The following is a 57,033-nucleotide window of genomic DNA, read 5'->3' on the forward strand; positions in this document are numbered from 1 at the left end:
CCGTTTAGTTTACTCCACAGAAACAGGCCGTATTGACGAGCCCAAAGTGGCTCCGGTTCGCGAAAAAGGCGATGGTGTGGTACGCATTCAGCGCCAGACTTCGGGCCGTAAAGGCAAGGGAGTCTGTCTTATCACCGGAATTGATGCTAATGATGCTACGCTCACGGCACTGGCCGCAGAACTCAAAAAAAAGTGCGGTTGTGGTGGCTCTTTAAAAGATGGCGTTATTGAAATTCAGGGCGATAAACGTGACCTGATTAAATCGCTGTTGGAAGCTAAAGGCATGAAAGTAAAATTAGCAGGCGGTTGATTTAGTTGCTGAAAATAATCAGGCCACGGTAAATATACTGTGGCCTTTTATTATGACTGCTGAAAGTCAGACCTGAATATCAAAGCTATTTATAATAAATTAAAAGCGTTTGCGCTTTCACAGGCAACAGGCTTTATTTACCCACCTGATGGCCGATAATACCACCCACTGCGGCACCACCTAATGTACCCAGTGCGCTACCATCAGTTAAGACAGCACCGCCTACGGCACCAGCACCAGCACCAATCGCGGTGTTACGGTCACGTTTGGACCAGTTAGAGCAGGCGCTAAGGGACATTGCAACGGTCAAGGCCAGCACAACGGCAGCAATTTTTTTGTTATTTAAGGTCATATTACTTTCTCCTGAATTATTGATTCACGGAAATAAGTTTCTCTAAAAGTATAGTGGTTCTCAGGCAACTGATAGAAAGTCTCCGTGAAACGGCATGACGATATAAGACCTAAAAGATAACGCCAGTGATTATCACTTCCTGTTATATCGCTAATAAACATTCTAATTTCTACAGTAAATAACAACAGGTAAATAATCTTAAAGGGTGCGCAGGATAATTCTGATAAGAGAACTGCCCGCAACCAATGCAGGCAGTCTAAATGACATTATTCGAGGGGGAATTGTTTAACGATATTGACCTGAACGCCGCTGTCCTGAATTTGCTGCGTTGCGCTCTCGCTAAGACCATCATCGGTAATCACCCGGTTGATGCGTGAAATGGGGCCGAGTGTGTAGGGGTGCATAGCGCCAAATTTACTGCTGTCCGTCAGAACAATGGTTTCGCTGCCTTTTTCCAGAACAGTATTCACCACATCAGCACGCATCATATCGCGGCTGGTAAACCCGGTTTCCGGCAAGAAACCATCGATGCCGATAAACGCCTTACTAAAGTGCACTTGCTGAATAAACTGACGCGTCAGCGGCCCAACCATGCTTTCGCTTTTCTTCTGGTAGATTCCGCCCAGCAATACCACTTCACAGTCAGTATCTTTCAAAAGATGGGCAATGTAGCTACTCACGGTTATCAGCGTAATCTTTTTCTGCTCGGCTAAAGCGCGAGCCAGAAGGGCGTTACAGCTACCGTTTTCGATAAAAATGGTTTCACCGTCATTAACCAGTGTTGCCGCAAAATCCGCAAGTTGACGTTTCAGCGAATAATTGTTCATCATTCGCGTTTCAACATCTTCGCTATCCAGCGGTACGGCATAACCGTGAGCACGGCGCAGATAGTTTTTTTTCTCCAGCAGATTAAGATCCTGGCGGATAGTCACTTCTGAGACACCGGTTGTTTTAGCGAGTGAGGCCACACTCATGCGGCCTTGATCGATAACCATTTGTAAGATTATTTGTTGTCTGGAGTTCATGTCAGCCAATTATGGGCGGTGCTTAATGCACCGCCGGGATTATCAAAGTGTATGTTCAGTACGGGCTATAATATCATCCTGAGCGTCTGGAGATAAGGCAGTAAAGAAAGCAGAGTAACCTGCTACACGTACGACCAGATCACGATATTTGTCAGGATGTTGTTTGGCATCTAACAGGGTTTCGCGGGAAACAATGTTGTATTGCACATGCCAGCCTTTATGCGCCTCGAAGAAAGTACGCAGCATAAACATCAACTTCTCGCGGTCACGCGGGTTATCCAGGGTTGCTGGGTTCAGTTTTTGATTCAGTAAAACGCCCCCCAGAATTTTGCTGGTTGGCAGTTTGCCGACAGAGCTGATTACCGCCGTTGGCCCCAGACGGTCGGTGCCTGACGCTGGGCTTGCGCCTTCAGCCAGTGGCGTTGTCGCTTTACGACCATCCGGTGTTGCCATGGTTGCGGCACCAAACGGCACGTTAGCAGAAATTGAAGATGTCCCGGCGTAGTAAGTCCCGCCGATAGGGCCGCGGCCAAAGCGCGTGTTGTGATACTGCTTCAGTTCATCAATGTACGTCTGATAAGCGCGAGCCAGCAGCAAATCGACTTCATCTTCATCGTTACCATATTTTGGCGCACCGTTAATCAAACGCTGGCGTAATTGCTCCCCGGTCAAACCGTCAAAGTCATTGGCCAGCGCTTCGGCTAACTGCTGCTGCCCAATCGCTCCTTGTTCAAACACCAGTTTCTTGACTGCGGCGAGGCTGTTACCGAGGTTGGCGATACCAACTTGCAAACCTGAAACCCAGTCATATTTAGCGCCACCTTGCTTGATGCTCTTGCCGCGCTCAATGCAATCATCCACCAGAGCGGAGCACAGAATATCGTGGGCATTCTCTTCAAGAACCGTATCGACGACACATTCTATCTCGATAGATTTCTGCGTGTAGTAACGAATCTGAGTATCCCAGGCATCCATAACCTGTTCAAACTGAGTGAAATTGCCTGCGGAGAGGGCATGTTCTTGCGGCAGGAAGATTTTACCGCTGGTTGCGTCACGGCCATGTTCCATCGCCGCTAACATCACCCTGGCAAAGTTAATGAAACTCATGCCCGTGCAACGATAACCCCACTTGCCTCCCACCGCTGTTTCGATACAACCGATGGCTGCATAGTCGTAGGCATCTTCGCGAGCAACACCGAGTTTGATGAATTCCTCAATGACGATTTCATCATTATTAAATGCTGGCATCCCGAAGCCGCAGCGAATGACCTGAACACAGGCGTCGAGGAAGTCATTGCTCATGCCCGCGTGGTAGCGCACGCTCAAGTTTGGTTGTGTGGAGCGTAACTGTCCGCAAGATTCCAGAATGGCGTAAGAGAGTGGGTTCACCGCATCTACCGCCTCGCCATTCACCAGGTTTTGTCCACCAATGGTCACGTTCTGGTAAAGCGGGCTACCGGCCGATGCTTTAGAGTGCGAACCAGAACGAATCTTGTTCACCTCCAGCAACTTCAACCAGCAGCTTTGCAATAGCTCGATGGCCTGGTCGCGACCCAGGGTTTGCTCGAGTTCAACATCACGGCGATACCACGGATATAAGAACTGGTCGAGGCGGCCAAATGACACGGAGTGGCCGTTAGACTCAATCTGCAAGACTAATTGCACGAAATAGCTTAATTGCAACGCCTGCCAGAAAGAGGTCGGTTTTTGATGCGCGATAAGCTCGCAGTTTTCTGCAATCGCCAGCAATTCATCACGGCGTGACTCGCGCTGTTCAGTGTCTGCCATTTTTTTAGCCAGAGCGGCGAAACGCATAATGTGGTCACTTAATGCCACAAAAGTAATATCAATCGCTTTCAGGAACTGTTCTTTGTGCAAATCTTCCCAGTCGGTCAGATGCAGACGCGAACGACGTTCGGCGACTTTGGCGCGCAAACCGTCGATGCCTAATTCCAGCAAGAGCGGGAAGTTAACTGCCAGATGCGCATCACCCGAAGTCATATTGCCTTCAGCTTTGATAATGCCGCTGGAGAGTAACTCTTTCTGCTCGTCGGTAAACATGCCATAGCAACGATCTTGCACGGTCTGGCCACGCCACCACGGGCAAATCTCATGCATGACTGCTTTATCGGCATCCGAAATAGAGAAGCCAGCGCCTGGACGATCGCCTAGTTCATCAATCTCAGTTTCAATCCAACCCACGGTATATTCCGGGAAGAACGGTGCACCACGAACGTGACTGGCCTGGTTGCCGACAATCAACTCATCGTGCTTAATCCAGATCGTGCGTTCGGCCAGATGATGGGCGAGGGCAAGTGCGCGACGCACCGGCAACGGTTTGTCCTGGTGCTGCTGGTAAATCGCGGTGTAATGCTGCGCGCGCTCGGTACAGACCGGCGGCTTCACAATGTGAATCAAGGCTTCTTTATGGTCTTTGATGCGTTGGCTTAAGGTGTTCAGGTTCAGTTGTGTCATCAGTCTATCCTCTTATCCAGGCGGTCATCCCTTTTTGGCTTGCGTACTGCTGGGCAAATTCCAGCAGTTCTGGCGCATCAAGAGGTTGCTGCGCGGCCAGATAAGGGAGATTCAGGAGTTTATATTTGTTGATACCTAAGGTGTGGTAAGGCAAAAAATGAATCGCTTTCACGCCGAGTTCATCGGCGGCAAAATCGCTGATGGCGCGAATAGATTGCTCATCAGCATTAAAATCAGGAATCAGCGGCACACGAATGGTCATCTCCACATCGCGGGCTGCCAGTTTGCGGAAGTTATCCATCACGCGTTCAGCACTGCCATCGGTCCATTGTTTAAAGCGTTTAGCATCGACATGTTTCAGGTCGGCCAGCAACAAATCGAGATGTTCAATGGACGGCTCGATGTATTTCCACGGTACGTGAAGACAAGACTCGACAGCAGTATGGATGCCCGCTTCTTTGCTTCTCTTCAGAAGTTGTTCCGCGATTTCAGGTTGCATAAAAGGTTCGCCACCGGAAAGCGTAATCCCACCGCCGCTGCGGTCATAAAAGGGTTTATCGCGCAGGACTTTTTGCATAATGGCATCAACGCTTTGCGTTTCACCGCATACGCTTAACGCCTGAGTCGGGCAACAATCCGTCAACGTCACCATATCGTCAGCCATTAATTTTTCGCGTGCGATAACCAACGCGTCGTCAATTCGGCTAATCGCATGAGGTGCTGCCTGCGGACAAAGTTCGCAACCGGTGAGGCACAGGCGCTCATCAAACAACACATCATGATCACGTGCGCGGCTTTCAGGGTTCTGGCACCAGCGGCAACCTAATGAACAGCCTTTCAGAAACACCACGGTGCGGATTCCTGGACCATCATGTGTTGAGTAACGTTGGATATTAAATAGCATATTTCTGCCCTTAATCTTCTTTCGTAAATTAGATTACTTTCGAATGAAAGTTTTATTGATTTTGATCAGATAAAGAACAGACAGTGACGCTATGATGTCGGCAATGAGATAGATGACCAGTCTGGAGAGCTTATGGAACTGTATTTAGACACTGCTGATGTAGCCGCAGTTAAACGCCTGGCGCGTGTTTTACCTTTACAAGGTGTTACCACAAACCCATCCATTGTTGCGAAAGCGGGTATTTCGCTATGGGAAGTGCTGCCCGCGTTGCGGGAGGCATTAGGTGGCGACGGTAAACTGTTTGCTCAGGTTATTGCCGCGCAGGCTGATGAAATGGTGAAAGAGGCCGAGTTGTTGGTTAAGCGCGTGCCGGGCCTGGTCGTCAAAGTACCGACCACGGTAGAAGGCCTGGCGGCCATGAAACAATTGAAGGTTCTGGGGATCCCAACGCTGGGTACGGCGGTTTATGGTGCCGCTCAAGGTTTACTAGCCGCGCTGGCGGGCGCTGAATATGTTGCTCCGTATGTGAATCGTCTTGATGCGCAGGGTGGAGATGGTATTCAAATGGTGCAGGATTTACAGCAGTTGCTGACGTTACACGCGCCGCAATCCAAAGTGCTTGCAGCCAGTTTCCGCACACCCCATCAGGCTATGTCATGCCTGCTGGCTGGTTGCGAAGCCATTACGTTACCGATTGATGTGACTGAACAGCTGTTAAGCACGCCAGCTGTGAATGCCGCCATCGAGACTTTCGAAAAAGACTGGCAGGGTGCATTCGGTTCACTGAGTTTGTAAATGGAAGTGATCGTTTAAAAGCAGCGCCGGTTCACACCGGCGTTAGACTCAAATCTCCCAGGGTGACTTTTTCAAGTCGCTTTCTTTTTGTTCTTCGCCGTGCGCAATAGCGATTAATTCCGCTTTCAAAATTTCCAGATTATTAATGGCGGAAGCGTGATCGCCACCCACCAGAATATCCAGCACAGTATCAATGCGTTTTGCGAGTTGCAGAGGGTTCACTGAAGGCATTGTGCATCCTGTAATTATTGGAAAAGTGTTGCCATCATAATGCAAAAAATGGCGCTAAAAGAGAAGGCGCAGACACGCTTTTTTAGCCTTACTCATCAATCAATTATCGAACAATATATAAGTAATAATTATTAAATCCCCTGACACATTCATACGTAAGCGGTAGTGGATTAGTCTGATCCTGCGTGTAACGCGCTTTCATAACATGAGGATAAGATAATGACAGTGATTAACCAACCGACTTGCAAATTGTTCACGGATACTTCTCGATTCACGCAATTGTCAGGATATTACGAAGCTGAACGCCGCACCGTGTGGATGATGCTCGGAGCACAGCCACGCCCTTGCTTCAATCACAAGTTGATTGAAGAAATTATGAACCTGCGTTACCTGGTTCAACAGGAGGGATTTGTCGTTGATTTCTGGGTGACTGGCTCACTGGTTCAGGGAATGTATAACACAGGCGGTGATTTAGGATTCTTTGTTGAATCCATTCAACAAGGGCGTCGTGAGGCACTCCGTGCTTATGCGCGGGCTTGCGTTGATTGCGTTCATGCGGCTTCTCGTGGTTTTGATAGCGGTGCAATTAGCCTGGCTATGGTTGAAGGCAGCGCATTAGGCGGCGGTTTTGAAGCGGCGCTCGCGCATCATTTTATTCTGGCGCAACGAGATGCTCGCCTCGGCTTCCCTGAAATTGCCTTCAATCTGTTCCCTGGAATGGGCGCTTATTCGCTGGTTGCTCGTCGTTCAGGCATGAAACTGGCAGAAGAGCTGATTTATAAAGGGGAGTCGCACACAGCCGAGTGGTATGAACAATTTGGTTTGGTGGATCAGCTTTTCGAACCAGGGCAGGGATATCTCGCGACCCGGACGTTTATTGATACCCTGCAACCCAAACTGAACGGCGTGCGCGCTATGCTGCGTGCCCGTCAGCGTGTTCTCCAGTTGCCGCGTGCGGAATTAATGGATATCACCGAGGACTGGGTTGATGCCGCATTTTGCCTTGAACCGAAGGACATTGCGTATATGGAAAGATTGGTACAATTGCAAAACCGGCACACCGCCACGGGTTTGCGCAAAGCCAGCTAACCGCGCCACTAACGCTCTAATATGGCTGCGGGCAATGGTTTAGTTAACTTCTGACTCAGCCATCTGTTGACGCCATTCTCGCAAAGAAGGCGTCTTCTTTCACTCAACCTACTGTTTCTGTGCCCGAACCAGCTCAAGGAAGAAGAGCAACGCAGGGGACAGATTTTCCTTCGACCATGCGACAGCAATTCCCATCGACAAACGCTTCGTATCTTCCTTCAACTTCCGAAAAACCACCCCTTGCCTTTTGATGCACTGCAAAGAGGATGGAACCAAAGCGATGCCTTTGCCTTCGGCAATTAGCCCCAGCATGATGTGGTGATCTGGCGGCTCTGCAATCGCGTTTAGCTTAAAATCGATGCTTTGGAAAAACCTCTGACAATGATCATAAAAGCCAGGATTCATGCGCCGCTCAAACCAGAACATCGGCTCTTCGCGCAGGTTATCGAAAGAAATACTGCGTTTGGCGGCAAGCTTATGACCCGCAGGTAAAGCCACAACAAGGGGATCGTCGATAATTTTCTCAACCGCCAGATCCTGCGTTTCGGTGTGCAAACCTACAAACGCTACATCCATTGTGCCGTTCTTCACTTCGCGAACCAGATTAACTAAATAATTTCCCTTTGAGAGAATTTGCCAGTCTGCAAAACGCTGCTGCATCTCTTGTGTCACATCAGGGATTGCGCTTCGTTCGAACACGGTGGTGTAGCCAACGATAAATTTCCCGGCATCAGTGCTCCGTTTCGATCTGGCGACGGCAATGGCTTTTTCTGCCTGAAGTAGCGTCTTTCTAACCTCGGGTAAAAATGCCGCACCGGCCTCAGTAAGCGTTACGCCACTCTTATGGCGATTAAACAACTGAACGCCGAGCTGCTCTTCAAGCTGATGAATTTGCCTGCTTAACGGTGGCTGCGAAATATGCATACGCAATGCCGCACGGCTGAAGTTGAGCTCTTCACAGACCGCGAGAAAGTAACGAAACTGGCGTAAATCGATAGATTCATTCATACCAAAAAGGTATCACAAAAAGGGTATTGGATGCATTGCCCGGCAGAATTTACAGTGCGTTCATCACACAACGTTAATGAATGAAAAATGGAAAATGAACGCTATTTACGTGGGCTTGCGAAGTTAAAAGAAGTGGACGGTCACACCGGGGAAAACGTCATCAACAGCCTGAGCGACATCGCCCCAGATTTTGCCCGCCTGCTGATTGAATTTCCTTTTGGCGATATCTATTCAAGGCCGGGGCTGGATTTAAAGTCTCGTGAAATTGCGGTGGTTGCCGCACTTACCGCCCTGGGTAACGCCACACCACAACTCAAAGTGCATATCGAAGGTGCGCTTAATGTCGGCTGTACAGAGCAGGAAGTCATTGAGGTGATCATGCAGATGGCTGTTTACGCAGGGTTTCCTTGCGCACTGAATGGGATATTTGCTGCTAAAGAGGTCTTTGCAAAAAGAAAATAGCCAGGCTTGCCTGGCTAGATCAAACTATCGCGCCGTTCTGGCAAGATATCGCTTTAACCAACGCTCAAATACGGCGGCGGGCATCGGTTTAGCAAATAAATAACCCTGCCGTTCGTTGACGCCATTCTTCGTGAGAAAGGCGTCTTCTTTTTGGTTTTCAACACCTTCAGCAATCACCTGTAAATTCAGTGCCTGCGCAACGGCAACGATGGCTCGCACCAGCGATTGCGATACCGATTGTTTGTGAATGTCGCGAACGAAACTTTGGTCGAGTTTAATGGCATCAATCGGAAAGCGCGCAAGCTGAGACAGCGAAGAATAACCGGTTCCAAAATCATCCAGATGCACCTGCGCACCCAAACGGCTGAATTGCTGGATAACGGAGAGGGCGAGTTCTTCGTTTTCAATCAGGCAGCTTTCGGTTAGTTCCACATCAATCGGGCAGTACTCAAAGTTGAGATCTTTCAACGCTTGCTTCAGATCGCTGAAGATAGTTTGATCCGCTAACTGGCGTGCAGAAACGTTCACCGCAACGCGCAAATTAATGCCTTTATCGCGCCATTTTGCCACTTGCTGAACCACACTCAGCATGACCCAACGGCCAAGCGGGACAATCAAACCGGACTCTTCAGCGTAAGAGATAAAATCCAGCGGTGGAATTAACCCGCGCTCCGGTGATTGCCAGCGCACCAGTGCTTCCAGACTGCGGACTTCGCCACGCCAGGTCATTTTCGGCTGATAGTGAATCACCAGTTGGTCGTTCTCCAGCGCTTTGCGCAGGTTGGTATCGAGCCACAAATATTCAAAAACACGCTGGTTCATCTCAGGCGAGAACACGCAGAATTTACCGCGGCCGCCCTCTTTGGCGGTATACATTGCGGTATCCGCATTCCGGATAACACTTTCTCTATCTTCACCATGCTGTGGTGCCAGCGAAATCCCTAATGAACAACCGGTGTAAACCTCAATCAGCCCAATGCGGAAAGGCTGTTTCAGGCGAGTCAGAATACGAGACGACATGGCTTCAAGTGCTGCCTGAGAAGTATCAGTTGCCAGAACGATAAACTCATCGCCACCAAGGCGCGCCAGAATCTGCCCTTCATCAAGGCAACTGAGAATGGCCAGCGACACCGCCTGTAACAGCTGATCGCCGAACATGTGCCCGTAGGCGTCATTCACTTTTTTAAAGTTATCGAGATCAAGATAAACAATGCCCACTTGAGTATCAGCGCGATTCTCAATGGCAGCAGTGATTAAGTCGTTGATGGCATTGCGATTGGGGAGGCCAGTGATGGTATCGGTATTCGCCAGCACACGCAGTCGCTCCTGAGCGCGGCGTTCTTCGGTAATGTCAGTACCCGAACAAATCAGATAGATTTCGTTTTTGCCGCTGCCACTGTGGACGAATTTATTGCGAAACAAAAAAAGGCGCTGGCCTTTACGGGTTTTTACCCAACGCTCGACCTCATAAGAATTCCCGTTACGGAAGAAGCCGCTGATATTTCGTTTCGAAGCGGCAGCCTCGCTGCGGCTCATAAAAAGTTTAAAGACGTTTTGGCCAATGACTTCTTGTTCTTTCAGTCCGGTATATTCTTCGCTCAAGCGATTGAAACGCTGAATATTCCCCAGGCGGTCAAGAATCACGATGACCGAATTTGCCTCGGAAACGACCTGCTCGGCAAAGGAGAGTCCCTGAACCAAATCGCGCGCGACAGAAGGGGTGTCATTCCAGGCGGATGCCGTGCCAGCCCACTCTTTCTTCGAGACTTTGCGCCCCACCAAATGCACAGGAATCTCACTGCCGAACAGTGAAATAGAGAGCGTGACGCTGGAGGTGATAACCGTCATCTGGCGGATTTGGTCTGCCTGCTCTGGCTCAAGAGCTACGACCTGGCTGACGTCTGAACTTTCGCTTGCTGCTAATTGCAACGCATTGCTATCGTTCGGCAAACGCCAGTATGGGCTGGTTGTCCCTAAATAACGGTAGAGCAGATTCTGCTCCAAATCGTCTTTCATGCTCTCTCCTGAACGGGGCCGACATAGCGTGCCAGTCTCTGATTTATATTAGCAATATAAAACCGATCTTAAAGTGACAACCGTGAGTAAAAGACATTGTTTTTGCAGAAGATGTGAGAAATCTGAATCTTCGCCTTTAGATTGGTGACTTTCCCTGAGTAAAACCGGTAAAAAAAGAGTCATAACGCTAATCATTTCCCAGTTGTGATTATTAACTGTAAATCAGTAACCGTGAAAGAAAACAAAAAAAAAGCTGAACATAAAGTTCAGCTTTTTAACGATGGTTCACAAACTTGATATCAGGCAGCGGGGCGAGCGATCACGCTGCGTGTTTCCATACGAACTTCCGCGATGGTGACATCAATCACGTCAGTGACTTTGTAAGCCACTTCGCCTTTGATTTGCACAGTGCCTAATTCCTGGCTGCACACCATTTCATCACGCACTGAGTGAATAAATGGGGCAGGGATAAAGGCAACCGCACCGTTATCAATCAGGCGAACACGCATTCCGCCACGGCTGACATCAATAATCTCTGCGGCAAATTTGGTATCCGTTCCCGCTTTATCTTGCAGGAAACGAGCATACAGCCAGTCGCCAACATCACGTTCAGCCATGCGGTTCAGACGGCGGCGTTCTGCCATTTGTACCGTAATTTCATCTTGTGGACGTGATGCCGTTTCACCTTTGATGATCGCTTTTAGCAGGCGATGGTTAATCATATCGCCGTATTTACGAATCGGTGAAGTCCAGGTGGCGTAAGCTTCCAGACCCAAACCGTAGTGCGGACCCGGTTCGGTGCTGATTTCAGCAAACGACTGATAACGACGAATACGGCTATCAAGGAAACCGGTTGGTTGCGCGTCGAGTTCACGGCGCAACTTGCAGAAGCCGTTAAGCGTCAGCACTTCTTGCGCGTTAACCTCAAGGCCATGGCCTTGTAGCATTGTGGCAAGTTGTTCGATGTTTGCCGGGTCAAAACCGGTGTGAACGTTATAAACGCCGAAACCAAGCTTTTCACGCAGCACGATTGCCGCACAGACGTTTGCCGCAATCATTGATTCTTCTACGATGCGGTTAGCGATACGACGTGGCTCGGAAACGATATCCAGCACTTCGCCTTTCTCGCCTAATACAAAGCGGTAATCTGGGCGGTCTTTAAACACCAACGCGTGAGTGCGGCGCCAGTCAGCACGGCTCAGGCAAACACGCTCGAGCAGGCGAATTTGTTTAGCTATGGCGTCAGATGGTGGCTGCCAGTCGCCTTTTTCTTCTAACCAGTCGGACACATCGTCATATGCCAGTTTGGCTTTTGATTCGATGGTGGCGACAAAGAAGTTAATCTCGCTCTCAATGCTACCGTCCTGCGCGATAACCATGCGGCAAGCCACAACAGGGCGCGTGACATTAGGGCGCAGCGAGCACAAATCGTCTGACAATTCGCGTGGCAGCATCGGGATGTTGAAGCCCGGCAGGTAGTTTGTGAAGGCGCGAACTTTCGCGATATCGTCAAGCTTGCTGCCTTCTTCAATCCAGGCGGTTGGATCGGCAATCGCGACGGTCAGTTGCAGTTTGCCGTCGGCAAGTTCTTCAACAAACAGCGCATCATCCATATCTTCGGTGCTGGCGCTATCAATGGTGACAAAATCCAGGGCGGTTAAATCTTCACGCACCAGGCCTTCGTCGAGCATTTCAGTTGCTACGCCATTAGGCGCTTCGCGCTCAAGATTGTGACGTGACAGTGTCACCCACCATGGTGCAAGGTGATCGTCACCAGAGGTGATGAATTGAGTCAAATCAGCATAGAAACCGCGATCCCCTTTCAACGGATGGCGCTTCATTTCTGCGACGGCCCAGTCACCATTCTGGAAATCATGGGTGACGTTACGGTCAGCTCGACACTGAATAGCATCGCGCAGTAATGGATGGTCTGGAACAATTGTCAGACGGTCGTCTTTACGTTGCACACGGCCAACAAACCGGCTGAGGAACGGTTCGATAAGCTCTTCTGGCTCAGCGGTTTCGCGGTCCTTTTCGGTATGAATCACCGCGCTCACGCGGTCACCGTGCATCACTTTTTTCATCTGCGGTGGCGGAATAAAGTAACTTTTCTGGGAATCCACTTCGAGGAAGCCAAAGCCTTTTTCCGTGCCTTTAACCACACCTTCAACGCGTGGAGTTTGGGAATGCAGTTGCTGTTTAAGCTGCGCGAGCAGCGGATTATCCTGGAACATATTTTTTAGTTTTCGTGGCCAAAAGAGCGGCTGACAGTTTTACGCGAAACCACCCTTTGCGGCAAGCGCTGTTTGCCGCAAAGGCACGTGTTAGCTGATGCTTAACTGGCATTACCCAGCCCGATTTTTAGCCGATTCAACCAGCCGTATAGCCCTGAACTGACAAGTAATTTTACAATGTCGTGCTCTTTAAAACCCTGCTCGTACAAGGGTTGAAGCTGAGCGGCGCTAAAGCTGCCAGGCGATCGCGTTAATACACGCACAGCCTGGATGATTGCCCGTTCACGCGGGTGGTTATGGCACCACGCCTGTAACGCTCTTTCACCATTGCGCATGGCTTCTGGCAGATGACTGTCACCGCGCCAGGCAAGTGCAAAATCTGTAAAGCAACTCACGCTGCCGTTAATGCGGGCGGTCAACAGACCAACCAGAACCGTATCGTCATCAGCCTGAGCGGTCGGCAGGCAAAATAATCGGGTTAACTGGCTCAATGCGTGAAGCGCTGAGACATCGTTTGCCAACAATCCGCTTAACTCTCGTAACGCTTGCTGAGGTTCACTGAAATTGATTGCCTCAAGTTGTTGGCTATTGGCATAGCGCTGTTCTACCGCAGGCAAAGCGGGCTGCCAGGATTTATCACCTTCCAGGAATAACTCTGCACTGGCGTCCTGTTGCATATCAAGACCTGGTAGCCAGCGCACAGGAAGCCCCTGAAGCGCCTGAAACACAGCAATCACGCGAGCCTGAAAACCGATAAAGCCAATCAGTTGATTAAACGTAACGATGTCATTTACTGAGAGCGCGACTTCATCGAGCTGCTGGCGTGAATTGTCATCAATTAACGTTGGCTGACTGGCCAGTTGGCGAGCGTACTGCGTGATTTGCGTCAGGCGACGATTGCTCTCGCGGGAGGAGTCGGGACCCGGTTGCGGGGCAAGGCGGGCGGCATAGTGGTTACACAGACGCTGAACGCCGTAAACCTGGGCGACAGTCAGAGCTGTACTCAGACGGTCATAGCAACTTAGCGTGTTCAAACGCGTAACAGGGGTGCTTTCCGGGAGCAAACATTCAGCGGCATTGCGCGCGACGCAAAGCCAGTCTGCTTCAGTCGCACGTTGCTCAACACTGAGTGCTAAGTCGAGCAAAAAGCGGTCCTGAAGGAATGCGGCCTCAGGAACTAACGGTAATACGGCGTCGCTGCGGCTGGATTGAGTTTCATGATACCAGTGGCCTTTGCCAGAGATTCGGCGTTGTTCCATGGTCGTTCCTTGGTCAAAGAGTTTACAAGCCCGGGTAAAACACCTGACGGCCTGGTTAGCTGCTTTATCCTGGCGTAACCACGGAACACGACAAAAGAATGATAGGAGATAACAAATATCAGAAAAGAATAACTGCCAGAGAGGAAAAAGAAGAACAGGGCGGACGAATGCCGCCCCGTTGCGAACGGAATTAGTCTTTCAGTTCCAGTTCGTTCATTGCAGCGATGCTGAAGCCGCCGTCAACGTGCAGGACTTCACCGGAAACACCGGCAGACAGATCAGAGCACAGGAATGCTGCTGAGTTGCCCACGTCTTCAATGGTCACGGTACGACGAATCGGCGTTACCGCTTCGCAATGTGACAGCATTTTACGGAAATCTTTAATGCCAGATGCCGCCAGAGTACGGATTGGACCTGCAGAAATCGCGTTCACACGCACGCCTTCTGGACCCATCGCGTTCGCCATATAGCGCACGTTAGCTTCCAGAGACGCTTTAGCCAGACCCATAACGTTGTAGTTAGGGATAGCACGTTCAGCGCCCAGGTAAGACAGAGTCAGCAGTGCAGAACCAGGGTTCAGCATTTCACGGCAAACTTTAGCCATGGCTACAAAGCTGTAGGAGCTGATGTCGTGAGCAATTTTGAAGCCTTCACGGGTAACTGCATTCACGTAATCGCCATCTAACTGGTCGCCTGGTGCGAAGCCAATTGAGTGAACGAAACCGTCAAACTTCGGCCAGCTTTTCGCAAGCTCAGCAAACATCGCGTCGATGCTTGCATCTTCTGCCACGTCGCACGGCAGAACCAGGCTTGAACCCAGGTCCGCAGCAAAACCTTCCACACGGCCTTTCAGTTTTTCATTCTGGTAAGTGAAAGCCAGTTCAGCACCTTCGCGATGCATAGCCTGTGCGATACCGTAGGCAATGGAGAGTTTACTGGCGACGCCAGTGATCAGAATGCGTTTACCGGTAAGAAAACCCATAGCTTTGAATCCTTATAGTTTCTGCTAATTTTATGACTTAACAATCACTAAGTTACGATTGATTCGTCACAATTTTTCAACACGAAAGTGAAATTATATCCCACTCAGCGCCTGTTGTGTCACCTTATTTTTCTGGCCCCGGTTAACTGGTTATCACGTCGCCAGAGGTCATTCCTGTTACGTTCTCGCCAAAGCAAAATATGAAAGGCGCAGTAAACTTAAATCTCACCCTGGAAACAGAGAAACCGGAGAGTATCGATGAAAATTACTGTTGAAACTCGTGTTAAAGCACCCGTTGAAAAAGTCTGGCAGGCCTACATCAACCCGGAAGATGTTAAGCAATGGAACACCGCTTCACCCGACTGGTACACGCCAACGGCAGCCGCTGATTTCAGAGAAGGCGGAGCGTTTTCATTCCGTATGGAAGCTAAAGACGGCAGCATGGGGTTTGATTTTGCAGGAATTTATACCCACATCGTACCGCTACAACTTATTGAATACACCTTCGGAGATCGCGAAGCGAAAGTGGAATTTACTCAAACCGCCGATGGCGTGGATATGCGTCTGGATTTCGACCCGGATCAACAATACCCCGTTGAACATCAGAAAAGCGGCTGGCAGGCGATTCTGGATAATTTTGCGCGGTATGTTGAGGCAAAAAAATAGAAATATCGCAGCACGGGTGAATGATATTTCACCCGCAAACTGTTTTTACGGAGGTTTTATATTTACAAACCATATGGTTCTTAAAGCATCCAATAACCAATTAAGTTATTCGCGCTGTAATTTAATTTAATCAGTGCTTAATTTTTTTTGTTTTTTAAATATCCTTGAAATGTCATTTTTTATTTGATTGCTATTGGTGAATTGGTTAATTTGATGCCTTTTAAAATATAAAAGGTTCTATGGATTTTAATGGACAGTAAGTTGATTATTTCAACATGCTCCTTGAAAATATCACATGGGGATACTGTGATGGGAACCTTTCGTTCAATTATTCCTGGAGGAATAAATAATGTTTCCATTTGAGCATGAAGGTAAAAGCTTTAAAGATGTTCATGACACTTTAAAAGAGTCGCTATGGCAACCCGTACCAGTAAAAAATATGGGTAATTTTCAACGGCAGGCTCGACCTGGACAGCGTTTTCGATTATTTAAAGAAAATGATGTTTATACAGTACAACCTGTTACGCGTGATGGAAAGTTAACAGGGGTACGTGAAGTTGCCCATGGTTTATATGACTTCGCTATTAGATGGAAAGAACAAAATAAAATTTACTGTGGGCTTGAAAGTGTAATTAGCGGTCATACAGCCATCTCATTGGGCAGTGATGTAGCCTATGCCGGAGATATGCTTATTATGAATGGTAAGCTAAAGCACTGGACTAACAATAGTGGACATTATATGCCGCCATCAGGTCGGCATTTAACAAACATTTGTCCAGAGCTAAGAGATATCTTGCCTAAAAAATTATTTAGTAATTATTAACCCGAAACGTAGTTATTGTCTCTTGAGGCAATAAAAATGGCCCTGGTTCAGGGCCGCTTTTATAATATATATACATTTTCAACGATCTTTGCGCCATGCATCTGCGGTCAGTGCTTCACCAAAATGGCTGGTGATCAGGCGTTTGGTCAAATCATGCAGCGGCGAGGCGAGAACATCCGCCGTGCTGCCACGCTCAACGACTTCACCCTGGTGCATCACCATCACCTGGTCGCTGATGTGTTTCATCATGCCGATATGCTGAGTCACGTATATATAGGCAATGCCCTGTTTTTCCTGGAGTTCAAGCATCAGGTTGATCAGTTGCGAACGCATGGACATATCGAGAGATGCCAGCGCTTCATCGGCAATAATCACTTTTGGGCGCAGAATTAACGCACGCGCCAGACCCAGACGCTGTTTTTGCCCGGGGGCGAGCATGTGCGGGTAATAACTGGCATGATCAGGCAGCAAACCGACCATGCGTAGCGTCTCGATAATCTGCTTATGTCGCGCTTCCGGCTCCAGGTCAGTATTCAGTCGCAGCGGGAAATCCAGGATCTGCGAAATACGCTGGCGTGGGTTAAGCGATGTGCTTGGGTCCTGGAAAATCATGCGAATATGCTGGCTACGATAGGTATAGTCGCCGTAATGCAGTAAATGGTCGTCGATCACCATTTCGCCGGTCGTGGGCTCAATCATCCCGGCGAGCATTTTCGCCAGCGTGGATTTGCCTGAGCCGTTCTCACCGATAATCGCCAGCGTTTGCTTCTCGCGCAGGGTAAAACTCAGTGGTTTGACGGCGTCAACATGCTGACGATGGAACAGCCCCGTACGGTAACGAAACGTTTTACTTAAATTCCGGACTTCGAGCAGCGTTTCGACCATTACTGACTCTCCATATTCAGCGGGAAGTGGCAGGCGTAAAGATGGTTTTTCGCCCCCATCAGACGTGGCGTTTCGATGCATTCACGTTGTGCATAAGGGCAGCGTGGCCCGAGTCGGCAACCCATCGGCAAATGCTCCAGTAAAGGGATCGCACCCGTCATGGTATTCAGGCGGCTTTTGTGTGGCATTGGGCTACCAAAGTCCGGGATGGCGCGGATCAGCGCCTGGGTGTACGGATGGTGCGGCGTGGCAATCAGATCTTCGCTTGTGGCACTTTCCACCGTTTGCCCGCAGTACATCACGTTAATTTTGTCGGCCCACTGGCTCAACATCTGCAAGTCGTGGCTGATCAGTAAAATCGTAGTGTTGTTGTACTGGTTCAGACGGGTCAGCAATTTGAAAATTTGCAGCTGAGTCGTCGGTTCCATGGCGTTTGTCGGCTCATCGGCAATCAACAGACGTGGCTGATTCGCCAGCGCAATGGCAATCATCACCTTCTGGCATTCGCCGTCGGTCAGCTCATACGGATAACTGCGCATCGCATCTTTGTGATCTTTAATCCCGACACGGTGAAGCAGCTCTATCGCCCGGCGTTTACGCCAGCCAAACCGTTTCCACCAGCGGCCTTTATACGTCCAGCCGGGAATATTTTGCGTCAGCTGGCGGCCCACTCGCTCTGAAGGATCCAGACACGATTGCGGCTCCTGGAAAATCATCGAAACGTTATGGCCGACCAGGCGCCGACGTTCGCGGCCACTCAAGCGTAGCAGGTCGATGTCGTCAAACCGCATACGGTCGGCGGTGACGCGCCAGTTATCTTTGGTGACACCGCAAATGGCTTTGGCAATCAGGCTTTTTCCTGAACCAGACTCGCCCACTAAACCGCGGATTTCCCCTTCGTTCAGGGTCATACTGACGCGGTCTACCGCTTTAACCCAACCTTCGGATGTCATAAATTCGATGGTCAGATTTCGAATATCAAGTAATGGCATTATTGCACCCCCGCATTGATTGCGCGGCGTAAACCATCGCCCAGCAGGTTGACCAGCAGCACACTGATCATGATAGCCACTCCTGGCAGCATTACCGTCCACGGAGCCACATAAATCAGCTCCAGCGCGTCACCCAACATTGAACCCCATTCCGGGGATGGGAGCTGTGCGCCTAAATCCAGGAAACCTAAGGCGGCAATATCAAGAATAGCCATCGACAGCGCGCGGGTAATTTCAGTCACCAGAATTGCGGCGGTATTGGGCATCACGGCAAACCAAAGAATATTTAACGTCGATGCGCCATCCAGACGGGCGGCAACCACATAATCCTTTTCCAGTTCGTCGTGCACCGCGCTGTAAACCGAGCGCACCATGCGGGGCAAAAGTGCCAGCCACACCGCAAACATTGCGTGAACCAGGTGCGGACCAACAAATGCGACCACGATAATCGCCAGCAACAGGGAAGGAATCGACAGCAGCGTGTCGAGAATATGGTTCAACACCGCAGAACGTAAGCCATGCGTTGAGCCAGCAAAAACGCCGAGAATAATCCCGAACACGGCCGCAGCCAGTGTCACCACAAACGCGCCACCAACGGTGGGAGCGGCGCCATTTAATAAACGGCTTAAAACATCGCGCCCCAGGTCATCGGTGCCGAGGAAGAACGACACATCGCCATAGCGTGACCACGAAGGCGGTAACAATTGATAGCCGAGGAATTGCTGGTCAATACCATACGGCGCAAACACGCTGCCAAATACGCACAACAGCACCAAAGCCCCGCAACCGTACAGGCCAATCATTGCCGTGGTGTCGCCGTAAAACTTGCGCCAAGTCAGGCGTAGCGTGCTCGGCGGTCGCTTCTCGCGATAGACGCTATCGTAAGGCATACCATTCCTTATGTGTCAGTGGGTTTGCCATAGCACCCAAAATATCGGAGATAACGTTCACAATAATCACCAACGAACCGATGACCATTACGCCTGCAGAAATGGCCGTATAATCCTGTTGGCGAATAGCATTGATAAGCCAGCGACCCAGGCCCGGCCAACTGAACACCACTTCGGTGATCATCGCCAGCGTCAGCATGGTTGAAAATTGCAGGCCGAGGCGTGGAATGACCGGCGGCAGGGCGTTATGCAAAACATGACGATGCAAAATAGTCAGGCGTGACAAACCCCGCGTTGCCGCTGCTTTTATATAGTTTTGGTCAAACACTTCAATGGTGCTCAGTCGCATCAAACGCACCACTTCGGTGGTCGGTGCGACAGCCAGCGCGACCACGGGCAAGATCATGTGGCGAATGGCGCTGATGATCATCTCGTCGCGGTAAGGCGAGTCAGACAGCCAGGCATCCACCAGGGCAAAACCTGTCTCCGACTTCACTTCATAGAGCAAATCAAAACGCCCGGAAACCGGCAGCCAACCTAACGTTAACGAGAAGAACATCGTCAGCAGGAGCGCGAACCAAAACACCGGAATCGAGAAGCCTAACAGGGCGAGCGCGCTGATAAGTTTATCCTGCCATTTGTTGCGCATGATTCCGGCCAACATTCCAACCGGAATACCCACCAGTAATGCCAGCCCAAACGCCAGTAGGCAAAGTTCCATAGTGGCCGGGAAGACCATGCGTAACTGTTCGTTTATCGACTGGCCGTTAATGCTGGACACGCCGAAATCCCAGTGCAGGATACTTTCAAACCAAAACACCCAGGCGTTCCACAGCGATGCCCCCTGCAATGGGGCATGCGGTGTAAAATAGTTGAGGCTAAAGCCAATAAAGGTCAGAAAAAACAGCGTAACCAGCAGCAATAGCAGGCGGCGCAAGGTGTAAATAATCATGGTTTTTTCACCTCAACATTCTCACGGGAAACCCCCGCAAACGATGCGTTGCCAAACGGACTCAGCACCAGCCCTATAATGTCGTAGCGGTAGGCTTGCAAACGCAGCGATGACGCCAGTGGCAGCACCGGCAATTGCTCTGCCAGAATATCCTGAGCTTCACGATAAGCCTCGATGCGCGACGCCAGTTGCTGAGAGGCCAGCGCTTTCTGTAGCACTTCATCAAACTTAGGGTCGCACCAGCGAGCATAGTTGGTCTGAGAGCGAATGGCGGCGCAACTCAGCATCGGGCGGAAGAAACTGTCCGGGTCGTTACTGTCTGTCGCCCAACCGGCAAGTGTTAAATCGTGGTTCATGTCCATCAAACGCGCTTCCTGGAAGCGGCCTTCGACCGGCACAATAATTACCTTTACGCCAATCTGCGCCATATCTGCCTGAATCAACTCCGCCGTTTTTAGCGGGCTTGGGTTCCAGGCCTGAGAGCTGGTCGGCACCCAGAGGCGTAATTCCAGGTTATTCAGACCCAGAGCTTTGAGTTGCTGGCGGGCTTTTTCTGGATTGTATTCGGTAATTTTAGAATCACTGTCATACGCCCAGGAAGCGCGAGGCAAGATAGAAGCGGCTGTTTCGGCCGTCCCGTAATAAATCGACTGCATCAGGCGTTGGTTATTGATCGCCAGCGCCAGCGCATGGCGCACTGCCGGGTTATTTAGCGGAGCTTTATTGGTGTTAAACGCCAGATACGCGATGTTCATCCCTGGACGCAAAGTCAGCCGTAAACGCGGGTCATCACGCAAAATCGTTAACTGACTGGCCGCAGGATAGGCCAACACATCGCATTCGCCCGTCAGCAATTTAGACAGTCTGCCCGTACCGCCTGAACCCAGGTCCAGAACGACCTGCGGCATTAATGGCACGCCGCGCCAGAATTTCGGGTGGCGAGCCAGGCGAATATACTGCCCTGCACGATACTCGCTAATCTGGAATGGTCCGGTGCCCACGGGCTGACGATCCATCAACTCCTGGCGATCGGCTTTAGTTAACTGCGCGGCATATTCCGCTGACATGACGGACGCATAGTGCGTTGCCATGTGCCACAGGAATGAAGCGTCTGGTTTTTCGAGACGAAATTCGACCGTGTTATTGTCCAGTTTACGCACACTTTTCACGGAGTCCGGGAACTGGAGACTATCGAAATAGGGATAATTTCCGCCGTTAACGTTATGCCACGGGTGTTTGCGGTCGAAAACACGTTGGAAGCTGAACACCACATCGTCGGCATTTAGTGCACGCGTCGGTGTAAACCACGGAGTGGTCTGGAACTGCACATTAGGGCGTAAATGGAAGCGGTAAGTGGCCCCGTTATCCAGCACTTCCCAGCTTTCAGCCAGTTCAGGCACCAGGCGATAGGTGTAGGGATCGACATCCAGTAAGCGGTCATATAACTGTGCGGCGAGGGTGTCCACAATCAAGCCGCCGCTGGCCATTTGCGGATTAAAGGTATTGACCTGACCGCTGACACAATAAACAAATCCGCTGCTACGGATATCTGCTGGCTTTTCAACAGGTGGGGCAGCAAATGCCGCGCCACTCAGGCAGCTAACCGCCAGTAACAGGGAGGATACAATTCCGCGCATAAGTTTTTGAGTTTTCTCGGGTGATAGCCAAAGTGTATCGCACTCTGGAGGGCTTCCCAAAATATGTCAGGCTATTTTGCTTTTTTTATCAACAATGCCGGTAAAAAAAGCAGGGGAATGCTGTTTTTTACGGCGTTTACCGCATTTACCCAACTCTGAAATTAACGCAAAGGGCGATTATTCGGCCTGAACTATCTGATGTTTTTTAAGCAATGCGCGCAATTGATGGTACGTCAGCCCCAGTAATTCAGCCGCTTTACGCTGGTTGTATTTCGCCTGTTTCAGGCTTTGTTCTACCAGGATTTTTTCTTGTTCGTTTTGCCAGGCGCGAAGGTCCATCGGCAGGCTCAGGGGTAATTCACCGTGTTGTTGCTTTAATGGCACAGGTTTTCGTGCAAACGGGTCGAGAATGACTTCATCCACCGGCTCGTCGCTGGAACCATGGCGATAAACCGAACGTTCCACCACGTTTTTTAACTCACGGATATTTCCCGGCCAGGCATAATCCAGAAGCGTCGCTTGCGCTTCTTCGGTAAAGCCCGGGAAGAAGGGAAGGCCTAGTTCGCGGCACATGGTGATCGCAAAATGCTCCGCCATCAACATGATATCCGGCTGGCGCTCGCGTAGCGGCGGCAGTTTAACGACATCAAACGCCAGGCGGTCGAGGAGGTCAGCACGGAATTTGCCTTCTTCAGCCAGTTGGGGCAGGTCGGCGTTGGTCGCGCAAACCAGGCGCACATTAACCTGCAAAGGCTGACTGCCGCCCACACGCTCAAGTTCGCCATATTCCACCACACGCAGCAGCTTCTCCTGCACCATCATCGGCGCGGTGGCGAGTTCATCAAGGAAAAGCGTTCCGCCGTCAGCCCGCTCAAAGCGGCCTGGATGGCGTTTTTGCGCCCCGGTAAACGCCCCGGCTTCGTGTCCGAAAAGTTCTGAATCAAGCAGATTATCGTTAAGTGCGGCACAGTTCAGGGAGATAAACGGCCCTTGCCAACGGCGTGAAAGAAAATGCAAACGGTTAGCAATCAACTCCTTGCCGGTACCGCGCTCGCCAATCACTAACACCGGTTTCTCAAGCGGTGCCAGCCGCGAGACTTGTTCCAGCACTTCAAGAAAGCTGTTCGCTTCGCCAATCAGGTTATCTTTACTATCTGCCATGATTAAATTAACCAATAGTTAGTGAATATCACCACTATAAACGTTATGCATAATGAGTCAAATTTAATCATTTTGTTTAAAATCAACGTGATAAAAAGTTGGCACACCCCTTGCAATATTCTTGTCGAGCAAGGTGCCGGGCACCTGAAATAATGACTAAAGAGGATTGAATTATGGGTATTTTTTCTCGTTTTGCCGACATCGTGAATGCCAACATCAACTCACTGCTTGAGAAAGCAGAAGATCCACAGAAGTTGGTGCGCCTGATGATTCAGGAAATGGAAGACACTCTGGTTGAAGTGCGTTCCACCTCGGCTCGTGCGCTGGCAGAAAAGAAACAGCTTTCCCGCCGTGTAGAGCAAGCGACCGCACAGCAAGCCGAATGGCAGGACAAAGCCGAACTGGCGCTGCGTAAAGATAAAGAAGATCTTGCGCGTGCGGCACTGATCGAAAAACAAAAAATGACTGACATGATTGCCACCCTGGAAGATGAAATGGCGCATGTCGATGAAACCCTGGCGCGCATGAAAAAAGAAATTGGTGAGCTTGAGAATAAACTCAGCGAAACCCGCGCGCGCCAGCAGGCACTGACCCTGCGTCACCAGGCTGCTTCCTCTTCACGTGATGTTCGTCGCCAGCTTGATAGCGGCAAAATCGACGAAGCGATGGCGCGTTTTGAATCGTTTGAACGTCGCATCGACCAGATGGAATCAGAAGCGGAAAGCCACGGCTTTGGCAAGCAAAAAAGCCTCGATACAGAGTTTGCTGAACTGAAAGCAGATGATGAAATCAGCGAACAACTGGCTGCACTGAAAGCTAAAATGAACAACCAGGATCGTGGGTAATTAATTACACGGCGGCATGGGTATCATGCTGCCGTTGCCTGACTTGTAAAAGGAGTACACATGAGCGCGCTTTTTCTTGCCATTCCATTAACGATTTTTGTGTTGTTCGTCGCCCCGATCTGGCTGTGGTTGCACTACAACAACCGCGCTGCAAATGGCGGGCAGTTGTCCCAGGGCGAACAACAGCGTTTGGCACAATTGACTGATGAGGCACGCCGTATGCGTGAACGCATTCAGTCGCTGGAGCAGATTCTTGATGCAGAACATCCGAACTGGAGAGACAAATAATGGTGAATTCAATTTCCGGTCGTAAATTATGGCGCATTCCAGAAAAAGGTATGGTGAAAGGTGTGTGTGCGGGTATCGCGCACTACCTTGATGTGCCGGTAAAACTGGTTCGTCTGATTACTGTTTTAGCGATGATTTTTGGCCTGTTTTTCTTTGTTATGGTCGCCTACATCGCACTGACTTTTATCCTTGATCCCATGCCTGCAGGTGCGGAGCAGGGAACACCACAACCGACCAGCCGTGATTTGCTGGACGAAGTGGATGCCGAATTAGCAGCCGGTGAACAGCGTTTACGCTCCATGGAGCGCTACATCACCTCTGATACCTTCACATTGCGTAGTCGCTTCCGCCAGCTTTAACGGCTTGACTGTAAACAAATTTTGTCGGATGACGCTGCGCTTATCCGACCTACTTTCTCCCGGAGATAACATGTCCAAATTCCAGACGGCTGCGAACAAAGCGAAGCCAGGCCTGAAAATCGTTGGCAAATTAGTGTTGCTGACGGCGCTGCGTTATGGCCCTGCAGGCGTCGCGGGTTGGGCAGTTAAATCGGTAGCGCGTCGTCCGCTGAAAATGCTGCTGGCACTGATTCTTGAACCCATGATGGCAAAAGTTTTGCGCAAAGTTTCAGCGCGTTACAGCAGCCCATCAGTGAAGTAACTCTCCATACCTGCCTGTTCCGCTCGTTTTTGAGCGGAACATTCCCATCTCTCTCTTTCCATTCTCCGCCGTTTCATTTTAATTTGCGTTACCTCACAAATATTAATCTTCACTTCCCACTGCGTTGACAGAAAAATAAACCGGGAGTAGTCTCGCTTCTCGTGGTACCGCTCCCATGAGAAAACTAAAAATGCAGAAAATTAAAGAATTGCTGTCATCAATTTATGACAACACGTTAAATAAATCAGTTACAGATACTTTTATTTCGCGGGTAGAGCAGGGCAAGCATGTCAGTATGAAAACCCGCAAGCAAGGTTGGGACGAAAGTGATGTGGTGCTCATTACCTATGCCGATCAATTTCATCATCTGAATGATAAAACCTTAAAAACATTGGGCGACTTTTATAATCAATGGTTGAGTAAGAGTTTTTCACATATACATCTCTTGCCATTTTACCCATGGTCATCAGATGATGGTTTTTCGGTGATTGATTATCATCAGGTTGACCCTGTCTGCGGCAGTTGGGACGATATTGCAAAATTAAATAAATCAACAAAACTCATGTTTGATTTTGTATGCAATCATATATCAGCGAAAAGCACTTGGTTCCAACAATATCTGGAAGGGAATCCCGAACTTGATAATTTCTTTATATCGGTTGATCCAGAATCTGACTTGTCAGCCGTAACACGCCCTCGCGCATTACCACTCTTGTCACCCTTTATTCTGGCAGATGGCACAAAACAACATATCTGGACCACCTTCAGTGACGACCAAATCGACCTTAACTTTGCTAATCCGCAAGTACTGCTGGCAATGGTTGATGTCTTGCTGCACTACCTACATGCAGGGGCAGATTATATTCGCCTCGATGCGGTGGGATATATGTGGAAAACGCCCGGTACCCGTTGTATTCACCTGGAAAAAACACATCAACTCGTTAAACTTTTCCGCGCTATTGTTGATGAAGTCGCACCAGGCACCGTGCTGATTACCGAAACCAACGTTCCGCATAAGGACAATATTTCCTACCTCGGTAACGGCCACGACGAAGCGCATATGGTGTATCAATTCCCGCTGCCGCCGTTGGTTTTGCATGCTATACACAGCGGTTCTGCGAGGGTGTTAAGTCAATGGGCTGCGTCTTTAGAAACCGCTGAAAACAACAATACCACCTGGTTTAACTTCCTTGCTTCTCACGACGGTATCGGCCTCAATCCGTTACGCGGAATTCTGCCTGAAGAAGATATTCTGCACCTGGTCAACGAATTGCAGGAGCAAGGCGCATTAGTTAACTGGAAGAATAACCCGGACGGTACACGTAGCCCGTATGAAGTTAATGTGACTTATATGGATGCGTTAAATCGACGAGATAGCAGTGACAAAGATCGTCTGGCAAGATTTATCCTGGCACACGCTATTTTACTGGCATTCCCCGGTGTCCCGGCAATATACATTCAAAGTATTCTTGGTTCACGTAACGATTATGCAGGTGTTGAACGCCTGGGCTACAACCGGGCTATAAATCGCCAGAAATATGACCTGCATGAAATTGAAAGCCAATTATCAGGTGAAAACGAATTGCGTGAACAGGTCTATAAAAAATTATCGCACCTGATTAATGTTCGCAAAAAACAGGCGGCGTTTCACCCTGGTAGCTCTTTTAATACGCAATGTATTAATGACAACTTGCTTGTGATTAAACGGCATTCGAATAAAGGTGATAACGTCCTGGCGTTATTTAATTTAAGCCATGCGCCGCAGCCCTTTATGCTGCCGGACAATAATTTTGAAGACTTAATCACCGGGCAAAAAATTAACGGAAAGCAATCTTACAACATGCAACCTTATCAGGTGTTATGGCTTAGTTATTAATATAAGGGAATAACCATGAAAACCTCTAAAACGGTGCTGTTATCAGCACTAATAGCCGCTGCTTTGCTCTCAGGATGTAAACAAGATGATCCTCAACAGGTCACGATAGAATTTATGCATTCGTCGGTTGAGCAGGAACGCCAGGCCGTTATCAGCAAATTAATCGAGCGTTTCAGCCAGGAAAATCCACAAATCATCGTCAAGCAAGTTCCGGTTGAAGAGGACGCTTACAACACCAAGGTCATTACGCTTGCGCGCTCCGGGGCGTTACCAGAAGTGATTGAAGTGAGCCATGATTACGCCAAAGTCATGGATAAAGAACAGCTTATTGACAGGGACGCGGTGAAAATGGTCATCGCAGGTGTCGGGGAAAACAGTTTCTATGACGGTGTGCTGCGCGTAGTGCGCACCGAAGATGCCACGGCGTTTACTGGTGTGCCAATTAGCGCATGGTTAGGTGGCGTCTGGTATCGCAAATCAGCCCTGGCGAAAGCGGGAATCGCGGAGCCAAAAAACTGGACCGAATTGCTTAATGCCGCACGCAGCATGACCAACACGGCGAATAAAAAATATGGCATTGCGCTGCCTACCGCTGAAAGCGTGATGACCGAACAAACCTTCTCGCAGTTTGCACTCTCCAACGGGGCGAACGTCTTTGATGCTGCGGGGAAAGTCACGGTTAACTCCCCGGAAATGCTCGCTTCACTCAATTACTACCGGGATCTGGCGCACTACACCATGCCGGGTTCCAACGATGTCATGGAAATTAAAGATGCCTTTATGAATGGCACCGCACCTATGGCCGTCTATTCCACCTACATCCTGCCTGCTTTCTATAAAGATGGTTCGCCGCAGGATTTGGGCTTTGTCGTGCCAACGGAAAAATCCCCGGCGGTGTACGGCATGCTCACTTCTCTGACCATCACCTCTGGCCAAAGCAAAGAAGAGACGGAAGCGGCCGAGAAATTCGTCTCCTTCATGGAAAAAGCGCAGAACTCTGCCGATTGGGTATTGATGTCACCGGGAGCGGCGCTGCCTGTCACCAAAGCGGTGGTCGAAACCGATAGCTACAAAAATAACGACGTGATCAAAGCCTTTGGCTCACTCCCGTATGAACTGATTGCGCAGTTCTCTAACGTGCAGGTCTTTGGTTCAGTGGGTGAGAAGAACTTTACCCGTATGGGGGATATCACCGGTTCGGCCATTTTAAGTGAGATGGTGAACCAGGTGACGGTGGGCAAGCAGGCCACGGCGCAAGCGTTGGATAAAAGCCAGCAGCGCATCGTTGAATTAATGAAACAACACTGATCCACAGGATAAGTCATTATGAAGAAGTGGTTTTCTGGCCGCTCTGACATGCCATTCGCCATGATGCTCCTCGCACCCAGCTTGCTGTTGCTGGGTGGTCTGGTTGCCTGGCCGATGCTGTCGAACATCGAAATAAGTTTTCTGCGTTTACCGTTGAATCCGAACATTAATGCCCGGTTTATCGGAGTAGAAAACTACATCAATATCCTGACGGATTCCGCTTTCTGGCAATCGTTATGGACCACGTTCTGGTACACCGCACTGGTGGTGCTCGGCAGCACCGGTCTGGGACTTGGCGTGGCGCTGTTTTTCAACCGTGAATTTCGTCTGCGCAAAACGGCGCGTTCGCTGGTGATTCTTTCCTACGTCACACCGTCTATTTCGTTGGTGTTCGCCTGGAAATACATGTTCAACAGCGGCTACGGCATTGTGAACTACCTCGGTGTGGACATGCTTCACCTGTTTAACGAAGCGCCTCTGTGGTTCGATAACCCCGGTAGCAGCTTTTTCCTGGTGGTGCTGTTCGCCATCTGGCGCTACTTCCCGTATGCCTTTATCTCTTTTCTTGCCATTTTGCAGACCATCGACAAATCGCTATATGAAGCAGCAGAAATGGACGGTGCTAACGGCTGGCAGAAATTCAAAATTGTTACGCTGCCCGCGATTATGCCGGTGCTGGCAACCGTGGTCACGCTGCGCACCATCTGGATGTTCTATATGTTCGCCGATGTCTGGTTGTTAACCACCAAAGTCAACATTCTGGGTGTCTATCTCTACAAAACAGCCTTTGCCTTTAATGACTTAGGTAAGGCGGCTGCAATTTCCGTGGTGCTGTTCGTCATCATATTCGCCGTCATCTTGCTGACCAGAAAACGGGTAAATCTTAAATGACTGCTAATAACCGCAAACTGCTCGGGCGTGTGGGCTTTTACATCGGGCTGGCTCTGTTCCTGCTGGTCACACTGTTCCCGTTCTTTGTCATGTTGATGACGTCGTTCAAAAGCTCGCAGGATGCGATTTCGCTGCATCCAACTATCTTCCCGCAGGCGTGGACACTGCAACATTACATCGACATTTTTAATCCGCTCATTTTCCCGTTTTTGACCTATTTCAAAAACAGTCTGGTGGTGTCGTTAACGTCCTCCGCCATTGCGGTGCTGATTGGCATTCTTGGCGCGTATGCACTTTCTAAACTGCGCTTTAAAGGGCGCATGACCATCAATGCCAGTTTCTATGCGGTGTATATGTTTTCGGGAATTTTGCTGGTGGTGCCGCTATTCAAAATCATTACCGCCCTGGGAATTTATGACACCGAACTGGCGTTGATCATCACCATGGTGACGCAAACGCTGCCAACTGCCGTGTTTATGTTGAAAAGTTACTTCGACACCATTCCTGACGAAATCGAAGAAGCGGCAATGATGGACGGCTTAAACCGCCTGCAAATCATCTTTTACATCACGGTGCCGTTGGCGATATCCGGCCTGGTTTCGGTGTTTGTCTACTGCTTTATGGTGGCGTGGAACGACTATCTGTTTGCCTCTATTTTCCTCTCCAGTTCTGAAAACTTCACATTGCCAGTGGGCCTGAGCACGCTGTTCAGTACGCCTGATTATGTGTGGGGAAGAATGATGGCCGCCTCATTAGTGACCGCATTACCGGTGGTGGTGATGTATGCGTTATCGGAACGGTTTATCAAAAGCGGCCTGACTGCAGGCGGCGTAAAAGGTTAAACACCCAATAATTTAAATATCGGAGTTGAGCAATGAAGAAGTTAATCGCAAGCGCACCGCGCGTAGCCCAGTTAGTTGAGTATGAAGATCGCCCGGTACAGGCGCATGAAGTCAAAATTAAAGTCGCGTTTGGCGCACCAAAACACGGTACCGAAGTCGTGGATTTTCGCGGTGCCAGCCCGTTCATTGATGAGGAGTTCAACAGTGAGTGGAACCTGTTTGTCCCACGTGCTGAAGGGGCGGCTCGCGGCATCGAGTTTGGTAAATTTCAGCTCGGTAATATGGTGGTAGGTGAGGTGATAGAACGTGGTTCTGATGTTACCGACTACCAAATCGGCGACCAGGTTTGTACTTATGGCCCATTGCAGGAAACGGTCATTGCGAATGCCGTAAACAACTATAAATTGCGCAAAATGCCCGCGGGTTCGAGCTGGAAAAATGCCGTCTGCTACGACCCTGCACAGTTCGCCATGAGCGGCGTGCGTGACGGTAATGTTCGCGTAGGGGATTTTGTCGTGGTGGTGGGCCTCGGCGCCATTGGTCAGATTGCTGTCCAGTTGGCGAAGAAAGCGGGTGCCTCAATTGTCATTGGTGTCGATCCTATTGCGCATCGCTGCGAAATCGCCACACGCCACGGCGCAGATTTTTGCCTCAACCCGATAGGTACCGACGTCGGACTTGAAATCAAGAAAATCACCAACAAACTGGGCGCGGATGTGATTATCGAAACCAGCGGTAATGACCAGGCGCTGCAAGGTGCTCTGCGCGGCATCGCCTACGGCGGCACCATCTCTTACGTCGCTTTCGCCAAACCTTTCCATGACTTCAATCTCGGCCGCGAAGCACACTTCAACAACGCAAAAATCGTCTTTTCACGCGGCAGCAGCGAGCCAAATCCGGACTACCCACGTTGGGATCGCAAACGTATCGAAGAAACCTGCTGGGAACTGCTGATGAACGGCTATCTCAATTGCGAAGACCTGATTGACCCGGTCGTCACCTTCCACGACAGCGCGGAAAGCTACATGAAGTACGTCGATCAACACCCTGACCTGAGCATCAAAATGGGCGTTTTATTTTAATTTAAAAGGACTTAAATCATGAAAATCGGTACTCAAAATCAGGCGTTTTTCCCGACAGATATTCTGGAAAAGTTTAAATATATTAAAGCCATGGGCTTCGACGGCTTTGAAATCGACGGCAAGCTATTGGTGGAAAACGTTCAGGCGGTCAAAGCCGCAATTGCTGAAACCGGTCTACCCGTGACCACGGCTTGTGGCGGCTACGATGGCTGGGTTGGTGATTTTATTGAAGAACGCCGCCTTAACGGGCTGCAACAGATCGCCCGCATTCTGGAAGCGTTGGCAGAAGTTGGCGGCAAGGGGATTGTGGTTCCTGCGGCGTGGGGCATGTTTACCTATCGTTTGCCGCCGATGAACTCACCGCGCAGTCAGGCGGGTGACCGTAAAGCCGTGAGTGATTCTCTGCGTTATCTGGATGAAGTTGCCGCGCGTACCGGCACAAAGGTGTACCTCGAACCGCTCAACCGTTATCAGGATCATATGATCAATACCCTGGCGGATGCGCGCTCTTATATCGAAGAAAACCAACTCAAACATACGCAAATCATCGGCGACTTCTATCACATGAATATTGAAGAAGACGATATCAGCCTGGCGTTCCATACAAACCGCGATTTGTTGGGCCATGTGCATATTGCCGACAATCACCGCTACCAGCCGGGAAGCGGCAGCATCGATTTCCATAAACACTTCGAGCAGCTTCGCGCCGATGGCTATGACGGATACATCGTCTACGAAGGCCGCATTCGTGCGGAAAATCCGGCAGCGGCATATCAGCAATCGCTGCAATTTTTGCGTACCTGTTAAGAGGCAACGTGAGATGAGTCGAAAACTCAGGGTGGCGATTATCGGTGGCGGCCAGGTCGCAGAAACCGTACATGCGTCGTATTACCTGACCCGAAGCGAACTGGAACTGGTGGCTGTCGTCGACAGCAATATCGAGCGAGCGCAGTCCCTGGCAAATCGCCTGGGGGTTGCACATGCATTCGCAGATGCGGATGAAATGTATCGCCAGTGCCAGCCGGATATCATCAGTGTGTGTACACCGAACCGTTTTCACCATCAGCATGTTATGCAGGCGCTGGAAAACGGCTGCCATGTGATGTGTGAAAAACCGCCAGCGATGACGCCGGAAGAGGCCGCTGAAATGCGCGACGCCGCGCGTAAAACCGGGAAAGTGCTGGCTTACGATTTCCACCACCGTTTTGCCAGCGACACGCAGTTTTTACGAGAACAAGTGGTCGCCGGTACGCTGGGTGAAATTTATGTCACCACCGCAAAAGCGTTGCGCCGTTGTGGTGTGCCCGGCTGGGGCGCGTTTACCAACAAAGAGTTGCAGGGCGGCGGGCCGTTAATTGATATCGGCATTCATATGCTTGATGCGGCCATGTACGTGCTGGGATTCCCGGCGGTGAAGCGCGTTTATGCTCATTCATTCCAGAAACTCGGCACGCTCAAACATAGCGGGCAATTTGGTGAGTGGGACCCGAAAACCTACACCGTTGAAGACGCGCTGTTTGCCACTATTGAGTTCCGCAACGGGGGTATCTTGCGACTGGAAACCTCGTTCGCACTGAATATAGAACCGGTGTCGGTGATGAACGTTGAGTTCTGCGGCGTGAATGCAGGTGCAACGCTGTTCCCGGCACATATCTATCAGGATGAAGCGGGTAAGTTAGTGACGTTGTCACAACGTGAAAGTGCAGACACTGAACGCCACTTCAAAAGTATGCGTGCCTTTGTTGATCATGTGCTTGGCGCACCGGTCAGCATCGCGGATGCAGAACAAGGGTATCTTATTCAGCAACTGGTCGCGGCCATTTATCGCGCAGCAGAATCAGGAGAGAGCATAGATTTATGAGCACTCTCACAAGGCTTCAGGAGCCGCAATTTAGCCCCCATACGCTGAATAAATTTGCCACTTTAATGACGGCGGGTAACGGCTATCTTGGCCTACGCGCCTGTCATGAAGAAGCGTATACCGATCAGACTCGCGGCATGTATCTGGCGGGCTTTTACCATCGCAGCTCGCCACTTGAAACGACGGAACTGGTGAACTTGCCAGACATCCTGCAGATGCGCATCGAACTGGATGGTGAAATCTTCACGCTGTTGGCAGGCCAAGTCATGGAATACCAGCGCGAGCTGGATTTTGCCACCGGAGAGCTGCGCCGCAACGTGCTGTGGCTGGCCCCAAACGGCAAGCGTTATCGAATCGAATGCCAGCGGTTTTTATCTGCCGCGCAGCACTCGCTGGTTTGTTCACGCATCGCCATTACACCGCTGGATAGCGAAGCTACAGTCACAATCAGCACCGGAATCGATGCCACGCAAACCAACTCTGGCCGCCAACACCTGGATGAAACCAGCGTTCGCGTCTTCGAGCAGCGTTACTTGCAAGGCTGCTATCGCACGCTCGATGGCAGCAACGAAGTGATTATCAGCAGTTATTGCGCGCTACCATCTGAAAGTCACAGCAGTTTTTATGCGAAAAACCGCCGTCTGACACAGCACTGTAGCGGCCTGGTCGCCCAGGGTGAGGCTTTCAGCCTGGTGAAAACTAGCTGGATTGCCAGCTCGCTTGATAAAAACTATCGCGCTGAAACCTGCGCGGAACACGCACTGCAAAACCTGATGCAATGCGTTGAATGCGGGTACGAACAGCTTCTTGCGCAGTCAGCTCAGGTCTGGGATGGCTACTGGCAGCGTAGTCGCGTGAAGCTCGAGAGCATGAATGAAGAAGATCAAATCGCGCTGGATTTCGCGTTGTACCATCTTTTCGCCATGACGCCCGTTCACAACGAGCGCTGTAGCATTGCCGCCAAAGGGCTGACGGGCGAGGGCTATAAAGGCCATGTTTTCTGGGATACCGAAGTTTTCCTGCTGCCATTTCATTTAATGACTCAGCCACATATTGCCCGCCAGTTACTGAGTTACCGTTGGCATAACTTGCGTGGTGGGCAGAAAAAAGCACGGGAAAACGGCTGGCGAGGCGCGCTATTCCCGTGGGAGAGCGCGTGGACGGGTGAAGAGGAAACACCTGAGTTTGCTGCAATCAATATCCGCACGGGTTTGCGCCAGAAGGTTGCTTCGGCGCTGGCGGAACACCATCTTGTCGCTGATATTGCCTGGGCTGTTGATGCGTATTATCAGGTAACTGCCGACGAAGTTTTCATGCGCGAACGCGGAGTGACGCTGCTTCTGGAAACCGCACGATTCTGGATAAGCCGGGCGGTGAACGTGAATGGAAGGCTGGAACTGCACGATGTTATCGGCCCGGATGAATACACCGAGCATGTTGATAACAACGCGTACACCAATTATCTGGCATTCCACAACGTCGAGCGGGCAAGGCACTATGTGCAGCAATTCGGCATTCAGGACGCTGCATTTGCCAGTGCCGCGGATGATTTTCTGGTACGCCTTTGGCTACCACCTGCCAATGAGCAGAACCTGATTGAGCAAGACGACACCTTCTTCAGTAAACCGACTATCGATCTCACGCGTTACAAACAGCAGCAGGGAACGCAGGCGATTTTGCTCGATTATTCACGCGCTGAAGTTAACGAGATGCAAATCCTCAAACAGGCTGATGTGGTGATGCTCACTTACATGTTGCCGTGGCGTTTTACGGCTGAACAACTGGAGGCGAATCTTGGGTACTACGAACCACGGACGATTCACGACTCGTCACTGAGCAAAGCTATTCATGGTGTGATTGCCGCACGTTGTCACCGAGTCAATCAAGCTTACGAATTTTGGCAGCAGGCAGGCCTTATTGACCTCGGCGACGATCCGCACAGCTGTGACGACGGCATTCATGCGGCCGCAACGGGCGCAATCTGGCTGGGCGCGGTGCAAGGGTTTGTTGGGTTAACCGTCGAACAGGGCGAACTTCACCTAAACCCACGAATGCCCGCGCAGTGGCAATCTGTCGCGCTGCCGTTTTTCTGGCAAGGAACACAAATTCATCTGATGTTAACTCACCAGCACGTCACAATTTCTGGCGCGCAAAATACACCGCTAACCCTTTGGTTAGGTGGAAAGCACGTCTCATTTGTTGGTACACAAACGTTTTTACTGGCTGAGTTTTTTGCACCTGTGAATGGGAGCGGTACCACGAAAGGGGCGGAACAATGAAACCTCAGGCGGTTATCTTTGATTTAGATGGCGTGGTGACGGACACCGCCCATCTGCATTTCCTCGCCTGGCAACGTATCGCTCATGAGATAGGTATTGCGATTGACGAGCAGATAAACGAGCAGCTTAAAGGCATCAGTCGCATGGGTTCTCTGGAGAGAATCTTGCGTTGCGGTGGGGCAGAACATCGCTACAGCGCGCAGGATAAACATCGCCTGGCGGAGCGCAAAAATGCGTTCTACGTCACCTCCCTTCAGCAATTGAATCCGAAGTCGGTGTTGCCTGGCATTGCGGCATTGCTCGAAGAACTTCATCGGCAGCATGTGCGCGTTGGTCTGGCGTCGGTTTCGCTAAATGCTCCACGCATTCTTGAGGCGCTCGGTTTAGTCGAGCAATTTGATTTCTGTGCCGATGCCAGCCGAATTCAGCGCTCAAAACCCGATCCCGAAATTTTCATCGCCGCCTGTGCGGGGCTGGGTGTTGCACCCGCTAACTGCATCGGAATCGAGGATGCTCAGGCAGGAATCGAAGCGATTAACGCAAGCGGCATGCTTTCAGTAGGAATTGGTGCGCAGCTCTTAAACGCTGATTTATTGCTGCCAGATACCGCGCAACTGAACTGGCCGCTTCTGCAAACATTCTGGCTAACCCAACATAGCGTGAACGCTGTGTGAGAAAAGGAACACGTGATGGCACAACTCTCGTTGAAGCACATTCAGAAAATTTATAATAACCATGTTCATGTGGTGAAAGATTTCACTCTCGAAATCGAAGACAAAGAATTTATCGTCTTTGTGGGACCTTCTGGCTGCGGAAAATCCACAACTTTACGCATGATTGCCGGGCTTGAGGAGATTAGCGGCGGCGAGCTGCTGATTGACGGCGTATGCATGAACGATGTTCCTGCAAAATCGCGCGGTATCGCCATGGTGTTCCAAAACTACGCGCTATACCCGCATATGTCGGTCTACGACAACATGGCATTTGGCCTGAAAATGCAGAAACTGGATGCCAAAATAATTGATGAACGCGTGCAGTGGGCAGCTTCAATTCTGGGGTTGAAAACCTATCTGGACCGCAAACCGGCGGCACTTTCCGGCGGGCAGCGCCAGCGTGTCGCGTTGGGGCGCGCCATTGTGCGCGAAGCGGGCGTGTTCCTGATGGATGAACCGCTCTCAAACCTCGATGCCAGACTGCGCGTACAAATGCGTGCAGAAATTAGCAAACTGCATCAAAAGCTGAACACCACCATGATTTACGTCACTCATGATCAAACCGAAGCCATGACTATGGCGACGCGTATCGTGATTATGAAAGACGGTATTATTCAGCAGGTCGGGGCGCCGAAAACCGTTTATAACCATCCCGCCAATATGTTTGTTGCCGGTTTTATTGGTTCTCCATCCATGAATTTCATCCGTGGAACGCTGGATAACGGCCATTTTGTTACCGAAACGCTGAAACTTGCGATACCCGAAGATAAATATGCGGCATTAAAGCTCGCGGACTACCAGCATAAACCGGTGATATTAGGGATTCGTCCGGAAGATATTTTGCCTTCACCAAAAGAAGCGGGTGTGGACGCTCATATTACGGTTGCCGAACTCACCGGAGCTGAATTTATGTTATATGCCACAGTGGGCGGGCATGAATTAACGCTACGAGCCAATTCAGATGTTGATTATCGGGCAGCGCAAAATATAAAAATTACCTTTGATATGAATAAAAGTCATTTTTTTGACGCTGAAACCGAATGCGCCATTAAGTAAACAAATAATACTGTACCCTGCCGGGAAGTCATTCCCGGTTTCTTAGTTGTTTTTGACAAGGAAATCAAATGAAAAAGATAATTCAATGCGCAGCGCTTATCGCCTGTGCCGGGCCTCTTTATGTTCATTCCGCAGAAACTGATGCATGGCATTACAATATAGGTGCCATGTATGAAATAGAAAATGTTGAAGGGCAGGCGGATGATAAAGACGGGCTTTATGAGCCATCGGTCTATTTCAATGCCAGCTACGGGGCGTGGACTATCTCGATGACGATGTATCAGGAAGGTTCTGCTGACTATAGTAATTTCACGCGTGGCACTTATTTCAATCGTCCTGAATTAGATATTCGCTATCAGATTGTTGATAATGATGCATGGTCATTGGGTTTCACCGGGGGGCTTCGTAATTACGGTTATCACTTTAAAAATGATGACGGATCTAATAACGGAACTGCTAATACCCAACGTTATAAATTCCAGCCTGACTGGAATGTGAATATCAACAATGACTGGAGCTTTAGCGGTTGGTTAGCCTACTATCGTTTTGATAACGATCTTGACCAAACCGGGTACTCTGATAGCCGCGTTGAAACGGAAACTGGATTTACCTGGAAAATCAATGAAACCGTTTCTGTGCGTACTAACTATTATTTGGAACGTGGATTTAACACCGAAAGCGATAAAAATAACGGTGAGTTCTCAACGCAGGAAATACGCGCTTATCTGCCGATTACTTTAGGGAATACCACCTTAACGCCTTACACCCGACTGGGGCTGGATCGCTGGACAAACTGGGACTGGTCTGAAGATATTTATCGCGAAGACCACGACTATAACCGCCTGGGTCTGCTCTATGCTTACGATTTCCAGAACGGCCTGTCAATGACGCTGGAATATGCCTACGAGTGGGAAAACCATGACGAAGGTGAGAACGATACATTCCATTACGCTGGCATTGGTGTGAATTACGCATTCTGAGTTGTAAGCAATTCAACTGGCGGGTGGTAATCCCGCCAATTGCTCTAGCATGGTAAACCTAATTCACCCGCCTCATTTAGATCAAGCAATAGAGTCTGTCAAAGATATTGTTGTTGGGATGATTGTTCTGCCCGGAGCTGCTTTCCCTGTTATTTTATCAAACAACAAGGCACTGCCTGCGGTACCTAATTCAAGCGTAGGCACTTCGATTCCACCGGGCGGCGGGGAAAGTAAAAAACTGAGCATGTCATTGCTATAACCCACAACAGATAATTGCTCGGGTATTTTGATTCCTTTATCTTGCGCGATACGGTAGATGCTCATTAGCTTCAGGCTATCTGTGGCAAATATTGCTTCTGGGATATTCTCCCCGCTTAACAATTTCTGCGTGGCTTCAAGCGCTGTTTCATTGGTATAACCACCATCGACGATCCATTCATCAGGCAGGTTAATATTTTGCTGATGCAGGCAATCTTTAAACCCTGCAAGGCGATCGACCGAGACATGATAATCGAGCGGGGCATGCAGACAGGCAATCTTACGATGCCCTTTATTGAGCAGCGTTTGTGTCAGCGCGATACTGTCGTGGTAATTATCGGTGTCGACTGAACAAACATGCTTGAATTCACCGTCAACTTTACCAATGACAACCACCGGAATAGCGTATTGATCTAACTCTTCAAAAAATGATTCATCGGTCGGTGAACTGAGCATAATTATGCCCTTAATCATTTTCTGTTTGATTTTACTGACGCACTTTTGCAGGTCTTCTTTACTATTTTTGGAGGTTTGCAAAATGACGTCAAAACCTTCCAGTTCTGCGCGAGCCGTAATTGCGTGCAACACTTCAGAGAAAAAGGGATTTCCCGCCGTGGTTTTGGTTGAGCGCGTGGAGATCACCATAATCGCATCAAAGCCAGAAGACGTTAGCCCTCGGGCTAATTTATTCGGCTGATAATTTAACTCTTCAATCGCTTTTAAAACACGTTCGAGCGCTTCCGGGGAAATATTGGTCTGCTTATTGAGCACGCGCGATACGGTGGATTTGGAAACATTCGCCAAACGGGCAATATCATAAATGGTGGGCGACATGACTGAACCGGTCCTGTTCTGCGCCAAAAGATAACGCATATTACTGAACACGTAACGGGCTGTCTATTGGCGATGCGTCAGTGTAAATAGGTGTAAAATGATTCTATGTCCTTTGATTTATCACCATTTACCCCCATAACCTTTCTCATTAAAGTCACAGACGGGTGCTGCCAGGACGCATATGAACAGAATCAAGAATGAACTGAATGCCCTGATGAACCGGGGCGTAGACCGGCATTTACGCCTTGCCGTAACGGGTTTAAGCCGCAGCGGTAAGACGGCTTTTATCACCGCGATGGTGAATCAATTATTGAGCGTGCATAACGGTGCACGTTTGCCGTTACTGAACGCGGTGCGCGAAGAGCGCCTGCTGGGCGTAAAACGTGTGCCGCAGCGCGATTTAGGCATTCAGCGTTTTACCTATGATGAAGGACTGGCGCAGCTTTATGGCTCGCCGCCGAGTTGGCCGACGCCGACGCGTGGGGTGAGCGAAATGCGCCTGGCGCTGCGTTATCGCTCTAACGATTCGCTGCTGCGCCACTTTAAAGACACCTCGACGCTGTATCTGGAAATTGTCGATTACCCTGGCGAGTGGCTGCTGGACTTGCCGATGCTGGCGCAAAATTACCTCACCTGGTCGCGCCAGATGACCAGTTTATTGACGGGCGATCGCGGCGAGTGGTCAGCACAGTGGCGTAAATTGTGTGAAGGGTTAGACCCGCTCGCGCCTGCCGATGAAAACCGACTGGCAGAAATATCCGAAGCCTGGACGGATTACCTGCTGCGTTGCAAGCGTGAAGGTTTGCACTTTATCCAGCCGGGGCGTTTTGTTCTGCCCGGTGATATGGCGGGAGCACCCGCGCTGCAATTCTTCCCGTGGCCGGATGTGGACGCCATCGGCGAGTCAAAACTTGCTCAGGCAGATAAAACCACCAACATCGGTATGCTGCGCACGCGCTTTGATTACTACTGCGACAAAGTGGTGAAGGGGTTCTATAAGAACCATTTCCTTAAATTTGATCGCCAGATTGTGCTGGTGGATTGCCTGCAACCGCTCAACAGCGGCCCGCAGGCATTTAACGACATGCGTCTGGCGCTAACACAACTGATGCAAAGTTTCCATTACGGCCAGCGCACGCTATTCCGCCGCCTGTTTTCACCGGTTATCGACAAACTGTTATTCGCCGCCACTAAGGCTGACCACGTGACCGTTGACCAACACGCCAACATGGTCGCGCTGCTTCAACAACTGGTGCAGGACGCCTGGCAAAATGCCGCGTTCGAAGGTATCGACATGGATTGCATGGGGCTTGCATCGGTGCAGGCGACGCAAAGCGGCCTGGTCGATGTGCGCGGAGAACAAATCCCGGCGTTACGCGGCAATCGTTTAAGTGATGGCGAGCCGTTAACGGTTTATCCCGGCGAAGTGCCTGCGCGTTTACCGGGCAGCGCATTCTGGGAAAAACAGGGTTTTCAGTTTGAACAGTTCCGCCCACAGGTGATGGATGTGGACAGGCCGATGCCGCACATTCGCATGGATGCGGCGCTGGAGTTTTTAATCGGGGATAAATTGCGATGAACGAACCATTAAAACCGCGTATCGATTTTGCGCAACCGCTGGATGTGGAAAAAGCCGATACCTACAAAGCGCCGCATGCTTTTAGCGAGCCAGAGGCCGAAAAATTTACGCCTGCGCTCAATACCTTAGATGACGTTGAAGACAATGGACAGGCGGAAGCCGTCATTGAAGCGGCGTTGCGCCCAAAACGTAGCCTGTGGCGGCGCATGGTGCAGGTTGGGCTTGGACTGTTTGGGATAAGCGTCGTGGCGCAAGGCATCCAATGGACGCACAACGCTTATGTTACGCAGGACTGGATTGCCCTCGGCGGCGGCATTGCTGGCGGGCTGATTATTGCCGCCGGGGTCGGTTCTGTGGCTACGGAGTGGCGGCGTTTATGGCGCTTGCGCCAGCGTGCAGAAGAACGAGATGAAGCCCGTGAATTAATGCACAGCCATGGCATGGGTAAGGGGAAAGCCTTCTGCGAAAAGCTGGCTCGTCAGGCCGGGCTGGATCAGGGTCATCCGGCGCTGCAACGCTGGTACGCCGCGATTCACGAAACACAAAACGACCGCGAAGTGGTGGAGCTGTATGCCCGGTTAGTTCAGCCGGTGCTGGATAACCAGGCGCGTAGGGAGATCAGCCGTTCTGCCGCTGAGTCCACGCTGATGATTGCCGTAAGTCCATTGGCTATGGTGGATATGGCGTTTATTGCCTGGCGAAATTTGCGTCTGATTAACCGTATTGCCACGGTGTATGGCATTGAACTGGGCTACTACAGCCGTATTCGGCTATTCCGTCTGGTGTTGTTAAACATCGCTTTTGCCGGTGCCAGCGAACTGGTGCGCGAAGTGGGGATGGACTGGATAGGCCAGGATCTCGCCGCAAGGCTTTCAACACGGGCAGCGCAAGGGATTGGCGCAGGTTTGCTGACCGCCCGTTTAGGGATTAAAGCGATGGAACTTTGCCGCCCATTGCCCTGGATTGAGAATGATAAGCCGCGTTTAGGTGATTTCCGTAAGCAGTTACTCGAGCAATTAAAGGAGACAATCAGTAAACGCCCGGCGTAAATCCGCAAGCCCCCTGATGAAAATATTCAATATCGGTCGGTGAGTTCTCAGTTTTAAAGCGTCGGGTTCCTAAAATGGAAGGAATTTCATCCGGAGGGAACCATGAAGCCTGAAAACAAAGTGCGCGTGCTGGAAAGGATCTCGCCGAAGATGAGCGAGATCCTGGCATTTCAACAGGCGCATCCGCAGCCCGCCGTAGCTTCAAATGATTTTCCCGCGCAGCGGCAAGCCTACGATGAAGAGCGTCGTTACTGGAATGAGGGTGGCCCGCAGCTAATTAGCTGCCAGGATATTACCGTGCCGACCCCGCGGGGCGAAACTCACACCCGGATTTACACCGCGCAGCAATGCTCACCCGCGACACTCTTCTATCTGCACGGCGGCGGGTTTATTTTGGGCAATCTCGATACCCACGACAGGATCATGCGTCTGCTTTCGGACTATACCGGCTGCAACGTGATCGGCATCGATTATCCTCTTTCCCCGGAAGCTAAATTCCCGCAGGCCATCGAAGACATCGTGTCCGTGTGCCAGTTCTATTCTCACCACGCCGAAAATTTTGCAGTAAATATGAAACAAATTGGTCTGGCGGGGGATTCTGCCGGGGCCATGCTGGCGCTGGCGTCTGCGCTTTGGCTCCGTGATAAACATATCCAGTGCGGTCAGGTGAAAGGGCTTTTGCTGTGGTACGGACTTTATGGTTTGCAGGATTCCGCTAGCAGACGCTTATACGGTGGCAGTTGGGATGGACTGAGCCAGGAGGATTTAGCCTTTTATGAAACGGCTTATCTCAACGATGCCAGCGAGCGTGAATCGCCGTATTACTGCCTGTTTAACAACAATCTGAGTGATGCCGTCCCGCCGTGTTTTATCGCCACGGCCGAGTTCGATCCGCTGATTGATGACAGCGTGGCGCTCTACCAGACACTACAAGAACATGGGCAGGATTGCCGCTACCAAATGTATCCTGGGACGCTGCACGCTTTTTTGCATTACTCACGCATGATGGATATTGCCGATGAGGCGCTGCGCGATGGCGCGCGCTATTTTCGTCAGCAGTTGTGCGGGAACTGAATTTTTAGTTTGTCTTTTAGGGAGTCTGTATGAGTGAGAAATGTATTGATAAGCCGTTGTATTTAATCATCGCCGATTGGGTCATGGCGCAAAATCGCTGGGTCAGCGCCAAAGAAATTGCGGGTGAATTTAATATCGAGCACTGCAAAGCCATTAATACGGTGTCGTATATTCTGGCGGATGTGGGGGAAATTGAGTGTGAAACCAAAACCATGCCTAATCAGCTTGAGGGCCGAGGATGTCAGTGCCAGCGATTATTGAAGATCAGTAATATTGATAAGCAGTTGTACGCCCGGTTAGAAGCTGCAAACGAGGAAAAAGAGACTTTCCGCTCCGCCACACCACGTCTGGCGTCAGTGCCGCCGGGCGAGCTTAATCGCGAGCAGAAGTGGCAGTGGATGTTGTCGAAAACCCAGCGCAGGTGAGGAGGGTGATGTGGGGTGGATTGGCGTTCTCGCTTATCCACCCCACATTTGTTTTCACAAATGCTTCGGCCTCACGTCGGTCGTGCCGCGTAATCTGGGGCGGTTAACTTCAACCTCACACAACGGCTCAGTTTGATGAAGCGAGAGGTGGCAGCGGGCAGCCAGGTCCTGGTACTCTTGGGTATTGAGCTGTTTCCAGTGAAGTTCTTCATCTGTCACCGCACGAAGAAAGCGAGCGGGGCTGCCGACCAGCATTTGCCTCGGTGTGCCGATAAACCCAGCTTTAACAAAACTCATCGCCGCAACAATACTCTCTTCGCCAATCACCGCGCCATCCATCACCACGCTATTCATGCCGATCAGCGCATCACGTCCTACAATGCAACCATGCAAAATTGCGCCATGGCCGATATGTCCGCATTCATGCACGATGGTGTCAGTATCGCAGTAACCATGCATGATGCAGCTATCCTGAATGTTGGCTCCGGCCTCGATAATCAGGCGGCCATAGTCGCCACGTAGTGAAGCATGCGGGCCGATGTAAACCCGAGCGCCGATGATCACATCCCCAATGATCACCGCCGTTGGATGGACCCAGGCGGTAGGGTGTACAACGGGCGTTAGCCCTTCGAACGAGTAATAACTCATTATGTTCTCCATCGTGAAAACGCTCCGGGCTGTCCGGAGCGTTGCCGGTTATCTACCTTTCCAAAGCGGTTCGCGTTTCTCGGCAAACGCCTGCGGCCCTTCGAGCGCATCTTCGGAATGCAGCACGCCCGGATAATGCTTAAGTGCGCCGCTACGCATCAGGCGATAACCGGACTCAATCGGCAATTCGCGGGTGGCGCGATAAATTTCTTTCAGGGCGGCAATGGCAAGCGGCGCGCTGGAGACAATTTGTGCCGCCAGTTCCCTGGCGCATGTCATTAACGCATCCGGACTGACCACGCGATTGACGATCCCCCAGTGCAGCGCTTCTGTTGCATCCATGCGTCTGCCAGTCATCACCATTTCGTTGACGAGGGCAGGCGGTAAGATTTTCGGTAAACGCAGCACGCCGCCGCTATCAGGTACGATGCCTAACTTCGCTTCAGGCAGCGCAAAGCTGGCGTTGTCAGAACAGATAATCATGTCTGCTGCCAACGCCAGCTCGAACCCGCCACCAAATGCGTAGCCGTTGACGGCGGCAATCACCGGTTTATCCAGGTTGAAGATTTCCGTCAGCCCGGCAAAACCGCCGGGACCAAAATCGGCATCCGGTGCTTCACCTTCGGCGGCGGATTTCAGATCCCAACCGGCGGAGAAAAATCGCTCACCGGCTCCGGTAATAATCGCGACACGTAATGAAGCGTCGTCACGGAATTGCAGAAAAGCTTCGCCCATTTTGATGCTGGTAGCGGCGTCAATGGCATTGGCTTTTGGCCGATTGAGGACTATCTCCAGGACCGGGCCGTTACGGGTAATCTCTAGTGCATCGTTCATTGTGTTATTCCTTTTCACTGGATGACTGAAGCTGTTTTTTAATCACTTTTCCCGAGCAGTTGCGCGGTAAATCCTGACGGATCTCCACAAAAGAGGGGACTTTGAATTTCGCCATGCTCGATTCGCAATAACTGAAAAATTCGTGCTGGCTGAAGCTTTCCCCTTCGTGGAGAACGATAAAGGCCTTAATCGCCTGGTCGCGGATGACATCGGGAATGCCGATCACCGCCACGTCCTGAACTTTGGGATGCGAGGAGATAATGTTTTCGATTTCGCTACAGGAGATGTTTTCCCCGCCGCGTTTGATCATGTTGCTACTGCGATCGACGAAATAGAAAAAGCTCTCTTCGTCCTGATAACCGCAATCGCCGGTATGTAACCAGCCGTCGTGGTACGCCTGGGCGGTGGCTTCTGGCTGATGGTAATACTCTTTAAACAGCGTTTTCCCCGGCACGCCTTTAATGCAGATTTCGCCAATTTCCCCCGCCGGAACGACATCGTTATGGCTATTGCGGATTTGTGCCTCGTAGCCAAAACCCGTGCGGCCGATAGAGGGCCAGCGGCGCTTGTCTCCGGGGCGGTCGCCAATTATCCCAACGATGGTTTCCGTCATACCGTAAGAGGTCAGTAGCCGTACTCCAAAGCGGGTAATAAAGGCTTCTTTTTCTTCGACGGCTAGATTGAGATAGAACAAAACTTCACGCAGATGATGCTGGTTTTCGCCAGCGGCGGGCGGCTGGGCCAGTAGGGTTCTGATCATCATGGGGATACATTCGGTGACCGTGGCCTGGTATTTCAGGATCTGGCTCCAGAAGGCGCGGGCGCTGTATTTTTCTAACAGCACGAAAGTGGCTCCTGCGCTGAAGGCCGCCATGGCTGCCGTACACTGGCAATCGATATGAAACGCGGGCATCACGGTGAGATACACATCATCGCTGCGCAAAGCGCACTGCCAGGCGGTGTAATAACCTGCGAAGCGCAAATTGTAGTGGGTAATGACCACCCCTTTCGGGCGCGACGTGGTGCCGGAGGTAAACAGAATTTCGGCCGTGTCATCCACACTCAGCTCCACGAGAGTGGAAAGCTCAGGTGACTGCCGCTGTCTGAGTTGCGAAAAATCGAGCGTCGTCGCGCCCGTGAGGTTTTCCTGGTCCGAAATCAGAAGAATACCTTCAAGCGAGGTGCTATTTTCGCGCAGGATTTGCTGGTACATCGGAGAAAAATTGTCGGTGGTGACCACCATCCGCGCCTGGCAGTTTTGAACCAACCAGGTGCTTTCCTCGGCTAAAAAACGTGCGTTGATCGGCACCATAATCGCCCCAATTTTCGCCAGCCCAAACCAGCAAAAAATAAACTCCGGGCAGTTGTCCAGATGCAGTGCGATCTTGTCGCCTTTTTTCACACCCAGTTCGAGGAAAAGGTTAGCGGTACGGTTAATTTCCTCATTCAGCGTACAGTAGCTAAATTGCCGGACTACACCCCTTGCAGACTCGAAAATGAGTGCGGTTTTGTTGCCGTTTAACTCGGCCAAATCGTCCCACATTTGCCGCAAGTTTTGTCCATCTGGAAGATCCATTTAACGCTTATCCCACCCTGACACGCCGATGGCTCAAACGGCTGAAATACCCGTTTGAGCTAATCAGACGCTATTCCTGAGTTTTAGCCAGTCCCTTTTCGACCAGCCCCCTGATATCGGCTTCGCTGTAACCCATGCTTTGCAGAATATCGGCAGTATCCATGCCATGAGTGGGCATACTTCGCCAAATCTTTCCGGGGTGATTTTTGAACTTCGGCATCACATTCGGACCTTTGCAGGTATTGCCGTCGAGGGTTTGCCATTCGGTGATGGATTCGCGGGCGATATACTGCGGGTTGGTTTCCAGCTCAGGAATGGTCAACACTTTGGCGCTGGCGATGTTCAGCTGCGCCAGACGTGCCAGCGCCTGCTCGATGGTGAGCGTTCCCAGCCAGGCGTCCAGCTTCTCTTCAACCAGAGGGCCATAGGGGCATTCCACGCGGTGAATCAACTGCGTTCCTTCCGGGATTTCCGGCGTCCCGAGCAGGTGCGCAAGTCCGATATCGGAGAAGATCTCCTGAATCTGCGTGATGCCGACGATTTCCATCACAATGTAACCGTCGCTACAGGTATACAACCCACAGCCCGCGTAGTACGGATCTTTGCCTTTGGTCATTCGCGGGCAAACTTCAGCGCCGTTGAAATAATCCATCATGAAATACTGGCCCATGCGCAGCATGACTTCGTACATCGCAATATCAATACTTTCGCCTTTCCCCGTCAGGCGTGATTTGTAGAGCGCGGCAAGCGCCGAGGTGGTGGCCGTCATGCCGGAAAAATAATCTGCGGTGTATGGGAAGGCCGGCATCGGCTGGTCTTTATCGCCGTTCTGAATCAGATAACCGCTGAATGCCTGAGCAATGGTGTTGTAGGCGGGCAGGTTGGTGTACTGCGGGTCGCCGTATTGCCCAAAGCCGGATAAATGCGCAATCACCAGGCGCGGATTGTGCTGCCACAATAATTCGTCAGTGATGCCCCGGCGGGCAAACGCCGGACCTTTGCTGGCTTCAATGAAAATATCCGTGGTTTCCATCAGCTTCAGAAAGGCTTCACGACCTTCATCCTTGAAAATATTGAGCGAAAGGGCGCGCAAATTCCGGCGTGAAAGTTGCGGATAATGCGGTTGAACACGAATGGTATCGGCCCAGGCGACGTTCTCTATCCAGATAACCTCTGCGCCCCATTCAGCAAACATCTGTCCGGCAAACGGCCCGGCAATTTCAATTCCGGAAAAAACAACCCGCAGCCCGGACAACGGGCCAAACTCGGGCATGGGTAAATGAGTGGCCATCATGTGATTCCTTATCATGTGTGGGGAGCCTAACCCTCTCCCAAACGGGAGAGGGATGGGGCAATGGATCAGCGATACTGTTTGAGCACCGAACGCCCAAGCGTCAGAATCTGCATTTCATCAGAGCCGCCAGAAACACGGTCCACGCGCAGGTCGCGCCAGAAGCGGGTGATACGGTGATTTCCGGCAATCCCTACGCCGCCCAGCACCTGCATGGAAGAATCGACCACTTCAAAAGCGGCATTCGCGCAGAAGTATTTGCACATGGCGGCATCACCCGAGGTGATAAGTCCGTTGTCGCTCTTCCACGCGGTTTCCAGAAGCATGTTTTTCATCGAATTGAGCTTGATCGCCATGTGGGCAAATTTTTCCTGAATCAGCTGGAAGCGCCCGATGGTTTCGCCAAACTGCACACGCTGATTGGCGTATCGCGCCGCGTCTTCAAAGGCGCACATGGCGGTGCCATAGTTAGTGAGGGCAACGAGGAAACGCTCGTGGTCAAACTCTTCTTTCACGCGGTTAAACCCGTTGCCTTCGCGGCCAAACATGTCTTTTTCATCCAGTTCGACATTATCGAAGGTCAGTTCGCAGCAGCTATCCATGCGCAGGCCGAGTTTTTCCAGCTTGTTGATTTTGATGCCCGGTAAACTCATATCGAGGCACCATTCGGTGAATACCGCTTTATCCGGGGAAGCGGAATCACGCGCCATCACCACCACGTACGGGGTGTAGGCGCTGCTGGTGATAAAGCACTTGCTGCCCGTCAGATAAACTTTGCCGTTTTTGCGGGTATAGGTGGTTTGCAGGCTGCCGACATCGGAACCGGCACCCGGTTCGGTGATGGCGGAGTTCCACATCTGCTTGCCTGTGCCGCGAAACGCCATGATTTTGTCAATTTGCTCCTGGCTGCCTTCACGCAGGAAGGTATTAAACCCGCCGGGAAGTTGATAAAGCACATAGGTCGGCGCACCCAGACGGCCAAGCTCCATCCAGACGGCGGCAAGGGTGACAAACCCGGCGTCCAGCCCACCGTGTTCTTCGGGTATGAGCAGGCTATCGATATCCATATCCGCCAGCGCCTTCACAAAGCGCTCCGGATACACGCTGTCTTTGTCGCACTGAGCGAAATAGGTTTCCCAGTTTTCGCTGGCCATTAATTCACGGATGCCAGCAACAAACAGTTCCTGCTCATCATTGAGTCTAAAATCCATCTCTGTAACCTCTTAATATATTGATTAAATTAGTCTTTCCAGTGCGTTTTTGCGTCTTTGATAAACGAAAGCGTGACCATAATGTTGACGAAGAACAGCGGACAACCCCCGGCGATAATCGCCGTCTGTATGGGTTTTAGCCCGCCGAGTGCCAGCAGCACGATGCCAATCACACCCACCAGCACCGACCAGCCGATACGCACCAGCAATGGCGGTTCGTCACCGTCTTTCATCGAGCGACAGGTCGACATCGCGAGGGTGTAAGAGCAGGCATTGATGAGCGTGACGGTGGCGATAAAGCAGAGAATGAAGAATCCCCAGATAGTGGCGGTTTTGAGCGGCAGCGCGGCCCATGTTTCGATGATGGCGCGCGGCACGCCGTGCAGCTTGATAAGCTCAGGAATGTTGATCACGTTCTGATCGATTAACTGTAAGGTGTTGCTGCCAAGAATGGTCCACAGTAGCCAGGTCGCAGCGGTCAGTCCGGCGACCATGCCGAGGCACAGTTCGCGCACGGTGCGGCCTTTAGAAATACGCGCAAGGAAGATGCTCATCTGGATGGCGTAAATCACCCACCAGGCCCAGTAGAAAACGGTCCACCCCTGTGGGAATCCGCTTTTGGCGATAGGGTCGGTGTAAAACAGCATACGCGGCAGATACATCAACAGCGTACCCACGGAGTCCGTGAAGTAGTTCATGATGAAGCTGGCACCGCTGACGATAAACACCCAGCCGAGGATCAGGAAACTCAGATAGCTGCGGACGTCGCTGGCGATTTTCACCCCTTTTTGCAGGCCGCATGCCACGCAAATGGCATTAAGAATGATCCAGCAGGTGATGATGATGGCATCCAGTTGCAGCGTGTGCGGAATGCCGAACAGGTACTGAATACACTCGGTCACGAGCGGCGTCGCCAGTCCCAGACTGGTGCCCATCGCAAAGATTAACGCCACCAGATAAAAGTTATCGATGATGGTGCCGATAAGCCCGTTGGCGTGTTTTTCCCCCATCAGCGGGACAAGCGTACTACTTGGGCGGATCACATCGATTTTGCGCACAAAGAAGAAGTAAGCGAAGGCCACCGAAAGGAAGCTGTACGTGGCCCATGGCAGCGGCCCCCAGTGCAGCAGGCTGTACGCCAGACCTAACTCTTTCGCCTGCACGGAATAGGGTGCGAGGCCAAACGGCGGGCTGGAGATGTAGTAATAAATCTCAATCGACCCCCAGAACAACACGGCGGCGGAAGTGCAGGAGGCGAACATCATGAAAACCCAGCTGGTGGTGCTGAATTCCGGTGGCTCATCCCCAAGACGTTTTTTGGCATAACGGCCAAAAACCAGCCAGAACCAGCCGCCGAACATCACGACCATGTACCATTCGAAAGCCCAACCCCAAACGTTCGTGACATAACTAAAAACAGCATTAATCACGGTATTGGCGGCACCCAGATCGCGAACCGTAAGCCAACAGAGAATGCCGACGATAATTAGCGGTGGGAAAAAAACTTTTGGCTCTATTCCCACCTTTTTCTTTTCATTGCTCATAGTTAAATTCCGCTTTTATATGGCGTGAATAAGGATATTTAAAATATTCAATTTGTTATTTGTCTAAATTTAAATCGGCTAATTTCATTGCAGGGATGATTTCTCCTGGTGGTATAAAACTCCGCTCTATAATGAGAACTAATAAACGCCTGTTCTGTTAAGTTCGTCACATTTGTTTTTGTCATAACCATTTAATTAACATTTTTATTAAATTACTTAAAAACAATAAGTTGTGTGTTAATTTGTGGTTTTGTTATCTTGCGGCGTTCAATATTGGTGAGTCAGGTAGCAATATTGAATATCCTCCCTTTCTCTCAGCCATATCTTCAATATTGGTGACGAGCGTTTAATTTTTTCAATTTTCAGCATGGTATTTATTTAGCCCATTACTGCAACAAATAACATTTTCATTAATATATCAGGAGATGTAATGAAGATTATTACATGCTACAAAAGCGTGCCCGATGAGCAGGATATTACGGTCAACCCTGGCAATGGTTCATTAGATTTATCTCGCGCCGAATGCAAAATCAGCCAGTACGATCTCAATGCCATTGAAGCCGCTGTTCAACTCAGAGAACAGGTCGCGGATGCACAAATTATTGCCCTGAGCGTGGGTGGAAATGCCCTTAACAATGTGAAAGGGCGCAAAGATGTGCTTTCACGCGGGCCTGATGAGCTGGTGGTGGTGATTGATGAGCAACTGGAACACGCTTTGCCGCATCAGACGGCAGCGACGCTGGCTGCGGCTGCCAATAAACAAGGGTTTGACCTGATCCTGTGCGGTGATGGTTCGGCCGATCTTTATGCTCAGCAGGTGGGTCTGTTGCTGGGCGAGGTCTTGCGCGTCCCGGCGCTCAACGGGATAAAAAAAATCCTCTCTCTGTGTGCCGATACGGTTGTCGTTGAACGCGAACTTGAAGATGAAACCGAAACCCTGGCGATACCGCTGCCTGCGGTGCTCTGCGTGACCACTGATATCAACACCCCGCAAATTCCCTCTATGAAAGCCATCTTAAATGCCGCGAAAAAGCCGGTTCAGGTGTGGATGGCGTCAGATGTGGGCTGCGGGGAAGTCACCGCCTTGTCTGAGCAGCGTATTGCTGCGCCAAAACAAAAAGAACGTTTGCGCGTCATCATCGAAGGAGATGGTGAGGAACAGATCGCGGCACTTGCCGGGCATTTACGCAAAATTATCCAGTAAAAGGGGCAGGTTATGAGCAAGTTTTCAAACGTTTGGGTGTTCAGCGATACCGTGTCCCGCCTGCCGGAACTGATGAGCGGTGCGCAGGCATTGGGGGAGAATATTCAGGTATTCACTGTTGATGCTCAACAGAGCGCGGCGGCGTTTCAACTGGGGGCAAACCAGGTCTGGCAACTGCAAGGCAAGCCGGACGATCGCATTGTCGAAGATTATGCGGATACGCTGGTGCAGACGCTGAAAAGCCAGAGTCAAAGCGGGCTGGTCCTGCTACCTAACAGCCGTCGCGGCAAATTACTCTCGGCAAGACTGGGCGCGCGTCTTGAGGCTGCTGTGGTGAATGATGTCAGCTCGGCTGAGTTTGCCGACGGCGCGTTAGTGGCAAAACATATGGTTTACGGCGGACTTGCGTTTGGTGACGAAACGCTGCATTCGCCTTTCTGCGTGCTGACACTCAGTAGCGGCACTTTCGAGGCGGCGAAGTCTGACAGTGCAAGAAGCGGCACGGCGCAAGCGGTCCAATGGCTGGCTCCTGAAAAAACCATTGTCCGGGGTGAAACCCGCAAGCGTGAAAGTCATGCGGTGTGTCTGGATAAAGCCCGGCTGGTGGTGAGCGTCGGGCGCGGAATTGGCAGCAAAGAGAATATTCCGCTGGCGAGCGCCTTGTGCGAGGCAATTGGCGCTGAGTTGGCCTGTTCGCGGCCGGTCGCAGAAAACGAAAAGTGGATGGAACATGAACGTTATGTCGGCATCTCCAATCTGATCCTCAAACCTGAACTTTACCTTGCCGTGGGGATCTCCGGCCAAATCCAGCACATGGTTGGAGCCAATGGCGCTCAGACTATTGTGGCGATCAATAAAGACAAAAATGCCCCGATCTTCCAGTACGCGGATTACGGCATTGTGGGCGATTTGTGCACCATTCTTCCTACGCTGACACGTCTGTTAGCCCATTAAGCCCATCCGGCAGCACGTAAAAACGCTGCCATCAGATTCAGTTTCAGGAGTGGTTATGTCCGAAGATGTCTTCGATGCCATCATCGTAGGTGCGGGGCTGGCGGGGTCGGTTGCGGCGCTGGTGCTGGCCCGGGAAGGTGCACAGGTTTTACTTATCGAACGCGGGAATTCCGCGGGTGCAAAAAATATGACAGGTGGGCGCATGTACGCCCACAGCCTGGAGCGCATCATCCCAGGTTTCGCTGAACAAGCGCCCATTGAGCGGATGATCACCCACGAAAAACTGTCGTTTCTGACACAAACGCGCGCCATGACAGTGGATTACCACGATGGCGACGCGCCAAAAGCCGCAGAGGTTTCTTACTCGGTCTTGCGCAGCAAATTCGATGCCTGGCTTATGGAGCAGGCAGAAAACGCGGGTGCGCAGTGCATCACAGGCATTCGTGTCGATAAATTAGTGGTCAAAGAAGGCAAAGTTATTGGCGTAGAAGCCGACGGTGATGTGCTTGAAGCCAAAGCGGTGATCCTTGCCGATGGCGTGAATTCCCTGCTTGCCGAACAGTTGGGCATGACGAAACCGGTGGCGGCGGAAAATGTCGCCGTGGGCGTGAAAGAACTGATTGAGCTGCCCAAAGAGGTGCTGCAAAACCGATTCAACTTGCAAGGCAATGAAGGCGCTGCCTGGCTGTTTGCCGGAGCGCCAACCGATGGACTAATGGGCGGCGGTTTTCTCTACACCAACGACAGCACGCTATCCCTCGGACTGGTTTGCGGCCTTCATCACTTGAACGAGGCCAAAAAATCAGTCCCGCAGATGCTGGAAGATTTCAAAAGCCATCCGCTCGTCGCCCCCCTGATTGCCGGCGGCAAGATGGTGGAGTATGGCGCGCATGTCGTGCCCGAAGCGGGTCTGCGGATGCAAACCGAGCTGGTGAGAGATGGCGTGCTGATCGCGGGCGATGCGGCGGGGATGTGCATGAACCTCGGGTTCACCATTCGTGGTATGGATCTGGCGATTTCCTCCGGAGAAGCTGCCGCGAAGACGGTGCTCGGTGCCATGCAGCGTAATGATTTCAGCAAAAAGAGTCTCAGCGAATATCTCACTTTACTGGAAGGTGGGCCGCTGCGGGACATGAAAATGTACCAGAAAATGCCCGCGTTCCTCGATAACCCTCGCATGTTTACACAATATCCGGAAATGGCGATTGGCATAGCCAGCGATCTCTTTACCATCAACGGAAAACCGCCGGTACCGCTGCGTAAAAACATGCTTAAACATGCCAAAAAAGTGGGCTTTATCAACCTGATTAAAGACGGCATTAAAGGAGTCACGGCGCTATGAGCACGCCAGTAAATGTGGATGTCAAACTGGGCATCAATAAATTCAATGTCGATGAACATAACCCGCACATTATTGTTAAATCACAGCCTGACATGCAGGTGATGGCGTTATTAACCAAAGCCTGTCCGGCGGGGCTATATAAGCAGCAAGAAGATGGTTCGGTGCGTTTTGATTATGCCGGGTGTCTTGAGTGCGGCACCTGCCGAATTTTGGGTCTCGGAACGGCACTGGAAAAATGGGAATACCCGCGCGGCACTTTTGGTGTGGAATATCGCTACGGCTGATATTTTCCTGCGCTTAAACGAGGTATTTGTGGTGGTGAAAAAGGAAACGGACATGCAGCCCAGGAAATTTGATGATATTCGCTTTTCGTCCATTCATCGGCGGATCATGCTGTGGGGCAGTGGTGGTCCCTTTCTGGATGGATATGTACTGGTGATTATCGGTGTGGCGTTGCATCAGCTGACGCCAATATTAAAACTCGATGCGCAATGGATTGGCCTGCTCGGGGCAGGAACGCTGGCGGGGCTATTTATTGGCACCTCACTGTTTGGCTATATTTCCGACCGCGTTGGGCGACGCAAAATGTTCCTGGTCGATATTGCCGCCATCGGGCTTATTTCCATCGCCACCATGTTTGTTTCCACCCCCGTTGAGCTTCTGGTGATGCGGGTCTTAATTGGTATTGTCATCGGTGCCGATTACCCCATTGCCACCTCGATGATTACCGAGTTCTCAAGTACCCGCCAGCGGGCTTTCGCGGTCGGGTTTATTGCCGCGATGTGGTATGTCGGGGCGACATGCGCCAACCTGGTTGGGTTCTGGCTTTATGACATGGTAGACGGCTGGCGATGGATGCTGGGCAGCGCCTTTATTCCGTGTCTGATCATTCTGATTGGCCGTTTTGATCTCCCCGAATCCCCGCGCTGGCTGTTGCGTAAAGGGCGGGTCAAAGAGTGCGAGCAGATGATGCTCAAACTGTTCGGTGAACCGCTGGTGTTTGATGACGAACCACAGCGGGAAACGCGTTTCCTCCAGTTGTTTAATAAGCGGCATTTTCCGTTTGTCCTGTTTGTAGCCGTGATCTGGACCTGTCAGGTGATTCCGATGTTCGCGATTTACACCTTTGGCCCGCAAATCGTCGGCCTGTTGGGTTGGGATCAAGGGAAAAATGCAGCTTTAGGGAATGTGGTGATCAGTCTGTTCTTTATGCTGGGCTGCATTCCCGCCATGTACTGGCTCAATTCGCTGGGACGTCGCCCGCTGCTGATCGGCAGTTTTGCGATGATGACCGGGGCGCTGGCGATTCTGGGGTGGGTGGATCATATGCAGATAAGCCTGGTGGTTATCGCCTTTGCTGTGTATGCCTTTTTCTCCGGTGGGCCGGGGATTTTACAGTGGCTGTATCCCAATGAACTTTTCCCCACGGATATTCGCGCCTCAGCGGTCGGGGTGATTATGTCTATTAGCCGGATTGGCACAGTAATTTCGACGTGGGCTTTACCGGTATTTATTGCCCGTTATGGAATAAGCACGGTGATGTTGATGGGTGCCTTTATTTCACTGGTTGGGCTGGCTGTTTCTATTTTATTTGCCCCCGAAACCAAAGGGCTCACTTTAAATGAGACGGGAAAGATATCGCTGGCAATAAAATCCCCTTTGAAATGAGAAGACTTTTTTTTGCTGACTCGATTTTCTTCATATTCTTGAACGGAACTATTTATGTTTCCTCTTGAAATTGATGCGCATCAATAAACGCACTCATGAATCGACGTCTATTTAGGCGCTTAGATTGCATTAAGACAAGTTTTTATAAAAGGTAAGAAAAGAATGGATCGTCCGTTAATTTTGCCTGAAGGCGTGAGTCGTCGTGATTTTATGAAGTTGTGCGCTGCATTGGCCGCGACCATGGGGTTAAGTCAAAAGGCAGCGGCGGAGATGACGGCTGCCGTCGTTTCCGCCGAGCGCCCTCCGGTTATCTGGATTGGAGCGCAGGAATGTACCGGTTGTACTGAATCATTATTACGTTCCACCCATCCCACCCTTGAGAATTTGCTGCTTAATGTGATTTCCCTTGAGTACCACGAGGTGCTTTCGGCGGCGTTCGGCCACCAGGCAGAAGAGAACAAACAGCGGGCGACGGAACGCTATAAAGGGCGTTACGTGCTGGTCGTCGATGGTTCGATTCCCCTCAAAGACGGTGGGATCTACTGCATGGTGGCGGGGAAACCGATTGTGGAGCATATCCGCGAAGTGGCAGAGCATGCGGCGGCGGTAATTGCCATCGGTTCCTGTGCGGCCTGGGGCGGTGTTGCGGCAAGCGGCGTTAATCCTACCGGGGCAGTCAGTCTACAAGAGGTTTTGCCCGGTAAGACGGTGATTAATATCCCGGGCTGCCCGCCAAATCCGCATAACTTTTTGGCGACCGTGGCGCACATCATTACTTACCAGCGCCCTCCGGCACTCGATACCAATAACCGACCTCAATTTGCCTACGGAAGGCTGATCCACGAAAACTGCGAGCGCCGCCCACACTTTGATGCCGGGCGCTTTGCCAAACAGTTTGGCGACGAAGGCCACAGACAGGGATGGTGTCTTTATCACCTCGGCTGCAAAGGGCCGGAAACCTGGGGCAATTGTTCAACACTGGAGTTTTGCGACATCGGCGGCGGTATTTGGCCGGTGGGAATTGGCCACCCTTGCTACGGCTGCAATGAAAAGGGGGTCGGCTTCACCAAAGGTATCTCTCAGTTGGCGAATGTTGAAAACCCTACGCCGCGCAGTGCAAAACCTGAAATCACCAGTCAGGAGGGGGGAAATATCAGCCTGACATCGGTGGGGCTGCTGGGCGGCGTGGTCGGGCTGGTCGCGGGCGTCAGTCTGATGACGGTGAAAGAACTGGGGCGGCAGCGCAAGGATCGTCAGGATCCACCCGAGGGGGAGTGAGCCGTGAACAGACGCAATTTTTTAAAACTCGCCTCCGCAGGTGCGTTGCTCGCCGGTGGGACTTCTTCGGCACAGGCCGCGGCAGAAAATAAGCCGCCAATCCCTGGCGCGTTGGGGATGCTTTATGACTCCACGCTGTGCATCGGCTGCCAGGCGTGCGTCAGCGAATGCCAGCGCGTCAATCATACTGATGCACCGCACGGCGACACCTACGCTTATGCGGGAACTGAACCCACCTGGTCGAACAATGACAAACTCAGCCCCTACACCAACAACATTATTCAGGTATGGCGTAACGGCAAAGGCGAACACAAAGATCGGTTAGCCGACGGTTATGCCTATATCAAAAAACAGTGCATGCACTGTGTGGACCCCAACTGCGTTTCAGTCTGCCCGGTGCAGGCGATGCGCAAAGATCCCAAAACCGGCATTGTC

General features: G+C 51.0%; 55 protein-coding genes (2 of these 55 only partly in view). 32 read left to right on the forward strand and 23 right to left on the reverse strand.

The annotated features are described in order from the left end of the window. Positions 1-310 carry the 3' portion of a stress response translation initiation inhibitor YciH gene (yciH, locus tag DY231_RS11390; RefSeq protein WP_115628454.1) on the forward strand. 17 nt of this gene lie to the left of the window's left edge, so only the last 310 of its 327 coding nucleotides appear in the window; its start codon lies beyond the left edge, outside the window; it ends in the stop codon at positions 308-310. Positions 311-443: 133 nt separating this feature from the next. Here the strand turns inward: yciH and osmB are convergent, their stop codons facing one another. The 4 genes from osmB to DY231_RS11410 form a co-directional block, all read right to left on the reverse strand. Further along, positions 444-662: an osmotically-inducible lipoprotein OsmB gene (osmB, locus tag DY231_RS11395; RefSeq protein WP_034495655.1), complete on the reverse strand. Its 219-nt coding sequence runs from the start codon at positions 660-662 to the stop codon at positions 444-446. A gap of 266 nt (positions 663-928) precedes the next feature. Then, a complete protein-coding gene (yciT, locus tag DY231_RS11400; RefSeq protein WP_115628455.1) occupies positions 929-1,687 on the reverse strand; it encodes a DNA-binding transcriptional regulator YciT in 759 nt (252 codons plus the stop codon). A gap of 42 nt (positions 1,688-1,729) precedes the next feature. After that, entirely contained in the window at positions 1,730-4,162 is a 2,433-nt protein-coding gene (locus DY231_RS11405; RefSeq protein ID WP_115628456.1) for a formate C-acetyltransferase/glycerol dehydratase family glycyl radical enzyme, read from the reverse strand. 4 nt (positions 4,163-4,166) lie between these two features. Further along, the gene (locus DY231_RS11410; RefSeq protein ID WP_115628457.1) at positions 4,167-5,066 is read right to left on the reverse strand and encodes a glycyl-radical enzyme activating protein; all 900 of its coding nucleotides are present in this window, start codon (positions 5,064-5,066) and stop codon (positions 4,167-4,169) included. 132 nt (positions 5,067-5,198) lie between these two features. On the opposite strand from DY231_RS11410, the gene fsa reads away from it, so the two are divergent. Continuing rightward, complete coding sequence (gene fsa, locus DY231_RS11415) at positions 5,199-5,861, forward strand: fructose-6-phosphate aldolase (RefSeq protein ID WP_115628458.1); 663 nt, start codon at positions 5,199-5,201, stop codon at positions 5,859-5,861. A 48-nt stretch (positions 5,862-5,909) separates the two neighbouring features. Here the strand turns inward: fsa and yciZ are convergent, their stop codons facing one another. After that, a complete protein-coding gene (gene yciZ / locus DY231_RS11420) occupies positions 5,910-6,092 on the reverse strand; it encodes a protein YciZ/DeoL (RefSeq protein WP_115628459.1) in 183 nt (60 codons plus the stop codon). A 219-nt stretch (positions 6,093-6,311) separates the two neighbouring features. Here yciZ and DY231_RS11425 point away from each other — a divergent pair, with 219 nt between their 5' ends. After that, entirely contained in the window at positions 6,312-7,181 is an 870-nt protein-coding gene (locus DY231_RS11425) for a crotonase/enoyl-CoA hydratase family protein (RefSeq protein ID WP_115628460.1), read from the forward strand. 108 nt (positions 7,182-7,289) lie between these two features. Here the strand turns inward: DY231_RS11425 and DY231_RS11430 are convergent, their stop codons facing one another. Next, positions 7,290-8,189 carry a LysR family transcriptional regulator gene (locus DY231_RS11430; protein WP_115628461.1) on the reverse strand — a complete coding sequence of 300 codons (900 nt, stop codon included), beginning with the start codon at positions 8,187-8,189 and terminating at the stop codon, positions 7,290-7,292. A gap of 87 nt (positions 8,190-8,276) precedes the next feature. Here DY231_RS11430 and DY231_RS11435 point away from each other — a divergent pair, with 87 nt between their 5' ends. After that, positions 8,277-8,651: a carboxymuconolactone decarboxylase family protein gene (locus tag DY231_RS11435; protein WP_115628462.1), complete on the forward strand. Its 375-nt coding sequence runs from the start codon at positions 8,277-8,279 to the stop codon at positions 8,649-8,651. Positions 8,652-8,675: 24 nt separating this feature from the next. Here the strand turns inward: DY231_RS11435 and pdeR are convergent, their stop codons facing one another. The 4 genes from pdeR to fabI all read right to left on the reverse strand — a co-directional run bounded on the left by pdeR (position 8,676) and on the right by fabI (position 15,142). Next, positions 8,676-10,667 carry a cyclic di-GMP phosphodiesterase gene (gene pdeR / locus DY231_RS11440; RefSeq protein WP_115628463.1) on the reverse strand — a complete coding sequence of 664 codons (1,992 nt, stop codon included), beginning with the start codon at positions 10,665-10,667 and terminating at the stop codon, positions 8,676-8,678. A gap of 299 nt (positions 10,668-10,966) precedes the next feature. Further along, positions 10,967-12,901, reverse strand: coding sequence for an exoribonuclease II (locus tag DY231_RS11445; protein ID WP_115628464.1), 1,935 nt, complete (start codon positions 12,899-12,901; stop codon positions 10,967-10,969). A gap of 101 nt (positions 12,902-13,002) precedes the next feature. Further along, a complete protein-coding gene (locus DY231_RS11450) occupies positions 13,003-14,160 on the reverse strand; it encodes a CMD domain-containing protein (RefSeq protein WP_115628465.1) in 1,158 nt (385 codons plus the stop codon). A gap of 190 nt (positions 14,161-14,350) precedes the next feature. After that, positions 14,351-15,142: an enoyl-ACP reductase FabI gene (fabI, locus tag DY231_RS11455; protein WP_034495629.1), complete on the reverse strand. Its 792-nt coding sequence runs from the start codon at positions 15,140-15,142 to the stop codon at positions 14,351-14,353. A 258-nt stretch (positions 15,143-15,400) separates the two neighbouring features. Here fabI and DY231_RS11460 point away from each other — a divergent pair, with 258 nt between their 5' ends. After that, complete coding sequence (locus DY231_RS11460) at positions 15,401-15,808, forward strand: SRPBCC domain-containing protein (protein WP_115628466.1); 408 nt, start codon at positions 15,401-15,403, stop codon at positions 15,806-15,808. A gap of 349 nt (positions 15,809-16,157) precedes the next feature. Continuing rightward, positions 16,158-16,631: a hypothetical protein gene (locus tag DY231_RS11465; RefSeq protein WP_115628467.1), complete on the forward strand. Its 474-nt coding sequence runs from the start codon at positions 16,158-16,160 to the stop codon at positions 16,629-16,631. A 78-nt stretch (positions 16,632-16,709) separates the two neighbouring features. Here DY231_RS11465 and sapF read toward each other — a convergent pair whose 3' ends face one another. The 6 genes from sapF to pspF form a co-directional block, all read right to left on the reverse strand. Beyond that, positions 16,710-17,516 carry a putrescine export ABC transporter ATP-binding protein SapF gene (gene sapF, locus DY231_RS11470; protein ID WP_115628468.1) on the reverse strand — a complete coding sequence of 269 codons (807 nt, stop codon included), beginning with the start codon at positions 17,514-17,516 and terminating at the stop codon, positions 16,710-16,712. Continuing rightward, entirely contained in the window at positions 17,516-18,508 is a 993-nt protein-coding gene (gene sapD, locus DY231_RS11475) for a putrescine export ABC transporter ATP-binding protein SapD (RefSeq protein WP_115628469.1), read from the reverse strand. Before sapD ends, sapF begins: the two co-directional genes overlap by 1 nt. Further along, positions 18,508-19,398: a putrescine export ABC transporter permease SapC gene (gene sapC / locus DY231_RS11480; protein ID WP_115628470.1), complete on the reverse strand. Its 891-nt coding sequence runs from the start codon at positions 19,396-19,398 to the stop codon at positions 18,508-18,510. The genes sapD and sapC overlap by 1 nt, the downstream gene beginning before the upstream one ends. Continuing rightward, positions 19,385-20,350, reverse strand: a complete 966-nt coding sequence (gene sapB / locus DY231_RS11485; protein WP_115628471.1) for a putrescine export ABC transporter permease SapB — start codon at positions 20,348-20,350, stop codon at positions 19,385-19,387. Before sapB ends, sapC begins: the two co-directional genes overlap by 14 nt. After that, positions 20,347-21,987 (reverse strand): ABC transporter substrate-binding protein SapA, encoded by a 1,641-nt coding sequence (sapA, locus tag DY231_RS11490; protein ID WP_115628472.1) that lies wholly within the window; start codon positions 21,985-21,987, stop codon positions 20,347-20,349. Before sapA ends, sapB begins: the two co-directional genes overlap by 4 nt. Positions 21,988-22,164: 177 nt before the next feature. Beyond that, on the reverse strand, positions 22,165-23,163 hold the full coding sequence (gene pspF / locus DY231_RS11495; RefSeq protein ID WP_115628473.1) for a phage shock protein operon transcriptional activator: 999 nt from the start codon (positions 23,161-23,163) through the stop codon (positions 22,165-22,167). 158 nt (positions 23,164-23,321) lie between these two features. Here pspF and pspA point away from each other — a divergent pair, with 158 nt between their 5' ends. The 15 genes from pspA (at position 23,322) to DY231_RS11570 (ending at position 37,829) form a co-directional block, all read left to right on the forward strand. Beyond that, positions 23,322-23,993 (forward strand): phage shock protein PspA, encoded by a 672-nt coding sequence (gene pspA / locus DY231_RS11500; RefSeq protein ID WP_115628474.1) that lies wholly within the window; start codon positions 23,322-23,324, stop codon positions 23,991-23,993. Positions 23,994-24,053: 60 nt separating this feature from the next. Beyond that, the gene (pspB, locus tag DY231_RS11505; RefSeq protein WP_034495605.1) at positions 24,054-24,281 is read left to right on the forward strand and encodes an envelope stress response membrane protein PspB; all 228 of its coding nucleotides are present in this window, start codon (positions 24,054-24,056) and stop codon (positions 24,279-24,281) included. After that, entirely contained in the window at positions 24,281-24,640 is a 360-nt protein-coding gene (gene pspC, locus DY231_RS11510; protein WP_115628475.1) for an envelope stress response membrane protein PspC, read from the forward strand. The genes pspB and pspC overlap by 1 nt, the downstream gene beginning before the upstream one ends. A 70-nt stretch (positions 24,641-24,710) precedes the next feature. Continuing rightward, positions 24,711-24,941, forward strand: a complete 231-nt coding sequence (pspD, locus tag DY231_RS11515; protein WP_115628476.1) for a phage shock protein PspD — start codon at positions 24,711-24,713, stop codon at positions 24,939-24,941. 175 nt (positions 24,942-25,116) lie between these two features. Further along, on the forward strand, positions 25,117-26,817 hold the full coding sequence (locus DY231_RS11520; protein ID WP_256682662.1) for a sugar phosphorylase: 1,701 nt from the start codon (positions 25,117-25,119) through the stop codon (positions 26,815-26,817). Between the two features lie 15 nt (positions 26,818-26,832). After that, positions 26,833-28,125: an ABC transporter substrate-binding protein gene (locus DY231_RS11525; RefSeq protein WP_115628478.1), complete on the forward strand. Its 1,293-nt coding sequence runs from the start codon at positions 26,833-26,835 to the stop codon at positions 28,123-28,125. 18 nt (positions 28,126-28,143) lie between these two features. Then, the gene (locus tag DY231_RS11530; protein ID WP_115628479.1) at positions 28,144-29,016 is read left to right on the forward strand and encodes a carbohydrate ABC transporter permease; all 873 of its coding nucleotides are present in this window, start codon (positions 28,144-28,146) and stop codon (positions 29,014-29,016) included. Beyond that, positions 29,013-29,858, forward strand: coding sequence for a carbohydrate ABC transporter permease (locus tag DY231_RS11535; protein WP_115628480.1), 846 nt, complete (start codon positions 29,013-29,015; stop codon positions 29,856-29,858). The genes DY231_RS11530 and DY231_RS11535 overlap by 4 nt, the downstream gene beginning before the upstream one ends. Positions 29,859-29,890: 32 nt before the next feature. Continuing rightward, the gene (ycjQ, locus tag DY231_RS11540) at positions 29,891-30,940 is read left to right on the forward strand and encodes a D-guloside 3-dehydrogenase (protein ID WP_115628481.1); all 1,050 of its coding nucleotides are present in this window, start codon (positions 29,891-29,893) and stop codon (positions 30,938-30,940) included. 18 nt (positions 30,941-30,958) lie between these two features. Next, positions 30,959-31,747 carry a 3-dehydro-D-guloside 4-epimerase gene (ycjR, locus tag DY231_RS11545; protein WP_115628482.1) on the forward strand — a complete coding sequence of 263 codons (789 nt, stop codon included), beginning with the start codon at positions 30,959-30,961 and terminating at the stop codon, positions 31,745-31,747. Between the two features lie 13 nt (positions 31,748-31,760). Next, positions 31,761-32,801, forward strand: a complete 1,041-nt coding sequence (ycjS, locus tag DY231_RS11550; RefSeq protein WP_115628483.1) for a D-glucoside 3-dehydrogenase — start codon at positions 31,761-31,763, stop codon at positions 32,799-32,801. Continuing rightward, positions 32,798-35,080, forward strand: coding sequence for a glycoside hydrolase family 65 protein (locus DY231_RS11555; protein WP_115628484.1), 2,283 nt, complete (start codon positions 32,798-32,800; stop codon positions 35,078-35,080). Before ycjS ends, DY231_RS11555 begins: the two co-directional genes overlap by 4 nt. Continuing rightward, on the forward strand, positions 35,077-35,754 hold the full coding sequence (gene pgmB, locus DY231_RS11560; RefSeq protein WP_115628485.1) for a beta-phosphoglucomutase: 678 nt from the start codon (positions 35,077-35,079) through the stop codon (positions 35,752-35,754). Before DY231_RS11555 ends, pgmB begins: the two co-directional genes overlap by 4 nt. Before the next feature lie 15 nt (positions 35,755-35,769). Next, positions 35,770-36,849, forward strand: coding sequence for an ABC transporter ATP-binding protein (locus DY231_RS11565; protein WP_115628486.1), 1,080 nt, complete (start codon positions 35,770-35,772; stop codon positions 36,847-36,849). Positions 36,850-36,917: 68 nt separating this feature from the next. Beyond that, positions 36,918-37,829 carry an OmpG family monomeric porin gene (locus tag DY231_RS11570; protein WP_115628487.1) on the forward strand — a complete coding sequence of 304 codons (912 nt, stop codon included), beginning with the start codon at positions 36,918-36,920 and terminating at the stop codon, positions 37,827-37,829. Between the two features lie 81 nt (positions 37,830-37,910). On the opposite strand, the gene DY231_RS11575 is transcribed toward DY231_RS11570, so the two are convergent. After that, positions 37,911-38,921: a LacI family DNA-binding transcriptional regulator gene (locus DY231_RS11575; protein ID WP_115628488.1), complete on the reverse strand. Its 1,011-nt coding sequence runs from the start codon at positions 38,919-38,921 to the stop codon at positions 37,911-37,913. A gap of 181 nt (positions 38,922-39,102) precedes the next feature. On the opposite strand from DY231_RS11575, the gene DY231_RS11580 reads away from it, so the two are divergent. The 4 genes from DY231_RS11580 (at position 39,103) to caiF (ending at position 43,048) form a co-directional block, all read left to right on the forward strand. Continuing rightward, a complete protein-coding gene (locus DY231_RS11580; protein ID WP_115628489.1) occupies positions 39,103-40,500 on the forward strand; it encodes a YcjX family GTP-binding protein in 1,398 nt (465 codons plus the stop codon). Then, positions 40,497-41,549: a YcjF family protein gene (locus DY231_RS11585; RefSeq protein WP_115628490.1), complete on the forward strand. Its 1,053-nt coding sequence runs from the start codon at positions 40,497-40,499 to the stop codon at positions 41,547-41,549. Before DY231_RS11580 ends, DY231_RS11585 begins: the two co-directional genes overlap by 4 nt. Positions 41,550-41,651: 102 nt before the next feature. Further along, positions 41,652-42,623 (forward strand): acetyl esterase, encoded by a 972-nt coding sequence (aes, locus tag DY231_RS11590; protein WP_115628491.1) that lies wholly within the window; start codon positions 41,652-41,654, stop codon positions 42,621-42,623. A 29-nt stretch (positions 42,624-42,652) separates the two neighbouring features. Continuing rightward, complete coding sequence (gene caiF, locus DY231_RS11595; RefSeq protein ID WP_115628492.1) at positions 42,653-43,048, forward strand: carnitine metabolism transcriptional regulator CaiF; 396 nt, start codon at positions 42,653-42,655, stop codon at positions 43,046-43,048. Between the two features lie 54 nt (positions 43,049-43,102). Here caiF and caiE read toward each other — a convergent pair whose 3' ends face one another. The 6 genes from caiE to caiT form a co-directional block, all read right to left on the reverse strand. After that, entirely contained in the window at positions 43,103-43,696 is a 594-nt protein-coding gene (gene caiE / locus DY231_RS11600; RefSeq protein ID WP_115628493.1) for a carnitine operon protein CaiE, read from the reverse strand. A 48-nt stretch (positions 43,697-43,744) separates the two neighbouring features. Further along, positions 43,745-44,530 carry a crotonobetainyl-CoA hydratase gene (caiD, locus tag DY231_RS11605; protein WP_115628494.1) on the reverse strand — a complete coding sequence of 262 codons (786 nt, stop codon included), beginning with the start codon at positions 44,528-44,530 and terminating at the stop codon, positions 43,745-43,747. A gap of 4 nt (positions 44,531-44,534) precedes the next feature. After that, complete coding sequence (caiC, locus tag DY231_RS11610; protein ID WP_115628495.1) at positions 44,535-46,106, reverse strand: crotonobetaine/carnitine-CoA ligase; 1,572 nt, start codon at positions 46,104-46,106, stop codon at positions 44,535-44,537. A 70-nt stretch (positions 46,107-46,176) separates the two neighbouring features. Then, a complete protein-coding gene (gene caiB, locus DY231_RS11615; RefSeq protein WP_115628496.1) occupies positions 46,177-47,397 on the reverse strand; it encodes an L-carnitine CoA-transferase in 1,221 nt (406 codons plus the stop codon). A 68-nt stretch (positions 47,398-47,465) separates the two neighbouring features. Continuing rightward, positions 47,466-48,608: a crotonobetainyl-CoA dehydrogenase gene (gene caiA, locus DY231_RS11620; RefSeq protein WP_115628497.1), complete on the reverse strand. Its 1,143-nt coding sequence runs from the start codon at positions 48,606-48,608 to the stop codon at positions 47,466-47,468. 29 nt (positions 48,609-48,637) lie between these two features. Continuing rightward, positions 48,638-50,152, reverse strand: coding sequence for an L-carnitine/gamma-butyrobetaine antiporter (gene caiT, locus DY231_RS11625; RefSeq protein WP_115628498.1), 1,515 nt, complete (start codon positions 50,150-50,152; stop codon positions 48,638-48,640). A gap of 430 nt (positions 50,153-50,582) precedes the next feature. Between caiT and fixA the strand changes: the two genes are divergently transcribed. From fixA to hybA, 7 genes are all read left to right on the forward strand, one after another. Further along, a complete protein-coding gene (gene fixA, locus DY231_RS11630) occupies positions 50,583-51,356 on the forward strand; it encodes a putative electron transfer flavoprotein FixA (RefSeq protein WP_115628499.1) in 774 nt (257 codons plus the stop codon). Positions 51,357-51,368: 12 nt separating this feature from the next. Further along, positions 51,369-52,310 (forward strand): FAD-binding protein, encoded by a 942-nt coding sequence (locus tag DY231_RS11635; protein WP_115628500.1) that lies wholly within the window; start codon positions 51,369-51,371, stop codon positions 52,308-52,310. A gap of 55 nt (positions 52,311-52,365) precedes the next feature. Then, positions 52,366-53,652, forward strand: coding sequence for an FAD-dependent oxidoreductase FixC (gene fixC / locus DY231_RS11640; protein WP_115628501.1), 1,287 nt, complete (start codon positions 52,366-52,368; stop codon positions 53,650-53,652). Then, positions 53,649-53,936: a ferredoxin-like protein FixX gene (gene fixX / locus DY231_RS11645; RefSeq protein WP_115628502.1), complete on the forward strand. Its 288-nt coding sequence runs from the start codon at positions 53,649-53,651 to the stop codon at positions 53,934-53,936. The genes fixC and fixX overlap by 4 nt, the downstream gene beginning before the upstream one ends. Positions 53,937-53,988: 52 nt before the next feature. Further along, positions 53,989-55,320: an MFS transporter gene (locus DY231_RS11650; protein ID WP_115631828.1), complete on the forward strand. Its 1,332-nt coding sequence runs from the start codon at positions 53,989-53,991 to the stop codon at positions 55,318-55,320. Between the two features lie 162 nt (positions 55,321-55,482). Beyond that, positions 55,483-56,598: a hydrogenase 2 small subunit gene (gene hybO, locus DY231_RS11655; RefSeq protein WP_115628503.1), complete on the forward strand. Its 1,116-nt coding sequence runs from the start codon at positions 55,483-55,485 to the stop codon at positions 56,596-56,598. A gap of 3 nt (positions 56,599-56,601) precedes the next feature. Then, positions 56,602-57,033 carry the start of a hydrogenase 2 operon protein HybA gene (hybA, locus tag DY231_RS11660; RefSeq protein WP_115628504.1) on the forward strand. 573 nt of this gene lie beyond the right edge of the window, so only the first 432 of its 1,005 coding nucleotides appear in the window; its start codon is at positions 56,602-56,604; its stop codon lies off the right edge, out of view.

The organism is Buttiauxella agrestis, assembly GCF_900446255.1.
Lineage (GTDB): Bacteria > Pseudomonadota > Gammaproteobacteria > Enterobacterales > Enterobacteriaceae > Buttiauxella > Buttiauxella agrestis.

What these genes read in the sequence shown, in the direction of transcription:
- DY231_RS11555 (WP_115628484.1), top strand. Translation starts at nt 32,798, where the DNA reads ATGAGCACTCTCACAAGGCTTCAGGAGCCGCAATTTAGCCCCCATACG.
- pspB (WP_034495605.1), top strand. Translation starts at nt 24,054, where the DNA reads ATGAGCGCGCTTTTTCTTGCCATTCCATTAACGATTTTTGTGTTGTTC.
- sapC (WP_115628470.1), bottom strand. Translation starts at nt 19,398, where the DNA reads ATGCCTTACGATAGCGTCTATCGCGAGAAGCGACCGCCGAGCACGCTA.
- DY231_RS11410 (WP_115628457.1), bottom strand. Translation starts at nt 5,066, where the DNA reads ATGCTATTTAATATCCAACGTTACTCAACACATGATGGTCCAGGAATC.
- DY231_RS11450 (WP_115628465.1), bottom strand. Translation starts at nt 14,160, where the DNA reads ATGGAACAACGCCGAATCTCTGGCAAAGGCCACTGGTATCATGAAACT.
- fsa (WP_115628458.1), top strand. Translation starts at nt 5,199, where the DNA reads ATGGAACTGTATTTAGACACTGCTGATGTAGCCGCAGTTAAACGCCTG.
- ycjS (WP_115628483.1), top strand. Translation starts at nt 31,761, where the DNA reads ATGAGTCGAAAACTCAGGGTGGCGATTATCGGTGGCGGCCAGGTCGCA.
- DY231_RS11465 (WP_115628467.1), top strand. Translation starts at nt 16,158, where the DNA reads ATGTTTCCATTTGAGCATGAAGGTAAAAGCTTTAAAGATGTTCATGAC.
- DY231_RS11430 (WP_115628461.1), bottom strand. Translation starts at nt 8,189, where the DNA reads ATGAATGAATCTATCGATTTACGCCAGTTTCGTTACTTTCTCGCGGTC.
- DY231_RS11460 (WP_115628466.1), top strand. Translation starts at nt 15,401, where the DNA reads ATGAAAATTACTGTTGAAACTCGTGTTAAAGCACCCGTTGAAAAAGTC.
- DY231_RS11520 (WP_256682662.1), top strand. Translation starts at nt 25,117, where the DNA reads ATGAGAAAACTAAAAATGCAGAAAATTAAAGAATTGCTGTCATCAATT.
- fabI (WP_034495629.1), bottom strand. Translation starts at nt 15,142, where the DNA reads ATGGGTTTTCTTACCGGTAAACGCATTCTGATCACTGGCGTCGCCAGT.
- yciT (WP_115628455.1), bottom strand. Translation starts at nt 1,687, where the DNA reads ATGAACTCCAGACAACAAATAATCTTACAAATGGTTATCGATCAAGGC.
- caiB (WP_115628496.1), bottom strand. Translation starts at nt 47,397, where the DNA reads ATGGCCACTCATTTACCCATGCCCGAGTTTGGCCCGTTGTCCGGGCTG.
- ycjQ (WP_115628481.1), top strand. Translation starts at nt 29,891, where the DNA reads ATGAAGAAGTTAATCGCAAGCGCACCGCGCGTAGCCCAGTTAGTTGAG.
- osmB (WP_034495655.1), bottom strand. Translation starts at nt 662, where the DNA reads ATGACCTTAAATAACAAAAAAATTGCTGCCGTTGTGCTGGCCTTGACC.
- aes (WP_115628491.1), top strand. Translation starts at nt 41,652, where the DNA reads ATGAAGCCTGAAAACAAAGTGCGCGTGCTGGAAAGGATCTCGCCGAAG.
- pspC (WP_115628475.1), top strand. Translation starts at nt 24,281, where the DNA reads ATGGTGAATTCAATTTCCGGTCGTAAATTATGGCGCATTCCAGAAAAA.
- caiA (WP_115628497.1), bottom strand. Translation starts at nt 48,608, where the DNA reads ATGGATTTTAGACTCAATGATGAGCAGGAACTGTTTGTTGCTGGCATC.
- DY231_RS11535 (WP_115628480.1), top strand. Translation starts at nt 29,013, where the DNA reads ATGACTGCTAATAACCGCAAACTGCTCGGGCGTGTGGGCTTTTACATC.
- fixC (WP_115628501.1), top strand. Translation starts at nt 52,366, where the DNA reads ATGTCCGAAGATGTCTTCGATGCCATCATCGTAGGTGCGGGGCTGGCG.
- DY231_RS11650 (WP_115631828.1), top strand. Translation starts at nt 53,989, where the DNA reads ATGCAGCCCAGGAAATTTGATGATATTCGCTTTTCGTCCATTCATCGG.
- DY231_RS11580 (WP_115628489.1), top strand. Translation starts at nt 39,103, where the DNA reads ATGAACAGAATCAAGAATGAACTGAATGCCCTGATGAACCGGGGCGTA.
- pdeR (WP_115628463.1), bottom strand. Translation starts at nt 10,667, where the DNA reads ATGAAAGACGATTTGGAGCAGAATCTGCTCTACCGTTATTTAGGGACA.
- hybO (WP_115628503.1), top strand. Translation starts at nt 55,483, where the DNA reads ATGGATCGTCCGTTAATTTTGCCTGAAGGCGTGAGTCGTCGTGATTTT.
- DY231_RS11565 (WP_115628486.1), top strand. Translation starts at nt 35,770, where the DNA reads ATGGCACAACTCTCGTTGAAGCACATTCAGAAAATTTATAATAACCAT.
- fixA (WP_115628499.1), top strand. Translation starts at nt 50,583, where the DNA reads ATGAAGATTATTACATGCTACAAAAGCGTGCCCGATGAGCAGGATATT.
- sapD (WP_115628469.1), bottom strand. Translation starts at nt 18,508, where the DNA reads ATGCCATTACTTGATATTCGAAATCTGACCATCGAATTTATGACATCC.
- pgmB (WP_115628485.1), top strand. Translation starts at nt 35,077, where the DNA reads ATGAAACCTCAGGCGGTTATCTTTGATTTAGATGGCGTGGTGACGGAC.
- DY231_RS11405 (WP_115628456.1), bottom strand. Translation starts at nt 4,162, where the DNA reads ATGACACAACTGAACCTGAACACCTTAAGCCAACGCATCAAAGACCAT.
- DY231_RS11435 (WP_115628462.1), top strand. Translation starts at nt 8,277, where the DNA reads ATGGAAAATGAACGCTATTTACGTGGGCTTGCGAAGTTAAAAGAAGTG.
- caiF (WP_115628492.1), top strand. Translation starts at nt 42,653, where the DNA reads ATGAGTGAGAAATGTATTGATAAGCCGTTGTATTTAATCATCGCCGAT.
- fixX (WP_115628502.1), top strand. Translation starts at nt 53,649, where the DNA reads ATGAGCACGCCAGTAAATGTGGATGTCAAACTGGGCATCAATAAATTC.
- DY231_RS11525 (WP_115628478.1), top strand. Translation starts at nt 26,833, where the DNA reads ATGAAAACCTCTAAAACGGTGCTGTTATCAGCACTAATAGCCGCTGCT.
- pspD (WP_115628476.1), top strand. Translation starts at nt 24,711, where the DNA reads ATGTCCAAATTCCAGACGGCTGCGAACAAAGCGAAGCCAGGCCTGAAA.
- sapF (WP_115628468.1), bottom strand. Translation starts at nt 17,516, where the DNA reads ATGGTCGAAACGCTGCTCGAAGTCCGGAATTTAAGTAAAACGTTTCGT.
- DY231_RS11635 (WP_115628500.1), top strand. Translation starts at nt 51,369, where the DNA reads ATGAGCAAGTTTTCAAACGTTTGGGTGTTCAGCGATACCGTGTCCCGC.
- DY231_RS11445 (WP_115628464.1), bottom strand. Translation starts at nt 12,901, where the DNA reads ATGTTCCAGGATAATCCGCTGCTCGCGCAGCTTAAACAGCAACTGCAT.
- yciZ (WP_115628459.1), bottom strand. Translation starts at nt 6,092, where the DNA reads ATGCCTTCAGTGAACCCTCTGCAACTCGCAAAACGCATTGATACTGTG.
- DY231_RS11530 (WP_115628479.1), top strand. Translation starts at nt 28,144, where the DNA reads ATGAAGAAGTGGTTTTCTGGCCGCTCTGACATGCCATTCGCCATGATG.
- pspA (WP_115628474.1), top strand. Translation starts at nt 23,322, where the DNA reads ATGGGTATTTTTTCTCGTTTTGCCGACATCGTGAATGCCAACATCAAC.
- DY231_RS11575 (WP_115628488.1), bottom strand. Translation starts at nt 38,921, where the DNA reads ATGTCGCCCACCATTTATGATATTGCCCGTTTGGCGAATGTTTCCAAA.
- sapB (WP_115628471.1), bottom strand. Translation starts at nt 20,350, where the DNA reads ATGATTATTTACACCTTGCGCCGCCTGCTATTGCTGCTGGTTACGCTG.
- DY231_RS11425 (WP_115628460.1), top strand. Translation starts at nt 6,312, where the DNA reads ATGACAGTGATTAACCAACCGACTTGCAAATTGTTCACGGATACTTCT.
- DY231_RS11570 (WP_115628487.1), top strand. Translation starts at nt 36,918, where the DNA reads ATGAAAAAGATAATTCAATGCGCAGCGCTTATCGCCTGTGCCGGGCCT.
- caiC (WP_115628495.1), bottom strand. Translation starts at nt 46,106, where the DNA reads ATGGATCTTCCAGATGGACAAAACTTGCGGCAAATGTGGGACGATTTG.
- ycjR (WP_115628482.1), top strand. Translation starts at nt 30,959, where the DNA reads ATGAAAATCGGTACTCAAAATCAGGCGTTTTTCCCGACAGATATTCTG.
- sapA (WP_115628472.1), bottom strand. Translation starts at nt 21,987, where the DNA reads ATGCGCGGAATTGTATCCTCCCTGTTACTGGCGGTTAGCTGCCTGAGT.
- caiT (WP_115628498.1), bottom strand. Translation starts at nt 50,152, where the DNA reads ATGAGCAATGAAAAGAAAAAGGTGGGAATAGAGCCAAAAGTTTTTTTC.
- caiE (WP_115628493.1), bottom strand. Translation starts at nt 43,696, where the DNA reads ATGAGTTATTACTCGTTCGAAGGGCTAACGCCCGTTGTACACCCTACC.
- DY231_RS11585 (WP_115628490.1), top strand. Translation starts at nt 40,497, where the DNA reads ATGAACGAACCATTAAAACCGCGTATCGATTTTGCGCAACCGCTGGAT.
- caiD (WP_115628494.1), bottom strand. Translation starts at nt 44,530, where the DNA reads ATGAACGATGCACTAGAGATTACCCGTAACGGCCCGGTCCTGGAGATA.